Annotated in this window: 44 protein-coding genes, 1 tRNA gene and 2 pseudogenes; 33 read left to right on the plus strand and 14 right to left on the minus strand. The window is 63.4% G+C overall.

Annotation, left to right across the window (positions count from 1 at the left end; all coding sequences use genetic code 11):
- The first annotated feature begins 112 nt into the window (after positions 1-112).
- Positions 113-667, plus strand: coding sequence for a cadmium resistance transporter (locus AWC12_RS19985; protein ID WP_420087728.1), 555 nt, complete (start codon positions 113-115; stop codon positions 665-667).
- A gap of 412 nt (positions 668-1,079) precedes the next feature.
- Here the strand turns inward: AWC12_RS19985 and AWC12_RS19990 are convergent.
- Together AWC12_RS19990 and AWC12_RS19995 are read right to left on the minus strand one after the other, a co-directional pair.
- Positions 1,080-1,469: pseudogene (locus tag AWC12_RS19990) on the minus strand (AraC family transcriptional regulator); the annotation flags it as partial.
- Positions 1,470-1,930: 461 nt separating this feature from the next.
- Positions 1,931-2,956, minus strand: a complete 1,026-nt coding sequence (locus AWC12_RS19995; RefSeq protein WP_337360676.1) for an alpha/beta fold hydrolase — start codon at positions 2,954-2,956, stop codon at positions 1,931-1,933.
- Between AWC12_RS19995 and AWC12_RS20000 the strand changes: the two genes are divergently transcribed.
- The 7 genes from AWC12_RS20000 (at position 2,912) to AWC12_RS20030 (ending at position 10,033) form a co-directional block, all read left to right on the plus strand.
- Positions 2,912-3,124, plus strand: coding sequence for a heavy-metal-associated domain-containing protein (locus AWC12_RS20000; protein ID WP_011856847.1), 213 nt, complete (start codon positions 2,912-2,914; stop codon positions 3,122-3,124). The genes AWC12_RS19995 and AWC12_RS20000 overlap by 45 nt on opposite strands.
- Positions 3,121-4,092 (plus strand): DUF8832 domain-containing protein, encoded by a 972-nt coding sequence (locus tag AWC12_RS20005; RefSeq protein ID WP_085176555.1) that lies wholly within the window; start codon positions 3,121-3,123, stop codon positions 4,090-4,092. Before AWC12_RS20000 ends, AWC12_RS20005 begins: the two co-directional genes overlap by 4 nt.
- Before the next feature lie 40 nt (positions 4,093-4,132).
- Positions 4,133-6,418: a heavy metal translocating P-type ATPase gene (locus AWC12_RS20010; protein WP_024444592.1), complete on the plus strand. Its 2,286-nt coding sequence runs from the start codon at positions 4,133-4,135 to the stop codon at positions 6,416-6,418.
- A gap of 26 nt (positions 6,419-6,444) precedes the next feature.
- A complete protein-coding gene (locus AWC12_RS20015; protein ID WP_024444591.1) occupies positions 6,445-6,723 on the plus strand; it encodes a YHS domain-containing protein in 279 nt (92 codons plus the stop codon).
- 70 nt (positions 6,724-6,793) lie between these two features.
- Positions 6,794-7,123, plus strand: a complete 330-nt coding sequence (locus AWC12_RS20020) for a metal-sensitive transcriptional regulator (protein ID WP_011856766.1) — start codon at positions 6,794-6,796, stop codon at positions 7,121-7,123.
- Between the two features lie 55 nt (positions 7,124-7,178).
- Positions 7,179-9,311 carry a heavy metal translocating P-type ATPase gene (locus tag AWC12_RS20025; protein WP_024444590.1) on the plus strand — a complete coding sequence of 711 codons (2,133 nt, stop codon included), beginning with the start codon at positions 7,179-7,181 and terminating at the stop codon, positions 9,309-9,311.
- Between the two features lie 215 nt (positions 9,312-9,526).
- Positions 9,527-10,033, plus strand: a complete 507-nt coding sequence (locus tag AWC12_RS20030) for a pyridoxamine 5'-phosphate oxidase family protein (RefSeq protein WP_024444589.1) — start codon at positions 9,527-9,529, stop codon at positions 10,031-10,033.
- 34 nt (positions 10,034-10,067) lie between these two features.
- On the opposite strand, the gene AWC12_RS31675 is transcribed toward AWC12_RS20030, so the two are convergent.
- Both AWC12_RS31675 and AWC12_RS20040 read right to left on the minus strand, forming a co-directional pair.
- Positions 10,068-10,952, minus strand: a complete 885-nt coding sequence (locus AWC12_RS31675; protein ID WP_081659898.1) for a hypothetical protein — start codon at positions 10,950-10,952, stop codon at positions 10,068-10,070.
- 234 nt (positions 10,953-11,186) lie between these two features.
- A complete protein-coding gene (locus AWC12_RS20040) occupies positions 11,187-12,149 on the minus strand; it encodes an AAA family ATPase (RefSeq protein WP_024444588.1) in 963 nt (320 codons plus the stop codon).
- Between the two features lie 403 nt (positions 12,150-12,552).
- Here AWC12_RS20040 and AWC12_RS20045 point away from each other — a divergent pair, with 403 nt between their 5' ends.
- From AWC12_RS20045 to AWC12_RS31150, 5 genes are all read left to right on the plus strand, one after another.
- Complete coding sequence (locus AWC12_RS20045) at positions 12,553-13,479, plus strand: class I SAM-dependent methyltransferase (protein WP_234814102.1); 927 nt, start codon at positions 12,553-12,555, stop codon at positions 13,477-13,479.
- Between the two features lie 159 nt (positions 13,480-13,638).
- Positions 13,639-14,511, plus strand: a complete 873-nt coding sequence (locus AWC12_RS20050) for a hypothetical protein (RefSeq protein WP_073683280.1) — start codon at positions 13,639-13,641, stop codon at positions 14,509-14,511.
- Between the two features lie 586 nt (positions 14,512-15,097).
- Complete coding sequence (locus AWC12_RS20060; RefSeq protein ID WP_024444586.1) at positions 15,098-15,616, plus strand: hypothetical protein; 519 nt, start codon at positions 15,098-15,100, stop codon at positions 15,614-15,616.
- A 1,577-nt stretch (positions 15,617-17,193) separates the two neighbouring features.
- Positions 17,194-17,964 carry a hypothetical protein gene (locus tag AWC12_RS31680; RefSeq protein WP_234814103.1) on the plus strand — a complete coding sequence of 257 codons (771 nt, stop codon included), beginning with the start codon at positions 17,194-17,196 and terminating at the stop codon, positions 17,962-17,964.
- A gap of 893 nt (positions 17,965-18,857) precedes the next feature.
- The gene (locus tag AWC12_RS31150) at positions 18,858-18,998 is read left to right on the plus strand and encodes a hypothetical protein (protein ID WP_156448508.1); all 141 of its coding nucleotides are present in this window, start codon (positions 18,858-18,860) and stop codon (positions 18,996-18,998) included.
- A 130-nt stretch (positions 18,999-19,128) separates the two neighbouring features.
- On the opposite strand, the gene AWC12_RS20075 is transcribed toward AWC12_RS31150, so the two are convergent.
- Positions 19,129-20,652 carry an AICE element replication initiation protein gene (locus tag AWC12_RS20075; RefSeq protein ID WP_234814104.1) on the minus strand — a complete coding sequence of 508 codons (1,524 nt, stop codon included), beginning with the start codon at positions 20,650-20,652 and terminating at the stop codon, positions 19,129-19,131.
- Positions 20,653-20,839: 187 nt separating this feature from the next.
- Positions 20,840-21,037, minus strand: coding sequence for a helix-turn-helix transcriptional regulator (locus AWC12_RS20080; protein ID WP_011856752.1), 198 nt, complete (start codon positions 21,035-21,037; stop codon positions 20,840-20,842).
- A 202-nt stretch (positions 21,038-21,239) separates the two neighbouring features.
- Between AWC12_RS20080 and AWC12_RS20085 the strand changes: the two genes are divergently transcribed.
- Together AWC12_RS20085 and AWC12_RS20090 are read left to right on the plus strand one after the other, a co-directional pair.
- Entirely contained in the window at positions 21,240-22,451 is a 1,212-nt protein-coding gene (locus AWC12_RS20085; protein ID WP_165762836.1) for a tyrosine-type recombinase/integrase, read from the plus strand.
- A 20-nt stretch (positions 22,452-22,471) separates the two neighbouring features.
- Positions 22,472-22,548: transfer RNA gene (locus AWC12_RS20090), tRNA-Leu, on the plus strand.
- Positions 22,549-22,585: 37 nt separating this feature from the next.
- Here the strand turns inward: AWC12_RS20090 and AWC12_RS20095 are convergent.
- Together AWC12_RS20095 and AWC12_RS20100 are read right to left on the minus strand one after the other, a co-directional pair.
- Complete coding sequence (locus AWC12_RS20095) at positions 22,586-23,773, minus strand: site-specific integrase (protein WP_085176561.1); 1,188 nt, start codon at positions 23,771-23,773, stop codon at positions 22,586-22,588.
- Positions 23,766-24,347, minus strand: coding sequence for a hypothetical protein (locus tag AWC12_RS20100; protein ID WP_085176563.1), 582 nt, complete (start codon positions 24,345-24,347; stop codon positions 23,766-23,768). Before AWC12_RS20100 ends, AWC12_RS20095 begins: the two co-directional genes overlap by 8 nt.
- Before the next feature lie 188 nt (positions 24,348-24,535).
- On the opposite strand from AWC12_RS20100, the gene AWC12_RS20105 reads away from it, so the two are divergent.
- The 13 genes from AWC12_RS20105 to AWC12_RS20170 all read left to right on the plus strand — a co-directional run bounded on the left by AWC12_RS20105 (position 24,536) and on the right by AWC12_RS20170 (position 32,674).
- Positions 24,536-24,727, plus strand: coding sequence for a helix-turn-helix domain-containing protein (locus AWC12_RS20105; RefSeq protein ID WP_085176565.1), 192 nt, complete (start codon positions 24,536-24,538; stop codon positions 24,725-24,727).
- Complete coding sequence (locus tag AWC12_RS20110; RefSeq protein ID WP_234814106.1) at positions 24,727-25,059, plus strand: hypothetical protein; 333 nt, start codon at positions 24,727-24,729, stop codon at positions 25,057-25,059. Before AWC12_RS20105 ends, AWC12_RS20110 begins: the two co-directional genes overlap by 1 nt.
- Entirely contained in the window at positions 25,056-26,153 is a 1,098-nt protein-coding gene (locus AWC12_RS20115) for an AAA family ATPase (RefSeq protein WP_207576459.1), read from the plus strand. Before AWC12_RS20110 ends, AWC12_RS20115 begins: the two co-directional genes overlap by 4 nt.
- On the plus strand, positions 26,150-26,467 hold the full coding sequence (locus AWC12_RS20120) for a hypothetical protein (RefSeq protein WP_085176566.1): 318 nt from the start codon (positions 26,150-26,152) through the stop codon (positions 26,465-26,467). The genes AWC12_RS20115 and AWC12_RS20120 overlap by 4 nt, the downstream gene beginning before the upstream one ends.
- A gap of 208 nt (positions 26,468-26,675) precedes the next feature.
- Positions 26,676-26,876 carry a hypothetical protein gene (locus tag AWC12_RS20130; protein WP_085176570.1) on the plus strand — a complete coding sequence of 67 codons (201 nt, stop codon included), beginning with the start codon at positions 26,676-26,678 and terminating at the stop codon, positions 26,874-26,876.
- Positions 26,873-27,139 (plus strand): hypothetical protein, encoded by a 267-nt coding sequence (locus AWC12_RS20135; RefSeq protein ID WP_085176572.1) that lies wholly within the window; start codon positions 26,873-26,875, stop codon positions 27,137-27,139. Before AWC12_RS20130 ends, AWC12_RS20135 begins: the two co-directional genes overlap by 4 nt.
- Positions 27,136-27,540, plus strand: a complete 405-nt coding sequence (locus AWC12_RS20140) for a hypothetical protein (RefSeq protein ID WP_085176574.1) — start codon at positions 27,136-27,138, stop codon at positions 27,538-27,540. The genes AWC12_RS20135 and AWC12_RS20140 overlap by 4 nt, the downstream gene beginning before the upstream one ends.
- Positions 27,537-29,015: a terminase large subunit domain-containing protein gene (locus AWC12_RS20145; RefSeq protein ID WP_085176576.1), complete on the plus strand. Its 1,479-nt coding sequence runs from the start codon at positions 27,537-27,539 to the stop codon at positions 29,013-29,015. The genes AWC12_RS20140 and AWC12_RS20145 overlap by 4 nt, the downstream gene beginning before the upstream one ends.
- Positions 29,012-30,328 (plus strand): phage portal protein, encoded by a 1,317-nt coding sequence (locus AWC12_RS20150; protein ID WP_085176578.1) that lies wholly within the window; start codon positions 29,012-29,014, stop codon positions 30,326-30,328. The genes AWC12_RS20145 and AWC12_RS20150 overlap by 4 nt, the downstream gene beginning before the upstream one ends.
- The gene (locus AWC12_RS20155) at positions 30,325-30,951 is read left to right on the plus strand and encodes a VG15 protein (protein WP_085176580.1); all 627 of its coding nucleotides are present in this window, start codon (positions 30,325-30,327) and stop codon (positions 30,949-30,951) included. The genes AWC12_RS20150 and AWC12_RS20155 overlap by 4 nt, the downstream gene beginning before the upstream one ends.
- Positions 30,935-31,378, plus strand: a complete 444-nt coding sequence (locus AWC12_RS20160; protein ID WP_085176581.1) for a hypothetical protein — start codon at positions 30,935-30,937, stop codon at positions 31,376-31,378. The genes AWC12_RS20155 and AWC12_RS20160 overlap by 17 nt, the downstream gene beginning before the upstream one ends.
- Before the next feature lie 132 nt (positions 31,379-31,510).
- Positions 31,511-32,356: a phage major capsid protein gene (locus AWC12_RS20165; protein WP_085176583.1), complete on the plus strand. Its 846-nt coding sequence runs from the start codon at positions 31,511-31,513 to the stop codon at positions 32,354-32,356.
- Complete coding sequence (locus AWC12_RS20170; protein ID WP_085176585.1) at positions 32,357-32,674, plus strand: hypothetical protein; 318 nt, start codon at positions 32,357-32,359, stop codon at positions 32,672-32,674.
- Here AWC12_RS20170 and AWC12_RS20175 read toward each other — a convergent pair.
- From AWC12_RS20175 to AWC12_RS20185, 3 genes are all read right to left on the minus strand, one after another.
- The gene (locus AWC12_RS20175; protein WP_133057367.1) at positions 32,653-32,943 is read right to left on the minus strand and encodes a hypothetical protein; all 291 of its coding nucleotides are present in this window, start codon (positions 32,941-32,943) and stop codon (positions 32,653-32,655) included. The two genes, AWC12_RS20170 and AWC12_RS20175, sit on opposite strands and share 22 nt — an antisense overlap.
- A gap of 118 nt (positions 32,944-33,061) precedes the next feature.
- Positions 33,062-33,388 carry a hypothetical protein gene (locus AWC12_RS20180; protein ID WP_085176589.1) on the minus strand — a complete coding sequence of 109 codons (327 nt, stop codon included), beginning with the start codon at positions 33,386-33,388 and terminating at the stop codon, positions 33,062-33,064.
- Entirely contained in the window at positions 33,385-33,702 is a 318-nt protein-coding gene (locus tag AWC12_RS20185) for a hypothetical protein (RefSeq protein WP_085176591.1), read from the minus strand. The genes AWC12_RS20180 and AWC12_RS20185 overlap by 4 nt, the downstream gene beginning before the upstream one ends.
- Positions 33,703-34,055: 353 nt before the next feature.
- Between AWC12_RS20185 and AWC12_RS20190 the strand changes: the two genes are divergently transcribed.
- Positions 34,056-34,454 carry a nitroreductase family deazaflavin-dependent oxidoreductase gene (locus tag AWC12_RS20190; RefSeq protein WP_085176593.1) on the plus strand — a complete coding sequence of 133 codons (399 nt, stop codon included), beginning with the start codon at positions 34,056-34,058 and terminating at the stop codon, positions 34,452-34,454.
- Here the strand turns inward: AWC12_RS20190 and AWC12_RS20195 are convergent.
- Positions 34,425-35,375: a helix-turn-helix domain-containing protein gene (locus AWC12_RS20195; RefSeq protein WP_085176595.1), complete on the minus strand. Its 951-nt coding sequence runs from the start codon at positions 35,373-35,375 to the stop codon at positions 34,425-34,427. The two genes, AWC12_RS20190 and AWC12_RS20195, sit on opposite strands and share 30 nt — an antisense overlap.
- Positions 35,376-35,457: 82 nt before the next feature.
- A complete protein-coding gene (locus AWC12_RS20200; RefSeq protein ID WP_085176597.1) occupies positions 35,458-36,261 on the minus strand; it encodes an SDR family oxidoreductase in 804 nt (267 codons plus the stop codon).
- Positions 36,262-36,526: 265 nt separating this feature from the next.
- Here AWC12_RS20200 and AWC12_RS31155 point away from each other — a divergent pair, with 265 nt between their 5' ends.
- The 4 genes from AWC12_RS31155 (at position 36,527) to AWC12_RS20215 (ending at position 40,028) form a co-directional block, all read left to right on the plus strand.
- Complete coding sequence (locus tag AWC12_RS31155) at positions 36,527-36,664, plus strand: hypothetical protein (protein ID WP_165762837.1); 138 nt, start codon at positions 36,527-36,529, stop codon at positions 36,662-36,664.
- Positions 36,665-36,851: 187 nt separating this feature from the next.
- Positions 36,852-38,315, plus strand: coding sequence for an NCS1 family nucleobase:cation symporter-1 (locus AWC12_RS20205; RefSeq protein ID WP_085176599.1), 1,464 nt, complete (start codon positions 36,852-36,854; stop codon positions 38,313-38,315).
- Positions 38,312-39,055: an aspartate/glutamate racemase family protein gene (locus AWC12_RS20210; RefSeq protein WP_085176601.1), complete on the plus strand. Its 744-nt coding sequence runs from the start codon at positions 38,312-38,314 to the stop codon at positions 39,053-39,055. Before AWC12_RS20205 ends, AWC12_RS20210 begins: the two co-directional genes overlap by 4 nt.
- A complete protein-coding gene (locus tag AWC12_RS20215; RefSeq protein ID WP_165762838.1) occupies positions 39,048-40,028 on the plus strand; it encodes an isopenicillin N synthase family dioxygenase in 981 nt (326 codons plus the stop codon). The genes AWC12_RS20210 and AWC12_RS20215 overlap by 8 nt, the downstream gene beginning before the upstream one ends.
- Positions 40,029-40,128: 100 nt before the next feature.
- Here the strand turns inward: AWC12_RS20215 and AWC12_RS20220 are convergent.
- Positions 40,129-40,614: pseudogene (locus tag AWC12_RS20220) on the minus strand (hypothetical protein); the annotation flags it as partial.

Below are 40,614 nucleotides of genomic sequence, written 5' to 3' on the forward strand. Positions count from 1 at the left end.
CCATTTCGCAGCAGCCGCCTGATCGGCGCAGAGCGACAGCCTACCTCTGACTGCCGCCAATCTTTGCAACAGAGCCCTCGTTCAGGCGATCGCCACCTTCGCCATCACCAATATCGACGACATCGTGGTCCTCGCGGTGATGTTCGGCCAGGCGCCCGGTCATCGTGGCGCAGCCATCCGAGTGACCGCCGGTCAGTACCTCGGCTTCACCGCCATCTTGGCAGTTTCGGTCGGCGGCGCACTCCTGGGTGCCACGCTGCTTCCTCCAGCCGCACTGCCGTACTTCGGGCTGCTGCCCATCGTGTTGGGGCTGCGGGCGGCATGGCTGGCCTGGCGGGATCGCCGCACCCAACCGGCGCCGACCGATGATCCCGCAACACTGTTGACGCCTGGCACCTGGCAGGTCGCAGTCATCACCTTCGCCAACGGCGGCGACAACATCGGCGTGTACGTTCCGATCTTCGCCGTCTCAACGATCGCCACCATCGGTGTTTACATCATCGTGTTCCTCATCGGTGTGGCCATCTGGTGCGCGGCCGGCCGATATTTCGCCTCCCACCCGATCATCGCCAAAGCACTCTCACGCTGGGGCCACATCGTTCTGCCCGTTGCACTGATCACAATCGGGGCCCTCATCCTCATCAAAGGCGGAGCGTTCGCCCTCTAGCTCGGAGCAACTTCACCACTCAGGGCCAGGAGGCGCTCCTGCATCGGCATGTGTTGGCGTTCAACCACTTTGGTGATGTCCCGGCCCGTATCCGCTATGACAATCTAAAACGGGCGGTGGCCAAGGTGCTCAAAGGCCGCAGCCGGCACCCGAACTACCAACACGAGCGAGCGCACCACAGAATCATGATCGTGTGTCACGAGAGACACGATCACAGTAGTTATACCGAAGACGTACCCGAGCCAACGGAATCGACAGGAGACCATTCCGGCTACCCTGCTGCGCTCGCAGCCGGGCGCGGAAGCAGGGTAGCCCCAGATTCAATGAGAAACGTCGCGATCGAAATTCTCATCCAATCTGGGGCAATGCAGGTCAGACTAGTAAATGTGCCCCAGATTCAATGAGAACGGACATCGATCAGCTCGTCGACCACGACGGCCAACGGACGTCGGCGGGTGAACGTCAACACCGGAGCAACAGTCCAGCCGGACCGAAGCGCGCGCAGGTGCGCCGAGCGCCCTGGGGCAGACTCCGGTTCCAAGAACACTACGGTGCCCTCCGGCGCGCCGACTTCGACTCGGTGTGGCGCATCGGCGGGCACGACCACCTTGGTGCCGCGATGCTGGTTGCCGTGCTCGTCACGCATCGTGAAAGGTGTTGTTGCGGTGACAATCTGGACGGCATGGTGGGCGTGTAGGTCGGTGGTGCCAATCGATCCGGTGAACGCCAACACCCCAGGTCGCAGCAGTGCAGTCCCGCCCCAGTGCGGTTCACCGGTGATACCACCGCCATCCCGCATCATCGCCACGAATCGATGCTACGGCCTTCCATTAATCGACTTACCGCGGCGCCAGCAACGGGGAACATCGAATCAGGCGTGGAGCCATCCGCCGCCACGGGTAATGCAGGATATGCGCCGTGGGCCAGTCACCCACCGCCGCGCCTAGCTCGGGCTGCCCTTGTACCGTATACCCCTCAGGGGTACCTTCGTTGTATCACCCGGGGCGGGTAGCCCGACGACTGGAAGGCGTATCGCTGGTGAGCGTACAAGAAAGATTTCGGCAGCTCGTGCAAAGCCAGACCGCACGGTCGATCGCCAAATGCATCGCTTTGTGCGCGGTGGGTCGTGTCACTAGTGGGCGCCGCTCAGGCAAGGCCGGCGAGGGAAAGTCCTGCTGCGGCTGACAGCACCGCGACAGGCTGCCCCCGAGCGGCTTGCCGCCGGAGCGTGAGGCCCCTCACTGCTGCCGCCGTCCTTAGTGCCTAGTCTTTATGGACCCGAGTGTCCCGGTCCGATGTTCTGCGAAGGAAGTTCTCGATCGCTGGGCCGAAAGCGTGTGCCATGTCCTCAGCGTTGACGAATTGGCGGGACATCGAAACTTCGGCGAGGACCCCTCGTGGAAGGACATCGGCGAGGCTGTGGGCCAAGCACTCGGGGTGACGGATGTCGTCGCCGGCGATGACGAGCGTCGCAGTGTCGATGCGCCGGAGGTCCTCGACCGTTGCAAAGGCGCGGTCATGACCGATTGACGCCGCGGCCGCCGCACTGTGGGCGTCAGCGCGCGGAATAGCCTCAGCGACCAGGTTGGCGATCAGCGGCTGAAGATCAGGAATGAACAATTCCCAGGCGGCCTGCAGACCGCGGGAACGGGCATGCTCGGCGAAACGATCCATCAGATCGGTGTCTGCGGCTTTGTCCGCATCGTCCTCTATCGCTTCAGCACTGATGACCACCGCCGACCGGGCGATACGGGGGTGCTGGAGGCACGTCCGCAAAACGATGGTGCCGCCCAGTCCGGCGCCGACAAGGTGGGCGCAGGTGTCATCGAGCGCGTGAACGATCGCAATGACGTCGCTGACGTACTGATCCCATCGGTGCAACGTCGGGTCGGGACAACGCGATGCTCCGTACCCTCGAATGTCAGGCAACGCAACGCGATACCGGCCAGCGAGCCGGTCAGCAAGCGGTCGCATGCTGTAGTGATCCGGACCCCCACCATGAAGCATGATGATCAGTTCGCCGCGCCCGACGACCTCCCCCATGAGGGGCCAGCCATCATCTCCGACGTGCAACGCGCGCACCACCAACTGATCCCTCCCGTCGTTCCGGGATAGCGCTACGCGCGTCGACACCAAACCAATGACCCCGGAAAGTAACCCTTGAAGCATACCCCCAAGGGGTATATGCTCTCTTACGTATACCCGGTAGGGGTATCTACACCCGTCGAGGATAGGAGATTGGTGATGAGCACGAGCACGTACGCCGTCACAGGAATGACTTGCGGACATTGCGAGCTGTCGGTGCGCGAAGAGGTCAGCGAGGTCGCCGGAGTTGAAGACGTCGAAGTTAGCGCCAAAACCGGCACCCTGATCGTGACGTCGAGCCGTCCCGTCGACGACGCGCAGATCCTCAACGCCGTCGACGAGGCCGGCTACTCGGCGGTGCGTGTCGCATGAACGCCGCGGGACGATTGACAGCGTTTGGCGCCGGACTGGCAGTGGCGTTCACGGCTGCATACGTCACCGCCGCAGCGGTCGTCCCTGATACCGCGGCGACATCTCCCCAGACCCAAACTTCCGATGCTGCAGCGGATCACAGCGCGCCGCCGACCGAGCAGGCGTCGCCAGTCGATCCCTTCGCCGACCCGCCGGGGTTGTCGTTGGCCGAAGACGGATACGTCCTGAGCCCGGTGCGGTCCCCCAGCGCACCCAACGATCGGGGAACGATGAGCTTCACCATCGTCGACCCGGGCGGCACGCCGCTGCTGGACTACGCGACCGTGCACGACAAGCAACTGCACCTCATCCTGGTCCGTTCCGACGGCCAGCACTTCGCCCATGTACACCCAAGGCTGGACGCGGCCACCGGCACGTGGTCAACGCCGTGGACGTGGAACGCCGCCGGCACCTACCGCGTGTTCGCCGACTTCCAACCCGCAGGGGCGGGCAGCGCCAAACTCACCCTCACCCGAACCGTGCAGGTGGCCGGCGCGTTCGTCCCGGCGGTGGCGAGTGCCACACGCACCGTGGATGACATCGCCGGATACACCGTGAAACTGGACGGTGCACTCACCGCGGGCGTCTCCCACCAACTCACCGCGACAGTCACGCGCGACGGCCGGCCGGTGATGACCTTGCAGCCCTACCTGGGGGCTTACGGCCATCTCGTCGCCTTGCGTGAGGGAGACCTGGCGTATCTACATGTGCACCCTGAGGGGGCCGAGCCGGTACCGGGCGGCACCGGTGGGCCTGCGGTGTCGTTCGCGGCAACCGCACCCACAGCGGGGCGCTACCTGCTCTACCTCGACTTCAAAGTCCAGGACACCGTGCACACCGCCAGCTTCGTCGTCGACGCCGCACCCGGTGGCACCAACGAGCCCGCGCCAGAGCCATCGCGTGACGCCGGCCATGCCGGCGGGCACTGAGCTATCCCGTCCGAATCAGAAACTGAAAGGCAGTGGCTTCATGACGACATCGACACCGGTGTCTGGCCCGAGTGTGGAACTTCGCATCGGGGGAATGACCTGCGCCTCCTGCGCCAACCGCATCGAGCGCAAGCTCAACAAGCTCGACGGCGTGGCCGCGACAGTCAATTACGCGACGGAAAAGGCCACCGTCACGGTGCCTGACGGATACGATCCGGCGCTGCTGATCGCCGAGGTGGAGAAGACGGGCTACACCGCCGCGCTCCCGACACCGCGCACGCCGATGCCCTCCGACGCATCCGGTGACACCCCGCACGCCGCGGACACCGCCGACCCCGAACTGGCCTCGCTGCGGCACCGCCTGAGGGCCTCGGCCGTCCTGACGGTGCCGGTCGTCGCGATGGCGATGATCCCGGCGCTGCAGTTCACGTACTGGCAGTGGGCGTCGCTCACGCTGGCGGCCCCCGTCGTCGTGTGGGCAGCATGGCCATTCCACCGGGCCGCCTGGGCCAACCTGCGACACGGCACCGCGACCATGGATACGCTCATTTCGCTGGGCACCGTGTCAGCGTTCCTGTGGTCGCTGTATGCGCTGTTTCTGGGCAGCGCCGGCACGCCGGGTATGAAGCATCCCTTCGCGTTCACCCTGGCGCCGTCGCATGGCGCCGCCAACATCTACCTCGAAGTCGCCGCCGGCGTAACCACGTTCATCCTGGCCGGACGCTACTTCGAGAAGCGGTCCAAACGGCAGGCCGGAGCGGCACTACGAGCCCTACTCGACCTAGGCGCCAAAGACGTATCCGTCCTGCGCGACGGGACGGAAACCAAGATCGCCATCGAAGAACTCGTGGTTGGCGACGAGTTCATCGTGCGCCCGGGGGAGAAGATCGCCACCGACGGCGTGGTGGTGTCCGGTTCCTCGGCTGTCGACGCCTCGATGCTGACCGGCGAAGCGGTACCCGTGGAAGTCGCTACCGGCGACACCGTGGTCGGTGCCACCGTCAACGCCGGCGGTCGGCTGGTGGTGCAGGCCACTCGCGTCGGCTCGGACACCCAGCTCGCGCAGATGGCCCAGCTGGTCGAACGCGCCCAGACCGGCAAGGCCGAAGTGCAACGCCTGGCCGATCGCATTTCCGGCGTCTTCGTACCGATCGTCATCGCTATCGCCGTGATCACCCTCGGCGCCTGGCTGGGCGCGGGATTCTCAGTCGCCGCCGCGTTCACCGCAGCGGTCGCGGTCCTCGTCATCGCCTGCCCCTGCGCCCTCGGGCTGGCCACGCCCACCGCCCTGCTGGTGGGCACCGGTCGCGGCGCACAAATCGGCGTGCTGATCAAAGGTCCCGAGGTGCTCGAATCCACCCGCAAGGTTGACACCGTGATGCTGGATAAGACCGGAACCGTCACCACCGGCAAAATGACGCTGGTCGATGTCATCACAGCGCCGGAAACCGAACGCGCGGAGCTGCTTCGACTGGCCGGCGCCCTGGAGAACGCCTCCGAGCACCCCATCGCCCAAGCCGTCGCCGCCGCGGCGGCCGAGGAACTCCAGGCCCTGCCCGTTCCGGAGGACTTCGCGAATGTCGAAGGTAAAGGCGTCCACGGCATCGTGGATGGACACGCCGTCATCGTTGGGCGCGAATCACTGCTGTCCGACTGGGCGCAACACCTCAGCCCGGATCTGTCCCACGCCAAGGCCCGCGCGCAAGCCCAGGGAAAGACCGTGGTAGCGGTCGGGTGGGACGGGCAGGCGCGCGGTGTACTCGTCATCGCTGACACCGTGAAATCGACGAGCGCACAGGCAATCTCGCAGATGCGTGACATTGGGCTGACCCCCGTGTTGCTCACCGGCGACAACCAAGCCGTCGCTCGACAGATCGCCGCCGAAGTCGGCATCGACGACGTCATCGCCGAAGTCATGCCCGAAGGCAAGGTTGACGTCATCGCACGCCTCCAAGCCGAAGGCAAGACGGTCGCCATGGTCGGCGACGGAGTCAACGACGCGCCCGCCCTCGCCCAAGCCGACCTCGGTCTGGCGATGGGCACCGGCACCGACGTCGCCATCGAGGCCTCCGACATCACCCTGGTGCGCGGTGATCTGCGCAGCGCCGTTGACGCGATCAGGCTGTCCCGCGAAACACTGTCGACGATCAAAACCAACCTGTTCTGGGCGTTCGCCTACAACGTCGCAGCGATCCCCGTCGCAGCACTGGGCATGCTCAATCCGATGCTGGCCGGAGCCGCAATGGCATTCTCCAGCGTCTTCGTGGTGGGCAACAGCCTGCGCCTGCGCCGCTTCAAAACCACTTCCGCCGACACCACCAGTTAAATCACCGCCACCTGTGAGGAGAACCAATGTCCGAGAATCAGAACCGCACGTCAGCCTGCTGCTGCAGCGGCGCAGCCGACAAAATCGATACCTCACCCATCGACCCTACGGCGAGGAACCTGCTTGACCTCGGATCGCAGAACGAGACCACCTGCCCCGTGATGCCCGGCACGCCGGTGAACAAGACGGTCGCCGAAGCGGCGGGACTATTCCGTGACTATCGCGGTCGGCGTTACTGGTTCTGCTGCAAGGGATGCGGACCACGTTTCGACCGCGACCCCGACAAGTATGCCTCCGCCGCATGACCGCGACCCTCGTCGCGCACTCCTCGCCGGGCACCCGAAGTTAGTCACCACCACGCACAAGGAAAGCGTCATGACCCACGCCGACAACACCAGGCACTGCCCCTCAACAGGCACCACCCACCACGGCTACATCACCGATAAAGACAAATACCTCAAGCGGTTGAAGCGCATCGAAGGCCAAGCCCGCGGCATCAGCAGAATGATCGAAGAGGAGCGGTACTGCATCGACATCCTGACCCAAACAGACGCGCTCACCAAAGCCCTCCAAGGCGTCGCGCTGGCACTGCTTGACGACCATCTTCGCCACTGCGTCCGTGACGCCGCCGCCACCGGCGGACCGGCCGCTGACGCCAAACTCACAGAAGCCTCTGAAGCCATCGCCCGCTTGGTGCGTTCCTAACACCCACATCATCAATGCGCGTCGACTGAAACGCGAAGTCCCCTAAGGAAAGAACATGACAAACCGCGATGACCACGGCGTAGCAACATCCCACCCTGGCGGGCACGCCCACCACCAATTCCCCAGCGCACACCCTGACACCCACCCACACGGCGAACACCACGGCCATGACAATCACACCGGCCACACTGGCCATAGCGGCCACGGCGGTGACCACGTGGCCCAATTCCGCAAGCTCTTCTGGATCAACCTGATCATCGCCATACCGGTCGTCGCGTTCTCGACCATGTTCGCGATGCTGCTCGGTTACGACGTCCCCGACTTCCCCGGCGCACGCTGGATCGCGCCCCTGCTCGGGACAGTGATGTACGTCGTCGGTGGCCGCCCCTTCCTCACCGGTGCGCTGAACGAGGTCCGTTCCCGCAAACCAGGAATGATGCTCCTGATCGGACTGGCGATCACCGTCGCCTTTTTCGCGTCCTGGGGCGCGAGCTTGGGCCTGCTCCACCACGAGCTGGAATTCTGGTGGGAACTCGCCCTTCTCATCGTCATCATGCTGCTCGGCCACTGGGTAGAAATGCGCTCGCTGGCCCAGACCACCTCAGCGCTGGACTCACTGGCCGCACTACTTCCCGACGAAGCCGAGAAGATCGACGGCGACCGCACCGTCACCGTCTCGCCGACCGACCTGCACGTCGGCGATGTCGTTGTAGTCCGACCCGGCGGCAGCATCCCTGCCGACGGCAAGATCGTCGACGGACGCGCCGACATGGACGAGTCCATGGTGACCGGCGAATCCCGGCCCGTTACCCGCGGCGTCGGGGATCCCGTCACAGCCGGCACCGTCGCCACCGATTCCGGGCTTCGGGTCGAGATCACCGCCACCGGCGACGACACCGCCCTAGCAGGCATCCAACGCCTAGTCACCGAAGCGCAGAATTCGTCCTCGCGTGCCCAGCGCCTTGCTGACAAGGCCGCCGGCTGGCTGTTCTGGTTCGCCCTGATCACCGCCGCGATCACCGCGGCGGCATGGACAATCGTCGGCAATCCCGATGCCTCGGTGGTAAGAGCGATCACCGTGCTGGTCATCGCCTGCCCTCATGCGCTGGGCCTGGCGATACCACTGGTCGTGTCCATCGCCACCGAACGCGCCGCCAGAGGCGGCGTCTTGATCAAAGATCGGCTGGCCCTGGAAGGTATGCGCACTGTCGACGCCGTGCTGTTCGACAAGACCGGCACCCTGACGAAAGGCGAACCCACCGTCACCGCCGTCGAGGCGACCGGAGACGACGACGGCGACATCGTGCTCGCGCTCGCCGCCGCCGCCGAGACCGACAGTGAACACCCCCTGGCGCGGGCCATCGTGAAAGCCGCCGAGGATAGGGGATTAACGGTGCCGCGCGCCAGCGGCTTCTCGTCCTCTCCTGCCGTCGGTGTGACTGCGACGGTCGACGGGCACGAAATCCGAGTGGGCGGCCCCCGACTTCTCGAAGAAGTCGGCGCCCAGGAGGTCCCCGCGGCCACCGCGTGGCGCGGCGAAGGCGCCATCATTCTGCACGTCATCCGCGACGGAGAGGTGCTCGGCGGCCTGCGCTTGGCCGACGAGATCCGCCCCGAATCCCGCGAAGCCGTCGATGCGCTTCACAAGCTTGGCGTGCAAGTCGTCATGATCACCGGCGACGCCGAAGCCGTCGCCAATAGTGTCGGCCACCAGCTGGGCATCGACCGGGTGTTCGCGGGGGTGCGCCCCGAAGACAAGGCGTCGAAAGTTGCTGCCCTGCAACACGAGGGCAAGAAGGTTGCCATGGTCGGCGATGGAGTCAACGATGCCCCCGCCTTGGCGCAGGCCGATGTCGGCATCGCCATCGGTGCCGGCACTGACGTCGCCATCGCTTCCGCCGGTGTCATCCTGGCCAGTTCCGACCCCCGCTCGGTGCTGTCGGTCATCGAGCTGTCCCGCGCCAGCTACCGCAAGATGAAACAGAATCTCTGGTGGGGCGCCGGGTACAACCTCATCTCTGTGCCCCTGGCTGCTGGTGTGCTGGCACCCATCGGCATCGTGCTGCCCATGTCGGTCGGCGCCATCCTCATGTCACTGTCAACGATCGTCGTCGCGCTCAACGCGCAACTTCTGCGCCGCCTCGATTTGACGCCCGAGGCGAGCACCCGCGCCGTTCTCAACCGTTAGGGGACGGCCCACCATGTGGAGCATCCGGCGACCATGTGAAGTTCGAATCGCCGCTCCCAACCATGTGGAGCTTCGCACGAAGAAAGCAAATGCAGTCGCCGGTCGAATTCTCAATTATCCGTCGACCGCCGGTACCTTCGGATGCGCCGTAGACGGCGTGTAGCTGAGCGACAAGCCACCCAATCGGAGCCGGGGAAGCGGAGGAAGGAGCACCAGTGACCGACCTCGCCACTGTCGAAAATTCGATTCGACGACGGTCGTTCGGCACCCTGTCGACGCTCGATAGCAGCGGCAACCCCCACGCGACGGCCGTCACGTACGCAGCGGCCGGTGAAGGCACAAACCTGACGTTGTACATCACGACCCGTACTACGAACGTCAAGGTTAAAAACATTCGACGACGCCCACAGGTAGCCTTCGTCATTCCCGTGCCGCACCGCTTTCTCCCCATGATGCCGCCGGCAGCTGTGCAGTTTGCGGGGTCGGCCACAATACTGAACCACGAAAACGCCGACGCGCGAGGGGCATTCCACGCGGACTGGTTTCTCCGTCGCATTCTCGCCGCCGAGGAGCGCATCGTCTCTCAGAGTGCTGAGCTGTGCTTCATCGCAGTCCGGCCGAGGCGATGGTTATCCACCTACGGCATCGGAATGTCGGCCCTCGACATCGTGCGTCATCCGGGCGACGCCATCGGGCGGGCAGACCTGACGGGCGGAAACTAGCCGTCAGGCCGTGGATTGGCCATACAGACGTAGGTCAATGCACATGGTCGTGGTCTTGGTGGTCGTCTAGCGGCGTCGCCGCTGGAAGCGGCTCGCTGATGGGCACGGGCGTAGCCTGCTCAGGCGCGCCGCCAGAGCCAGCGCCTGGTGCAGGAGCTTCGACTGGGCGCACGGCAGGCGGGGAAGACGTCGGCTCCGGATCGTGATTGTGATGGTCGTCGACGTGTTCTGCACCGGTTCCGTGATCATCGGAGGCGGGCTCCCCAGCGGGCGCTGCAGGGGATGGTTCAGGATGGCTGTGATGGTCGTCAGTCTGCTCTGCACCAGGTCCGTGGTGATGAGCCCCTGCTTCAGCGCCGGCTGGGGCGTGGTGGCCGTGCCGTAGACCAGAGGCAGCGCCCACTGTGGACGCCAACGTGACGATCCCAATCGCGCCCAGGAGCACCATGGCACTGCCGAAGGCGGGCACCGGTTCTCCTTGAAGGCCGCGGTGCCAGACCCAGCCAGCGCCCATGACGACATAGATCTGAAGCAGCAACGCGCATAGGTCCGCGGCTTGGATCAGTTCGGCTTGACCGGCGTGGGGCCCGAGCGGCGCTCCCGCGGTTCTCGACACGGACCAAAGCGCAATAACGGCAAGGTTGACCAAGATGCCAAGAGCTAGCACCGGGGTGGTGGTACGGGTGAGTACTAGCCGCGCCCACAACAGTTGGAACAGCGCGATGGCAGCGAAAAACAGGCCCGCTGGCATCCATTCCTGCCAGTGGGCGGGAACGACGGCGAAATGGATGACAGAAGCACCTAGTGAGGCGAGCGCGGCAAGCCGAGCCGCTAACCGGCTGTCGGTCTTCTTCGCTGTCCTAGGCGCCACCGAACCAGGATGACAGCGCCACCCCCGACACTGGCTGCATGAGGCCACATCTCAATACGACCGAGATTCATTCGTCATCAACTACTGCCGTCCTACGTAGATGGCTCGATGCGACCCTTCGTCTGCGAGTCTCAACCACCGCCGTTTGGCGATAACCAACACCGGCTCCTCTTGAGACCTCGCCGATGCGGCAGTAGCGCACGTCGCTGTTCGCGTCCGGAAACGGCTCAGAGTGTCGACGGGACAGCGCGCGTCACCGTGCGGGGCGCCGGAGGACAGAGGTCACATCTCCCTCATGGCGTTGCGCTGCTTGAGCCGTTCGCGCACCACATCCTCGACACGGCCATCGGGTAGCGACAACACATAGCGCCGTATGACATCCAGCGCGAACTCCTCAATGTCGGCGTAGCTGGCGCCGGCGAGCTTGTCGGCGAGGGTGCGCGGCGCCATACCGAGGTTCCCGCCGAGCTGCATACGCAGCTGCTCGAGAAAAGCCGTGGCCTGTACGCGCGACGGGGGAGGCAGTATTAACCGCACCTGAAAGCGGCGCCATGCCGCGCGGTCGAGCAGTTCGCCATGATTGGTCGCGCAGACGGCGACCACATGGGAGGGCAAGCGATCGATCTGTAGTAGCAACGTCGAAACGACGCGCTTGATTTCGCCGGTTTCGTGCGCGTCGGAGCGCTCCTTGGCGATGGTGTCGAACTCGTCGAAAAAGAGCACGCAGCGCCGAGTCCTTGCGAACTCGAAAACGTGATCGATTCGACTCGTTGTCTCTCCAAGAAAGCTAGATACAACTCCCTCGTAACGCACGGCGTAGAACGGCACCATCAACTCCGCTGCCAACGCTTCAGCAAGCGAGGTTTTACCGTTACCAGGCGGACCTTCCAAAAGGATGCGGTTACGCGGTTCCAGGCCGTGGCTGCGGAGAAGCTCGCTACGGTGATGCTCCTCGATGATCTCGGTCACCGCCGCCGTGACGGCAGGCGCCAAATGCACCTCTGACAATCGCCGCTTAGGCACAATTTCGGTGACCAGATCAGCGACCTGGCGGGCGGTGTCATCACGGGCGAGCAGGCTGCGAGCACCGGCAGTGGTGATCAATTCGGACAGACGATCAGCCACAAGATGGTGCTGATTGTTGCGCTCCTCGGCGATGATCGCCTCCACCAGCATGCGAAAGCGGGCGACGTCGCCACGCTGCTGCGCCTCGACCAGATCAATCACCAGGTCAGACCTCGCCATGGCCCCCTCCTTGCACAATGCCGCTCGCTCGATCATTGCAGATGCGCGCACCACCGCGGGTTCAGCGCCGCACAATGTCGTGCCCTCTAGCAGCGCCAACAGCCTCCAGATAGCTGTCCGAGGATTCCTTGCCCGCTCAGCCACCGGCCCCGCGCTGGCTGGCCCACAAGCTGCCCGGAGGTGTCACTGGAGGCGCAGTGGTGTGCCGCTAGCGATCGTCGGCGCCCGGTTGCCTAGCTGACTGGTGTGGACGCGACACCCGTTCCAATCGGCGGGATGATCATCGAGTCCTAGACTGCGGCGACTGGTGCGGGGTCCGTCCGGCGTCGAAGGCGGCCACGTCCAGGGAAGGCCGGTTACTGTCAGCCCAACCGGAAACAAGTCCTTGGCCGGAGGTATCGACGTGGCAGTGCGAGGCGAGCGAATCCTGGCAGCAGCGCTGGCAGCAGCGGGAAGGCGGCGATTCCGGAACCGGATCGCCGGGCAAGCCGCCCGCTACTGGTCTGAGCCCACTGGATCGGCCTGGGAAGCGAACTCACACTGGCGCAGCGGAATCGGTGATCAAGCCTGGCTGGAGGTTGGTGTTGACCACTGGAAGATCTATGAAACCTTCGCCCGAGCCCTTAATTCGCCCAGCCCGAACACGGTGATGGAGTGGGGCGCCGGCGGCGGGGCTAATGCCGTGGCTTTCGCCCCCCATGCGCAGCGGTTCATCGCCGCCGACATCTCCCAAGAAAACCTCGACGAATGCGTCCGACAAGTCCGCGCGACGTGCACGACACCCGTCGAGACACGGCGCATCGACCTTGCCTGCCCCGAACAAGCCACCGTCGGATTGGCGGGCAGCTGCGATGTCTTCCTGTGTCTATACGTGATCGAGCTAACGACGGGCGCGAACGCGGTAAGGGCCATCCTTAAAATCGCCCGCACCGTGTTGGCCCCCGGAGGCATGGCGCTGGTCCAAATCAAGTACCACACCAGCGATCGTCGGACCCGCGGCTTCGCCGGGACAGCCTACGACCGAAACCTCGCATCGACCACCACCTTCACCATCGAAGAGTTTTGGAACTTGGCGGCCGAGTGCGGCCTCACGCCACGGCTAATCACCTTGGTGCCGGAAAACCGTCTCGACAGCCGCTACGCCTACTACGCCCTCACCAATTTAGCCGCCGTGCAACCGGCGCCGCCTGACGAGCACCTGCTCGACGTCAAGTACTCAGAGTTCGCCGCCACGTTCAACGCTGATGCCGCCGACGCAGAGAGGCGCGCGGCGCGGGGCAACTACATAAGCCGCCGTGAGGGCGAACAACCGTCGACGACTGACGGTTAATCGGCTTGCCGCTGACTGGTGGAGTAACCGACTCTCCCTGCGTAGACGGCGCGGTGGCATCGTAGGCAGTTCGGACATTCCGACCAGCCAGCCCTAGTTGCTCGCGAATGTGGCTGCGGTGGTGGACGATAGCGCGCGGCCCGTCCTACGTTTGCGTCTATGAGCGGAAGTGGGAAGTTGCGGGCGCGCAAGCGTGCGGTGGAAGCGCAGCGCAGGGCGAACGAGAAACGCGCGAGCCTTGAACGTGCCAACGTAGACGATGCCGCCTCGGTTCGTGTGCTGCTCCAGCGGCTGCGCGCCGTTGACACTTGGGAGAGTGATCGCCTCGATCAAGTGAATGAAAACGTGCGCATGGACGCAGCCCGCAAGCGTGTGAGTCACTTTGTCAACCTGCAAACGGTTACCGGGCGGATGAGGGACCGCGGTCAGACGATCGCGTCGATCGCTACTCTTGCGGAGGTCGAGGTTCGCGACCTCCAAAATGTCCTTCGCAGAGCGCGTGCTGACGAGGGCGGCGCGCAGCGTGCAACGGAGTCTCGAAACGCCGCGGCTCTAAGCGCAAACGGCGCAAGTTTGGGGAGCCATAGCGCAGTTGGCGTTGACCATCATCAACCGATCGCAGCGGACAACTACCCGACATCCGATCCGAATCGGTGCGTCCGTTGCGATGCGGTCATGCTGGATCCCGAAGTCACTTCCCGGCGGGGGCGTCCGCGTCGCTATTGCTCTGACACGTGCCGCAGAGACGCCTCGGCGGCGCGTACAGCAGCACAGCGGCACGGAGAACCGATTCGCATCGTCGAGGTTCCTCGTGCTGCCGTCCGAAGTGCATCGAGTACACAACAACACGGTGCCACCGCTCCGGTAATTCGTTCCGCATGCGACGCAGTAGAATTCGCGCTCCAGAACGCGGATGCCATGAAAATACTATTGTCGAGTGTGGCTGAGCGGGCACGGCGTAAAGAGTTGGACCGCAGCACATTTGAGGCCGCCCGAGAACTCGGCAAAGTGGTCTATCCAAATAGGAGTTAACGCGTACCCTGGCTCGGCGCTACCCCGTCAGATGCTAAGCATGTCGTGTTCCGCCTTCACTTGATGGGGCATGGCTGGCCATGCAAACAGGCGGCGGCATCAATACCAGCGTGACTGATCCTGACATATGAGAGTTTGGCTGGAATCAAACGTTCTGGACATGACGCGGCTGGCAGTGTCCTGTTTGCTTGAAAGTGCAGATCAGCCCACTGAACTGGGATTATCCGCTGAACGAATGTGTGCTCAGCTGTGGCGAAGTGTCTGTGCGAAGCGGTAGTTTATGAGTCGTGGAGCGTCTAGATCTGCAACCGGCCACCGCGTGGGGCGGAATTGCGGCAGCTGGCGTGGCCGGTTCAGACGCCGCGTCTGTTGAACCGGCCGGTCCAATCGCTAGCGGCAGGCTGTCCATCATCGACGCCGCAGCCGGCCTCGCAGACTTCACTTCTATCGCTGCCCAGCAGGGTCACGCGGCGGGGCTTCTTCTGCGGGTTGAAGCATTGAGCACTGCAGCGGCCGCAGCAGTTAATTCCCTTGTTGTCGTGGATGAACTGAACGCGACACAGCTTCGATCCGTGGCGGAGTGACTGTGAGCAAGCTGGCGTTCTACCTCGCGGTCGTTAGCACCGTCGTTGCCATCATGTCACTCGCTGTAAGTCTCAATATCTTCCCACGTGGGCAGTCTGAACACGCGATAAGGCCGTCGACCTCGTCCACGTCTGCTGCGGAGCCCTCAGAAAAGCACGACGCGGCAATTGAGGCGTGTGTTGGCCTGAGGAACTTCAAGAGCGGTGTTGGGATTGCGCGTGGCGCCTTCATCGATCGCGTCGACCGGGCCAATGACTGGGAGTCATCACAAAGCCTGGGGGTGCAGGGCTACTACTTCAGCGCGGTGGGTGCGGAGTTGAACTATATGGCCACCCGGCTAGGTCCAGGCGTACCACGAGAAATTGTTGATGCGCTCGCTGATGTCCGGCGGTCGATCGTGGCTGTGGTCGACGCAGATTTGCGCCGTGAACCCGCCTCCGTTTCCAACGACATGGTTGATCAGTACTCGAGTGCCCTGCGGGCCGCTGAAAGTGCATGCAAAGCAACGGGGGTCGGCTAATGGCCGCTTCACCACCCGCTCGTAGCTATTCACGCTTCATCGTGGCGCCTGATGTATGGCCGGTCACCCGCGAGCAATCTGAAGGACGGGCTGCTGCTCAACGTCGTCTGGCAGTGGCGACTGCGGCTGCAGTAGATGCTCACCGGGTCGCCTTGCACGGCTTGCAGGTTGTCGGTGTGGCGCAGTCAAATGGTTTCGAAGCAATGCACGCTGCCTACAGGCGTATTCAGGTTCGGGCCGACGATAAGGCGGACGCGGATAAGGCTGCCGCTGATCTGATGCAGAGTGTTGCGGGGATCCAGATGAGTGCTGAGCTGATGATTGACACGATTGATGCTGAGGCACATCAACAACTGGCACACGTGCCGAGCAGAAGTCCCGCGGCTATCAACATCATTACTAGTGCTGCCGCGCGGGCGCGAGGAATCGCAGTAGGGGCCGCCGATGAGATCCGCGCTCTAACTGTGCAATTCGTCCAGGGATTTACGCCTCTGCCGGAGGGACCCCCGAACGGCGATCCGTTTAGTACCGCCGATGACGATCGGTCGACCGATAAGCGATCCGACGAATCGCCTGAGCGTCCACCCGAGGCAGCAGTGGAGACCGGTGATGCGCAGCCTCGTCTTTCGGTGCCAGACCCGTCTGATGCCGAATCCAGGTCTGGTAACACTGCGCCGCGAGTCAGCACCGGGCCTACCCCTGGTCCTTCAACGCTGTCACCGCACCCCCCGGCGCAGAGCGCCAGTCCTGCGTCCGTAGCCGCGGTTGGTGACATCGGAAGCAGTGGGGTAGGCCTCGCCGGACCAGGAAGTTCCTCATCCATAGGCTCGTTGGCCGCGTTCGGAAGTTCGGCATCGCCGCTACCGGGATCGGGCACTGGAGGAATGTCGCAGTCGGGTTTGGTACGACCGGCAGTATCTGCATCGCCGTCTCCTGCTGTCGCGCTGCAAGGGGTCATGCCTGCAAGTGGTCCTGCGCCGCTGTCATCGGTCACCGGCGCTCAGACGACTAGCTTTCCTGCTGTCGTAGCCACTGCGACGCCGGCGCAGCCGGCGGCATCTCCGAGTGGAATCTGGCATCCGTCAATAGGAGCGACCACGGGTGCCGTGCCAGCGTCTATTGCCGGGCCGCAGGTAGTGTCGAGTACTAATCCCTATCCAGCGGTTTCAGCACCCTTGCTGCCCCCGGGGCCGATGGGTCCGCCGCCTTCAGTTCCGGCCGCAGTTCCACCGTCCGCCGGTGCTGTCCCATTGATGGGCGGCGCTCACACCTCAATGGCGCCTGCCGCCGCATCGGTCGCGACGGCAGCGTTGACAACTCCCGCCGCGACGCTGCCGTCCCGGGTAGCGGCCGCGGCGGCCCGGGACTTGGAACGGCGGCGCAACGAGTCGAGCGATCTACAGACGGTTAAACGGTTGGCGTGGGAACTGTTGTACGCCACCGAATCCTGCCGAACCTTCGCACTGTGGGCCGTCGGCCTGATGTATTCAGCGGCTGGCGATCGGCATGTTGTGGTGCTAACACATCACGGTGCGGGCTACGTCCCCGCGGGGATTGTGGTCCCTAGGGGCGTGCGGATGCTCTGGTCTGACCAAGCTATTGGAGAGGGCTTTCGTAGCCGATGGATCGGAAATCTCGATCCGGCTGCGACACTGATCGCCTTCGCAGAAGTTAAGGCCGCGGAGCCGGCTGGCTGGCGCTTAGCCGCTGCAGCGACCACCTGGTCTGACGTAACAGCGCTCATGACTGCCGCGCAACGCTGGGGTACTGAATGGGCCACCTGCTCCGGCATGTCCATGCCCGCCTCAATCGGAAAACGGGACGCTATCGCCAACGCGAATACTCCGCACCGATTGGAGCGGGAGTACCCCGACCTTTTCGAGCGTGTAGCGCAACTTCGTGCCAGAGGGCTTACCCAGCGAGCCGCCAAACTGGTCACGGAAGCAATCGTTTCCGACGCGCGCCTTGCGATCGTCGCCGACGGTGGCCCCCGAATTCCGCCGAACTTCGACTCGGTATGGCCGGCTGCAGCAGACGGCAGAGTAGACGCTTCGGACCGCGCCCGTTTCGCCGAAGCGGTTCAGCAGCAATGGTTCAGCACCGGAATGGTGCAGCCGGGTTGGGAAGATGAACGCACTGACACCGTCTGTGCAGAGTACAGGGGGCAATGGCTTATTTGCCGGGCGCTTGAGGTGGTCCTGGGGTGGATAGCTGACGACAACTGTGGGGCAATGCAGGCGGACCTGCCGCTGGAAGACATGATCTACGCCGCAGCACATGCCTACCTCGACAGTCGGGGAACCGGCTGGATCACTGCAATTTTCGACGCTGCAGGCGGTTCATCCTGACAATGGATTCGCTGCCTCAGGAGGTAGATGGCGAAGCTTGGCGCGCCGAGCTCGCGCGGCAGCATACGTATCTGGCGAACGTCGTCGATCAAGCATGTGCCTGGACGCGCGAGTTCCACGTTCAAACTGGGGTTGAGCTGTGCGGCAACTACACCTCACTAAAGAGTTATCCCCTGCTGGACTACGCGAACAGGCTGAGACAGCTCAGCTCAGCACTAAAAAGAGTGTGCGCAATTGCTTCGCTACAGCCTCCGCCGCCGACCTGGGACCGCACGACCCTGCATGCGCCCCCGGCTATAGCGGTGCCCGGGCGAGACCCAGATTGGCGACGGGCCGATTACTCGGAAGGCGGTCGGTACCTGCTGATGCTTCAGCCCACTTCGCCACACGGATACCCGGCTACCGCTCGTGAACAGTGGAGCGCTGCCCTTCGCCTTGCGAGCCCAAGCGTCATCGAACGCGAAATCGGTGTGCCGCAACTAGTTGCGTACGGTTGGATGGCTCGATCGGAGTTCGACAAAGCATATCGGGTGGTGCACAGAGCGTTTCTCGACAGTGCGGCCGCCACGTTTGGTCGTGCGTGGGCTACCGGATCTTCCGAGGATGGAACTCGTTCAATGACCGTGCTGGTGAGTTGGATGAAGGCACTGACCGATCATGGGTGCTCCTTGGGTGATTGTGATTCCGTGCTTCGCGACATCGAGGTCGTAGACCCGCAAGCTGTCGCGGATTGCAGAGCAGTCAAGGAAGTTTGGAGCCCTCCCACGCCCTGACCTGCTCCGCCAGCTGATACAAGGCCGAATGCGAGAGTGGCGCCTGCGGCAGTCTTTGACCTCACGGTGCTTCACTGCTCTCGGGCATGTAACCGGTGAACTCATACTCTTGGACCAATCGTGAAGATCATTGCAATGCAGGACCTCCTAGAGAACTTCGACGAAGTGCTCTTGAGCGTCGAACGGGGGGATTCATTCGAAATCCGGGCGGAGGATGGTCACGCCATCGCCCTGCTGCTGCCGATTCAGGATGAGCTCTAGGACCCAGCCGACCCACCGAGGCGAGCTGCCACACGTCGACGCTTCGCCGGTATTGACGCATCATCAGACCGGATAAAACGGTATGCGATCAACTATCTGGGCACCTGATTCCCTGCACCACAGCGCACGGTCACGACGCTGCCGCCGTGCGACCCTCGCCAGCCTTCGCGTCGGCATTCAAAACTTTCTGCTGACTCCGGTCGAAGTTCGCGTTCTCGCTGATTTGCGTAAGCGAGAGACGCGAGGGTTGCGAGGCTCGCTGAGCCACAACATCTTTGTACGGCGGATAGATTGTCCACAGCAGTACGTTCCTGCGGTTGCGCGCGCCATCATCTTCGATCACCCATCCGAGGTTGCGTAGAGCGGGTGCGTGCCTACGCAGCAGCCCAGAAACGTCGCGACCGTTCTTCGGCCAGTCCCTCGGTCGTTGCCAGTCGTCGTTGACCGGTGTGAGTAGCATCAGCAAATCACTGCCGGATTGACCAACAGCAGGTTCTAATGTCCGCGAGCGAAGCTGTTCGATAAACGGGTCGACGGACAAACTGTCCTCAGACAACTGATTGGCGCGCGACATGTACCGGCGTACGCCATTAGTCGACAAGATCTCGTCCACGGCCGCCAGCGTGCGACAGAAGTCCGCCATCCTGGGCGAGTCCTCAACTTTGATGGTCTCCAACCGATGGTGAACGGAGGCAGCCAAGTCAAGTAGTCCGCCAAAAATACCTGGTAGAGCTGTTTCCCACCGCTGTCGCATCTCGGCCTCTGACTGTCGCATTCTGGGGTCGATGCGTCGCAGCTCGACTATCGCTAGCCGCTCTGCCAGATCGGGTCGGATGGCGCCGACGTCGATTCCGTTAATAATCACGCATCGACGAAACTTGATGACAGCCAGATCGGCATCGGTGTATAGAGACCGTTTCACCATGGCGTCGCCTGTCGCAGCGCGGCATAACGAGTCCGACAGCCACGGCGGGATGGCCGACAGGTTGTCCAGAGCAACGACCCACGATCCAGACGCGGCAACCGCCCATGAGTCCGCGTCCCGCGGCGCCTGACGAAAGGGGGCGGGCGAAGGATCGATGAGTTCGACCAAGCTCCGTGTCGATGTCGTTTTAGCGCTACCTTGCTCGCCAAACAGGGCTAGTACCGGATGCGGGACGTCGCACTGAACCAAAGCAGCTACTAGGAACGCGAGAAGAACTGGGCGGTCCTCAACGGCGACATTGACGAACTCCCAGAGCTTCGTCACATCCCCGCGGGAGCTTGGTGCCGGCATCGCCCCCGTCAGCTTCGTATTTCGGAGGAACCGCACCGGCGCAGTGGGAGCCATCGACCACCTTCCGTCGCAGACTTTGATTACTTGACCGTTTGGATCTCCGGTGTCGATGTAGATCGTCCCGTGGTGGTCGGCAACGCGTAGGTTCAACTTGTCGGGTGCCTGCGTGGCCGCCAGACCTTCCAAAATCAGTGTGGCGTCGGTAAGTGCTTGGCCCCCGGCGACCGCACCGGTCTCGGTGAAGTAGCGAGCGGCGAGATCTGCCCGTAGGCCAGCCCTCCCACCACGCAGGAGTATCGCGAGGTGGGGTCGACTGCGTTCGGCGCCAAATGGTTCGCCGTCCTTGGAGACTCCGAGAACATAGCGTTCCCGGGCCATATCGACTAAGCGTGCCGCGACTGACTTCTTGTCCCCCTCCCCCCTGCCGCTCAAGGGGTTTCCTGCCCGTGGTGCTGTCGCTTATGGGCATGCTGCGCTAGTCTCATGAGGAACTTCCGTGTGGCGTGATCGGGTGGTTCGAACGAAGGCCTCGGCTAGTCCCCGAGGTCTTTTTCGTGCGCAGGCACTAAGCGGCGTCGCCGCCTCCGCGGCGGGTTGCGCTCTCTCGCTCCGATATCCAGCGCAATACCTCGGCCCTCCGATAAACGACTCGGCGTCCCAAGGTGAAACTCGCCGGCCCAATATTCGAATGCCGCCAGTACCTCAGCGTTCCCATCGGAACTCCAGTAATGTCCGAAACTTCCTTCGCTCCTAGCAGATCCATCAAATTCCTCCTCAGCTATGGTCGGTTCGCCTGAGCCAACAGTGACTGGTTACTTGACGGTCTGTCCACGACCACAGCCACATTCGCTTGAAGAAGAGTTTTTCAACGTCTCGGGGGTCGTGACGTCTTCGGCGGGCTCATAGTCCGGCCTCCAGACAACGAAGCGGATGGGGGGAGCGGAGTACTGCGGTACTTTCAGCGTATGACGACTCGAAACGAGCGAGCGGGAATTGACGACCGCTGGCACAAACGAGTCAAGGCGCCGGACGGCGCGATGCGCACTGAGCGGTCTGCGGTATATGGCAAGGTGTCGCGATGGCGTGTCAGGTGGGTTGACGCCAGTGGAGCCGAGCGCACCAAGAGTTTCCAGCGTAAGCCGGATGCGCAGGCCTACCTAAATGGGCTGACCGCCGATGTGCAGCGCGGCGAGTATGTCGATCCGCGGAAGAGTGCGGAGACTTTCGGATCGGTGGCCGAGCAGTGGTTCGCCACCAAACAGCACCGCAAGCCGAAAACCGTTGCCGGATATCGCTCGTTGCTCGACACTGTGGTGCTGCCGAAGTGGGAAAGTGTTCAGCTGAAAAGGATTGACTATGAATCATATTCAACGTGGCTAGGGGCGCTGTCAGTCGACGGCGGGCAACGCGGAACCGGCCTGTCGGCAAGTCGGATCACCCAAGCTCATCAGCTGGTAGGCGCTGTCCTGAAGTACGCCCAACGGACTGGCAAGGTGGCGAAGAACGTCGCGTTCGAGATCAAGCGGGACGAAGATCTTCCCGAGCAAGGCGAGCGTGAGCGGCGCTATCTGACCCATGCCGAGCTCCTAATGCTGGCGAAGGCTGCTGATCGGTTCGAGACGCTGACGCTCGTTCTCGGGTACTGCGGACTGAGGTTCGGCGAAGCCGTTGCGTTGCGCCGCCGGCATGTGGGGGATCGGATGCTGACGGTGCGCTCGTCCGCAACAGCCGTCACCGGTAAGGGCATCGTGGAGTCAACGACTAAGACGAAGCGGGATCGTCACGTGCCTGTGCCCGAACCGGTTTGGAAAAAGCTCAAGGCCGAGCTGCCCGCCGACCCCAACGCGCTGGTCTTTCCCAGCCGAAAGGGCGGGTTCCTTCCACTCGGCGAATACCGCTGGGCGTTCGACAACGCGTGTGCTGATATCGGCATCGACGGGCTGGTACCGCACGGGCTGAGACACACCACGGCGTCACTGGCGATCAGTGCAGGCGCTAACGTCAAGGTCGTGCAGAGACTGCTTGGGCACGCGACCGCCGCGATGACGCTCGACCGCTACGGCCATCTTCTCAATGACGATTTGAGCGGTGTGGCGGACGCCCTCGGGAAGGCTATCGATATCACTGCGGTATCACTGCGGTATTCAGAGCATCGTGACGAGGCGGAAAGGGCCTAAATTACCCTCTAAACTGCAAAGCCCCCATAGCCCAATTGGCAGAGGCAGCGGACTTAAAATCCGCACAGTCAGGGTTCGAGTCCCTGTGGGGGCACCACCTCAACCGCTGGTCACAGTGGTTCAGTCAGTCATGGTCACCTCTTTTCCCCGGTCTCGGTGTCACGAGTTGTCACAACCCGCTCAAAACTGCTCGCCGCCGACCTCAAAGCGTCGTCCTGGCTGTGGGCGTACACGCTCATCGTGAACGCCGCCGAAGCGTGGCCAAGCCACGCGGCAATCACGGCAATCGGCACGTTTCGCAGGTGCATCAACGTCGCGCACGAATGACGTGCGTCGTGGAGTCGCACCCGCTCGATGCCCAGACCGTCGAGCATCAACCCCCATCGGAATGTGAGCAGGTTAGGGTGGTACGGCTGCCCGGTCTCGTCGCTGGCCACATATTCGCCAGACCCGTACCCCGCGCCGAACGCTAAACGCTCCTCGGCCTGCCGCTTGCGGGCCGACCTGAGAACGTCGACCACCTCGTCGGGAAGCGGCAGCGTCCGATTACTGGCCTTCGACTTCGGCGTGCCCGCCACGATGTCCCTGCCAACCGCCACACGGTTCTCAGCGATGGTCACCGTCTTTGCCTTCAGGTCCACGTTGTGCCACCGCAGCCCTGCTATCTCACCCCGCCGCAGCCCGTACAGGGCCAGCGTCCACAGATGCCGGTCACGGCACTCATGGTCGAGAATGCGGAACATCTCCTTATCGGTGAGGGTGCGGAACGTCTCCGCATCACCGGCCACCCGGTCCACGAGCCGCGCCACGTTGCGCACGACATTGCCCTGGGCAACCTGGTCATCAAGAACCGCCGTAGCGAGGTACAGCATGTAGTTGCAGGAACGCGGCGACCACTTCTTGCGGCCCTCAACCTCCCCGCGCCGCAACCGGCCGACGAGCGTATCGAGGTCAGCCTTCAACAACTTCTGAACCGGGATACTCCCCAGTTCGTCGCGCAGCGGCCCGAGATTAACCTTGTGCCCGCGCAGCGTTGACGGCTTAAGTGAGTGCTTCGACGCCAACCACGCGTCACACGCCTCGTCAACGGTCATCTTGTTCGCGTGCACATAGGTGCCTGCGGTCACGCCGCCCTGCACCTTCGACAGCTCCTCACGCGCCGCTTTCTCAGTTGCGAACCTGCGTCGAATCTGGCGGCGCTTGTTCGTCTCCGGGTTCAACCCCGCGTCGACCGTAACCTGATACCGCACAACGAGCTTGCCCGTCGAACGGTCCCTTACCTCAATCTTGCGAATCTGCGGCGGTAACTGCTGTCTAGCCATCGAGTAGGTCCGCCTCTCTGGCCTTCTCGATGTAGCGCTGTGCCGTCCGGTACGACACCGTGAAAGCTCTTGCCACCGCCTCGGTCCGCGCCGATGTCGCCGCGTTGTAGATGTCCGCGACGCGCTGATGGTGTTCGGGAGTCATCGTGCGCCGCACTTCCTTGCGTGCCGTGCGGAGTGCCCGTTTGGCCACCGTCTGCCGATGGGATGCACCACCCGGACCAGTTCGCCTTACCCACCTGCGCCTGCCCGGCGGTGCTGGTTGCGGTTCGTGCGCCAGGTAGGAAATCCACTCCTCGATGTCGTCCTCGAGTTGTGCAGCGACCGACTTTAGGTCTTTGGCCCGTACGTGTGTGCCGGCTTCACGCTTGGCGCTGAGGGTGATGCCAGTACAGACTGGGATGCCTCTCCACACTTCAAAAGTCAACTCGGCGTTGGGCTGTCCGTCGTCGTTGAGGTGGCGGCAGATGACGGGTGATGGCACCCCGACGTCACCAATCAACTCGATGCTGGACTTGCTCGGCTCTTCGAGTTCGACGACTCTGCCGTCGGCGTAGCGAATCTGGTGCAGCACGCGGCCTCCTTGTCTGCGTCAATCAAAAGTCTCTCGGTGACGTAGACACTAACACTGTGACGCGTCACTATTCAAGTACCAGTGAACGACGGCGACCACCAACGAACACCGGCGGACTTTGAAAACTCCACAGCGAAGCAAAGCAAAACCTCTGCACAACAACGGAATCCCGCAGGAGAGGGGGTGACATGCAAACACGTGAACTTATGCGACACCTCGTCCCCATCGAGGACGCGCAGACTGAACTGGGCGGCATCGGCCGCACCACCTTGTACCGGCTCATCGAAGAGGGACACCTCGTCCGAGCCCGAATCGGCCGCAGGGCCTTCATTACTGGCGACAGCATCGCCGCCTATATCCAGACCATCACAGGAGACTGATGTCCGAAAAAGAAAACCGCCCCGGGGGCAACGGGGCGGAATCCACAACAGGCTGCAACCACTATATCCAACAACTCCGACAACGCCGGAGCACCTCGGCCCGCCTGCCCGCCCTGGACTGCGGACACCGCGACCCGTGGACCTGCCGACACGACACGGTCACCGTCACCGACCAATACATCGACGGCTTCCGGGACGCCGCACTTCATCTACTCGCCAGCGGGATGACACCCGCGCCGAACCTGGACGCCATGCGCGCGCTGTGGCGACGGGGAGGTGCAGAACGCGACCTGGTGCGGGCCATCGCCGAGCGATGGGAGATTGCCGCGTGACGGCATTGTCGCAGGGATTCGGCCGCCGCGCATACCCGAACCCGGACACCGAGGAACCGGGAACGTTCCCACATAGGGGTGCGGAACGTTCCCAACCCTCTGACCTGCACGTTGTCGACGGCGTTCCCGAACCGTTCCCGGTACGAAATCCCGAGTGCGGGTACGTCGACATCGCAGCTCTGCTCGACGACGGCATCCCGGAACCACCGACACCTCTGATTTGCCCGCGCAGCGACGGCATCGGCCTGTTCTACGCCGGTCAGTACAACGTGGTGTTCGGCGACCCGGAGTCGGGCAAGACATTGCTCTGCGACTACGCCACCGTCACGGTCCTCAAAGCCAACGACCGAGTGCTGCGGCTGGACCTCGACCACAACGGCCCAGACTCAACAGTCAACCGCCTCATCGGATTCGGAGCCGACGAGAACGTACTACGAGATTCTGACCGCTTCCTCTACGTCGAACCCGTCGACCGCGCACAAGCATTCGCCGTAGTTGACGACATGGCCGACTGGGAACCAACGCTGGTCGTCATCGACAGCATCGGCGAACTACTGCCGCTGTTCGGCGCCGGTAGCAACTCCGCCGACGAGTTCACCGACGTACACACCCGCATTATCAAGCCACTGACCAGAACCGGGGCATGCGTCGTCGGCATCGACCACCTCGCTAAGGGTGCTGACTCCCGAGCTTTCGGGCCGACCGGCACGGCAGCCAAGAAACGAGCCATCGGCGGCACCAGCATCCGCGTCAAGGTCGACAGCGCATTCACACCCGACAAGGGCGGGTCGGCGTACCTGACGATTCACAAGGACCGCCACGGCGGCCTGCGTCGACACTCACCCTCCGGAGACAAGGAACCGATGTGCGGCAAGTTCGTCATCCTCGGCGAACACGTGGTCGTGCAGGCCCCGATGGCCGACGACCGCAATCCCGAAGAAGCGCCAGACCCGGCCGACATCGAGGCACTGGCAGCACTCAACCCACCACCCGCGTCGGTCAAAGACGCACGAGAACGCCTCGGGTGGCGAAACGACAGAACAGGCAAGGCATTCCGCGCATGGAAATCAACACAGAAGGAGCACCACCAATGACCGAACTAGAACCCGTCGACGGCAGCGTCTACGCCTACCAATGCAGTCCGCACGAGAACTTGGTGTACGTCACCATCGCCGGACCCGACGAGGACAAGCCCATGATTGTCGCGTTCGACAGCCACGACCTCGACCACCTCAAATCCGCACGCAAGGAACTGCGCTCAGGAATCAAGGCAGACCCCGACCCCGGCACAGTCTTAGCCATCCTCAACGCATCCCGCGCCGACACCTTCATCCACGACCGCGTGGAGTACCGCTACAACCCGCTGGCCGGTGAATGGGTCGCATGGGGACGCGTCGACATCACATGACTAGACGCCCAAAATCCCGCCACTGCCTCAAGTGCCGTGCGACTACCCGGTCTGTCACCGGGTACTGCGCGGCGTGCCGACCCGCAGACGCCATCCCGGCAATCCACCGAGACCGCGACACCATCAGTTTCGCCGGCCTCTCCTTCACCCCGGCCCAAGCAATCGCGCTGGCCAACAACATCATCGACACCCTTGAAAGGAACCACCCATGAAGATTGAGATTCTGCGTGTCCTCGGGACCCGCGCACAGCACCCCGCCATCCTCGCCATCGTCGACGGGTTCACCGTCCGCTGGTCACCGCGCGATGACTGGTCCTGCACCTGCGACGAACTCCAGTTCCCCGAGTGCCCGCACATCCCGGCAATCGAGAACGTCATCGCACCCCGCATCCTCGGCGGCACCAAGTGACTGAGGCATTCATCGACCTGACCAAGCACGTGAGGCTCAACCTCGAAGACGACGGTCTCCGCGTCGGCCTCGTCCCCCACGACGGTGGTATCGCCATCCTGCTCACCCTCACCACCGACCTGGGCAAGTTCGTCGTCGGCCTCAACCCTGGACACCTGCAAGTCCTCTGGGCCGTGCTGCGCAACATCGCCACCTACAGCCCCGAGGAATACCAGAAGGCGTACACCGAACTCCTCGCCCTCGCACAGCAGGAGGAGCCGTGACCCTCAAGCCGTGCATCGCCTGCGGCGAACCCACCGACCAGTCCCGCTGCCCCGACCACCGACTGCACGAGCCCCGGACCAAGAAGGAACGGGGCTACGGCTGGCACTGGGACCAGCTCTCACGACGAGCACGACGACTGCAACGGTTCTGCACCGACTGCGGAGCCGCCGACGACCTGCAACTCGACCACCTCCCGAGCGCGTGGGAACGAAAGGCCAAGGGCCTTCGCATCCGCCTTGGCACTGACGCTGAGGTCGTCTGTCGCGGCTGCAACGTCAAGCGTGGCTGCGCACGCCCCGGCAGCCCCCGAGCCACCCAGGCCGGGAGGGGTCAACCCGACGCCGCAAGCCCGGATGGCAAGGCGCAGGGGGCAATGAACTTGACTGGTGTCAAGTCTTGAGGTCGGGTAACAAGGGCAAATTGCTGAATGGGCAAACGCCTTTGCCATTTTCTCCGCGGTCGTCGGTGGAGTCGGAGCGGTTCGTGAAGTTCTGTGAACGGTTCGTGCGGGTGCCGAAGGGCACTGGCGCTAAGGGTGTGTTCCGGCCGCGTGATTGGCAGATGGACATTGCCTCCGATGTGCTTGATAGCGGTGCCCGCACGGTCGGCTTGATGCTGCCGAGAGGTTCCGGGAAAACAACGCTGAACGCCGCGATTGCCCTCTATGTGTTCTTCTGCTGGGGGGAGGGCGCCAACGTCGATGTGTTCGCCGTGGATGAGCGTCAGGCAGGGCTGGCGTTCTCGGCGGCTAAGCGCATCGTGGAGTTGTCGGAAGATTTGTCGTCGCGCTGCTACGTGTACGCCGACAAGTTGGTGTTGCCGCTGACGGACAGCACTTTCCAGGTGATGCCCGCCTCACCGGCCGCTGCCGAGGGCCGCGACAGTGTGTTGACCATCTGCGATGAGGCCGGGGTGATTAACCGTGACCTGTTCGAGGTGGTTCAACTGGCTGCCGGTAAGCGGGAACGCTCAGTGTTGGTGGCCATCGGTACTCCGGGGCCGAATCTTGAGGACCAGGTGTTGCTCTCGCTGCGAGAGTACGCGCGTGACCACCCGGAGGACTTGTCGCTGCGTTGGCGTGAGTATTCGGCAGCGGGTTTCGAGGACCACCCCGTCGACTGCGAACACTGCTGGGAGATGGCCAATCCGGCGTTGGACGACTTTCTGCACCGAGACGCCCTGCATGCGTTGTTGCCGCCGAAAACGCGGGAAGCGACGTTCCGCCGCGCGCGGCTGTGTCAGCTCCCTCCGGAGGCGGACGGCGCGTTCCTGCCCGCTGGCGTCTGGGATGGGCTGTCGACCGGGGAGGGTATCCCCGAGGGTGCCGAGGTTGTCGTCGCGCTCGACGGTTCGTTTGGTGGCGCGAACGCGGACACCACCGCGCTACTGGTCGGAACGGTGTCAGCTACACCGCATTTTGACGTACTGCGGGTGTGGGACGGCAACGGTGACCCGGATTGGCGGGTACCCGTCGCTGAGGTGGAGAACGAGATACGGATGGCGGGACGCCGATGGCGCACCGTCGAGGTAGTCGCTGACCCGTTCCGCTACAACAGGACGTTGCAGGCACTTGAAGCGGAGAAGTTGCCGGTAGTTGAGTTTCCGCATTCACCGTCACGACTCACAGCAGCCACGAGTGACCTGTACTCGGCCGCTATTGACGGGCGAATGTCGCACAGCGGCAACGCGACTCTCGCCGCGCATGTCGCGGCTGCGGTGATTGTTGAGGATGCACGAGGTATCCGTCTATCGAAGGCGTCACGCTCGCGTGCTGCACGAAAAATTGACTTGGCCAGCTGTCTGGTCATGGCCCATTCCCGCGCCACCTGGCGTGCGACCCACAAGAAACGAAAGAGAGCAGTAGGTTTCAGATGAACGATTTACTTACCACGTTGTTGCAGAAGGTGGACGAGCCCGCCGCGAAATATGCGGACCTCGAACGCTATTACACGGCGACGCAGCCGTTGACGTTCCTTTCGCCGGAGGCGAAAACCGCTCTGGGGGACAGGTTCGGCCGGATGGCGGCGAACCTTCCCCGCCTGGCCGTCACCAGTCTGGCCGAGCGGCTCCGTGTCACAGGCTTTGATGGTGTCGACGTGTTTGACGACTGGCAGCGCAACGACATGGATGAGCTGTCCGCTGTCGCTATCCGCGAAGCCCTCCTCCTAGGTTCCGCATACATCTTGGTATGGGCCGACCGTTACGGCCGCCCACAGGTGAGTGTGGAGTCGGCGAAGCAAATGTCATGTCTGCGTGACCCTGGCACGAGACGCATCACGCATGCGCTGAAGCGTTGGGAGACAGCCACAACGACGGAGGCGGTGCTTTACGGGCCGGACGAGATTGTGCGTTACCGGGCCAACGCCACCGGGGCCACGACGAACGGCTTTCGTGCTGTGGAGTCCATCGCCAACCCGTTGGGGGTGCCTCCGGTGGTCAGGTTGCTGAACTCTGACCGCATCCTCCACGAGGGGGTTTCTGAGATAGAGGATTTGAAACCGGTTGCGGACCTGCTGAACAAGCTGTTGGCGGATTTGGCTGTTGCGTCAGAGTATTCGGCGCGTAGCCGCCGCTGGGCCACCGGCCTGGAGTTGGACGAACGGCCCATCCTCGACGACGACGGCAACGACACCGGCGAGACCGAGACGGTGAATCCCATCGACGAAGGCATGCGGATGATGGTCTCTGAATCCGAAAACACCAAGTTCGGTCAACTGGATGGGGCGGACCTCGCCGGCTTCACCAACGCCGTCGACATTGTGTTGGGTATGGTGTCTGCCACGTCGGCGATGCCGATGCATTACCTCGGAGTGATGAACAATCAGCCGGCCAGCGCCGACGCGCTACGCGCCAGCGAAGCATCACTGACCGCGAGAGCTGAAGCGCGCCAAAAGCAGTTCGGGCGGGCATTCGAGGACGTGGCCCGCCTCATCGTGGCTGTACGGGACGGGGTGGACCCGCTCAACGTCGATGTCCGGGTGAAGTGGGCTGACGCGTCCACCCGCTCCGTCGCCCAGGAAGCGGACGCGGTGACCAAGATGTTCGCCGCTGGTCTGCTGCCCGCCTCCTACGCCCTGCAACGACTCGGCTACAGCGACAGCGAGATTGAGGCTATCCGTATCGCCCGACGCACCGAAGCCCTCGACACGGTGGGCGTCAACCTGCAAGCCCTGCCGAGGTCGGCGTGACCGCCGTCGAGGACTTCCAGTCCGAAACCGAAACCCTCGCCGCTACGGTGCAACGACACGTCCTGGCGCTGTACGCCGCCTATCTTGCCGGGGAGCTGCCCGAGCAGGATGTGGTGCCGCTCATCGTCGCTGCCATCAACCAAGCCACCTCGGCGGCTGTGGCTTTGGGAGATGTGTGGATGGTCGCGCAGATTGAGGAACGGACCGGCGCAGCCGCATTAGCGACGGGTGTTCCGCCGACCGACGACGCCGACAGGCTCACGAAAGCTGTCAGCACTGTCCTCGCTGAGCGTGACAGCGCGTCACTCTCAAATGACCCTGCCGTCGCCCGCCTGGACCGGCTGGCGCGGTCGGAGACATTCGAGGCCGCCCAGAACGGGACGTGGCAGGCGATGCAGCAACAACCCCTCGTCGAGGGCTGGGCACGGCAATTCGACGGTGCCGCATGCGAGTTGTGTACGTGGTGGGCCCGTCTCGGCCCAGACGGCCCGAGGGTTTGGCCGAAAGCCCACCCTTTCCAACGCCATAAGGGCTGCAACTGCCAACCCCGAATCGTGCTGACCGACAACATCAAATCCACCGGATACACCAGAAGATTGGAGAGAAATGCCCGAGCAAGCTGAAGACACGGACACCCCCGACGACCTTCCCCTGCAATCGCAGGAAACGGGAGACGAACCCGATTTGGAATCGGGAAACCCCGAAGGGTCAGATTTGGAATCGGACCCCGACATGTTCCCACTTGCCTACGTCGAACAACTGCGGCAGGAGAACGGCCGCTACCGGCAACGGGCACAACAGGCCGACACGTACGCCGAACGACTGCACACCGAATCAGTTCGGGCGACAGGCAGATTGGCCGACCCCACCGACCTGCCGTACGTCGAGGACCACCTTGTCGACGCCGACAAGCTGGCTGGCGCCATCACCGAACTACTCAACCGCAAACCGCACTTGGCGGCACGCCGCGCATCCGGCGACATCGGGCAGGGACACAACCCCTCGTCGGGAACCGTGGACCTCGCCGCGATATTGCGGGGTACCGGCTAATACCCTCAGGGGGTATTCTGTAGGGGTCGGTCCTGGTGGCCGGCCCCTACAGCGTCCTGGCGGCGATGGGTTCCCAGACCCCCAAAAGGGTCGCATTTGAAACGCGACCCTTTGCCAAGCAAGGACATTCCAATGACTGAAACCACTGCCGCCAATCCCGAGCTGCTCGCCGACCAGGTATCCAGCCTGCTCGTTCAGCCTCTCGAAGCCGCCTCCGTCGTCCTCTCCAGCGGCCCCCGAATCTTCGACACCTCCGGCGTTCTCCGCATCCCCAAGCTGGTCTCCGGCTCCACCCCCACGTTTATTGGAGAGGGGCAGCTAATACCTGACACCGCAGACGTGGACTTTAGTGAGCTCGTCTTGATGCCGACTGAGCGCAAAAGCATCAAAACCATCCTGAAGTACACCGATGAGTTGGTGCGACAGTCCGTCATCGGCATTGACGCGGTGTTGAAAGCCCGTCTCGTCAAGGATGTTTCAGACGCCCTCGACGATGCCTTGCTGAAGGGCACCGGGGCATCGGACACCATCACCGGCATCATCAACCAGCCCGACGTCCAGACCCATGTGTGGGACCCCACGGACCCGGATTCCATGCTGGACGCCATCGGCCTGGCCGTTGCCGCCGAGGTGACCCCGAATCGGTGGTTCCTTAACGGTGCCGATTTTGTAAGCCTGAGGAAAATCAAAGAGACCACCGGCAGCAAGAAGTACGTGCTGGAGTCCGACCTGACCAAGGACGCCACCTACCGACTGTTCGGAATCCCGGTCACGGTCACGAACAAGCTAGCGCCGGGTGACGCCATCTTGGCTGACATGTCGCAGGTGGCCATCGCCCGCGACATCGCACCCTCGGTGAAGGTGCTCACCGAGCGGTACGCGGAGTACGGGCAGGTTGGCTTGCGCGTGGTCACACGATACGACCTCGGCTTGCTGCACCCCGAAGGTGTCATCTACCTGACTGAGGACGGCAGCTAAGTGGCGGTAGAGCCCGACCAGGTGGCGGCGTTCCTCGGGAAACCGGAGGACGCCGCCATCCTGGCGACCGCCGAACAGGCCATCCCCGTCGTCACCGTGATGGTCCGGGCCTACGTGCGCGGCAACGGTGATTGGGAGCCCAACGAAGAGGTGGAGGCGGTCATCGTCACCGCAGCGGCCCGCATGGTGTCCAACCCATCCGGCCTCTCTCACGACGAAACAGCCGGCCCCTTCACCCGGTCGGTGCGCGGCGCATTCCAGGGCTGGACGCTGGCAGAATTGTGCGTCTTGAACCGCTACCGGAAACGGGCACTGTGACCACGGTTGGCTGGCACACGGTCGACCTCGGAGCCGTAGACGCCGAGTGAAACCCCGTCGTCGCCTACACGCCCCCGCTCGAAGACCCAGGCACACCCACCACGGTCTTCGGGTGGGGGTCCGCCCAAGCCGACGAACCCGAGATAGGGCGAGTCATTCACGACCTCGACCTGTTCGTGCCCGCCGACGTGCTCGGAGCACCACAGGACGTTGTCGACCTTCCCGAAGGGCAGTTCGAGGTCGTCGGCTGGCCACTGGATTGGACACACGGCCCGCACCGCTACGAACCAGGCAAGGTCGTCCAACTTAAACGAGTGACAGGCTGACTGAACAGCAATGCGCCCCGGCCACCCGTGATGGAGGCCGGGGCGCACTGGTTATTGCGGGCTAGTTGGACTGTCGATAGGCGGTGTGGCGGCGGATTGCGCTGCCGAGCATGTGGTGGATTCGTTCGGCTTCCTCGACTGTCAGCCAAGCCTCGACCCCACCACCCTCCCCGTTCTGGTCGTTGTACAGGCCGATCATCAATTCGTCCGGGACTCGTTCCCGGTCATCAATATCAACCCAAACGCTCAGGTAGCGCGTGCGCTGCGGGATTGCGGTCGGCAGGCACCCAGAGAGCCGGGTTTCCCCCTTCCACACGTGGTTACCGATGCTCTCGCACTGTCCTGATGTGCAGCCGTCGAGGCCGCAGCGGAACTTGTTGTCGCTCATCGCTGTACCCACCCGTCGACAAGTGCAGCCGATTCCAGCAGAAGCGCTGCCAAGACGCGCGCCTGGTCGGAGTTCAGGCTTGCCGGTGCCCCGTCGATGTATACCGATGGCGCTTCACCATTGCTGCCGTCGTCGATGTGGCCGTCACGGTCCTGCACGCAGGCAGTGCTGACGAACACGTCGGAGTCGATGACGTGGCGGTTGTAGCCGAGGATGACCCGGCGACCTTCACCGCCAGAACCCCAATCGTCGATTGTGTCTGCGCCTGGCGGGGGAGCGGGGTCGGCTGGCCGGGGGCGGTAGGTAGTAGTCACGGAAAGTCTCCTTCAGAGTTTGTGTCGGTCTGTTTGAGTTTCGTTGTCACGAGGCAGTCACATGTCGTGCGGGATAGATGACTGAACACCCGCGAACAACGGAGAACATTGACGGTTGAAACAGATTGAGACACAACGGAAAAGGGAGCGCCGTCTATACGTCCGCGAACACCCGCGAACGTACCTGTAGGGACTTAAAATCCGCCAAGTGTCGGTTCGAGTCCGACTGGGGGCACGGGCGTTTTCGCAGGTAGACGCAGTATTCGCGCCGAACACGCTGCTGGCGTCTGGCGTTGAAAGTTTCATCAGCATCGCGTCACCGAGGAACTTCGACCAATACCTAGACTCCGAGAATGCGCATGCCCCGCAGAATCGCAGAGTTCAACAAGCGAGTCACCAATCCGGCGGCTCGCACGATCACGCCGTGGCTTCCGAACCTCGGGACGCTCGAGCACATCGGGCGGAAGTCGGGTAAGCGATATCGAACGCCCCTTTTGGTCTTCAAGACCCATGATGGATACGCCGTCCTCATTGGCTACGGCCCACACACGGACTGGTTGAAGAACGTGCTGGCCGGCGGACCCACAGTGCTGCGTAAGCGTGGACGCGCTGTCGCGCTCGTCAACCCGCGGGTGGTGAGTAAGGCCGAGGCCGCCGACCTCGTCATTCCGCGTTCTCGGCCATTCTTCCGAGCGTTTCCCTACAACGAGGCAGCCGTGTTGCTAACGAGAGCCGGCGGATCCTCGGGCTGACTCAAATCCGCCAAGTGTCGGCTCGAGTCCGACTGGGGGCACCGAAAGCTCGGTCGGGAGAGAGTCTTGGCTGGCCGCCCATGACGCCAGCACGGCGAGGCTGTCCGCAGCCGGTGACCCGGCGGGTGCGGTGTAGACGTTCAAGTGCATCTCGGGCTCGCCGGCGAGTTGCATGGACTCGTAGTCCAGGTCGAGTCGGCCGACGACGGGATGGTGCAGGCGTTTGCGTCCGGTCCGCAGCACTCTCACGTCATGCGACGCCCACCGCTGCCGGAAGGGCTCGCTGCACGTGGATAGTTCGCCGATCAGCGCGATCAGTTCTTCGTCGTGCGGGGTGCGGCCGGCCTCCATGCGCAGCTTCGCAGCGATATCGCGCACGATCCTGTCGTAGTCGACGAAAAAGGCCCGCGCTGCCTCGGGTTCGAGATACACGAACCGCGCGACGTTAACCGGGCGTCTTGTCCCGGCCAATATCGGTGAGTACAGCGCACGGGCTAGGTGGTTCATGGCGAGCACGTCGAAGCGGCAGTTGCGGATCCACGCCGGTGCGTCGCCAATCGCGTCGAGGACCTGTCGGAGCTCCGGGCGCACCGTCATCTCGGTCTTGGCGCGGCGCGCTGTCCTGGGCTTCCCGCAATGGCACGCAAGGTGGCGCAGGTGCAGGCGTTCGGCCTCGTCGAGCTGCAACGCGGAGGCAACTGCGTCGAGTACCTCAGGCGAGGCTCCCGCTAGACTTCCGCGTTCGATCCGCACGTAATAGTCGACCGAGATCCCCGCCAGCAGCGCGACCTCCTCCCGCCGAAGACCTTTGACCCGGCGGTTTCCGCCATAGGCGGGCAGCCCCGCGCGCTGGGGTGTGATGCGGGCGCGCCGCGACCTGAGGAATTCCCGAATCTCGGCGCGCACCTCCGTCGTGGTCATCTCTTCACCGTAGAGCCGTCCCCCTTGAGACGGGAGGTACTGCGGGTGCCCCGATGATCGCCATGACCGGTGCGCCGGACGTTCAGACGCCCGACGCGGTCGTGGCGATCCCACCGTCGACCGGGACGATGGCCCCGTTCACGTACGCCCCGGCCCTGCTGGCGAGGAACACGGCAACACCGGCCATGTCGTCGTTGCGGCCGAGTCGACGCAGGGGCGTGGCCGCCCGAATCACGTCGCCCATCGCATCCAGCGTGCCCGCCATCATCTGCGACGGAAAGACCCCCGGGGCAACGGCATTCACTGTCACGTGCTGCGGCCCGAGCTCTCGCGCCAGCACCCTGGTGAGCTGGTGCAGTGCCGCTTTGCTGCTGGCGTACGAGTAGTTGGGTGATTGCGCGACGTGAATGGCGGCGATGCTGCCGATATTGATGATTCGCGCCGGATCGTCGGCGGTGCCTGCGCGCGCAAGCGCAGGGAGTAGCGCCTGCACCAACCAGAACGGTGCTTTGAGGTTGAGGTCGAGAACGGTGTCCCAGGCCTCGTCGGGGAAGGTCGCCAGCGGCTCACGCCACATCGCTCCCGCGTTGTTGACCAGGATGTCAAGGTGGTCGTAGTCGGTGGTGATGATCTCGGCGAGACGCCGACATTCGTCGTGGCGAGAGAGATCGGCCGGGATGGCCCGCACCTCGCCGAACTCGGACAGCAGCTCTTGAGTCTGCGCGCACGCCGCCGCCCTGCGGGAGCTGATGATCACGCGAGCGCCGGCGTGAAGAAGACCGCGGGCAATCATGGTGCCGATTCCACTGGTGCCACCGGTGACGAGCGCCGTCTTGCCCGAAAGGCCGAAAAGATCGGTGTGAGAGGTGACTTGAGCACCAAACATCAACAGCTCCCATCAGTGAAGTCACGGTCATTAGCGAACCGATCACCCAGACGCTAAGCCACGGCTGCTGTCACGAAACAGATTCCGGTGGTACAGGCACTCGCAGAGCCTCCCACGTTGCGGCACCGCCCCAGGACCCCCGACGAGCGCTCACTCTTCACGCTGCTGTTTCCGTGCGTAACACGCTGGTAGCACGCGGCAGATAACTTGCCTCTCGACAGACCTCCGCGTCGGAGGTCGAATGCCCGGCAGGAGCGCAGAAAGCATGGTCGTACGCGGCAGCTCGTTCGCGATGGTGATGTCCGGCATCACCTTCACGGTCGAAGAGTGCCTGCGTGCCATTTCCTCGCAACGAGTGCCAATGGCGCTGCTGTCGATCACCAGAGAGCGCGAGCACCACTAGCCACGCCACCCGTGTGCCCGGAGTCGGGCACCGTCCTCTTCAGGCCGCGCCAACTGAGTCGATCCAGCACCACACCAGCGGATCACTCATCACCTTTGTCGCACCGAACAGCGTTGGGGCTAATCCCACGCCGGTCCCGCGACCCTCGATCTCGCAGCATCGTCTGCACAGCTGGAAGCGAAACACCATGTCCATCAGCTCATTACCCGAAACCCCGACCGTCGCCGTCCCCACAGCCACATCGACACGCCTCTACAACGACGACCTCGCACCGGTCACCAACCGCAACTGGGGCGTCTACAACTTCTTCGCCATGTGGATGCAGGACATCCACAGCATCACCGTCTACACGTTCGCCGCATCGCTGTTCTTCATGGGGCTCAACGGAGGTCAGGTCTTCATCGCACTCACCGTCAGCGTGCTGATCATCTGGGGGCTGATGAATCTCAGCGGGATCGCCGGACAGCGCACCGGCGTTCCCTTCCCGGTGTTGGCCCGCTCCAGCTTCGGGATCTGGGGAGCCAACATCCCCGCACTGATCCGCGCCGGCATCGCCGTCATCTACTACGGAATCCTGACCTACCTGGGTTCCACCGGCCTGCAGATCGCCGCACTGCGAGTGGCTCACGATGCCGTCGAACCACTCACGCACCCAACGTTTCTCGGTCTGCACGCGCTCGGGTGGATCTGCTTCGCTGCCATGTGGGTGATCCAGCTGCTGGTCGTCCGCCACGGAATGGACGCGGTCCGCAGGTTCCAGGACTGGGCCGGACCGGCCGTCTGGGTGGTGATGTTCGCGCTCGCCATCTGGATGATCGTCAAGGCGGGCGGCAACGTGTCGTTCGACCTGAGCCCCGACCAGGCCCACGGCTGGGATCTCACCTACGAGATGTTCGCCGCCATCGCATTGAACGTCTCGTTCTTCGCCACGTTCCTGGTCAACTTCGCCGACTTCGGACGTCTCGCGCCGAACGAGAAGACGATCAGCCGCGGCAATTTCTTCGGACTGCCCGTCAACTTCGTGATGTTCGCGATCGTCGCCGTCACCGTGACCTCGGCGAGCATCGTGGTGTTCGGTGAGGCGATCACCGACCCCGTGAAACTCATCGAGAAGACCGACAGCACAGCTGTCATCCTGTTCGGCGCCCTGGTCTTCACGATCGCCACCATCGGCATCAACATCGTGGCGGACTTCATCTCGTGTGCGTACGACTTCTCCAATGTGGCACCCAAACACGTCAACTTCTTTCGCGGCGGTTTGATTGCCGCCGTGCTGTCGGTGCTGCCGCTCCCGTGGCACCTGTACAACAATCCGGAGTCGATCGCCTACTTCGTCGGCGGGCTCGGAGCCTTCCTGGGGCCACTGTTCGGAGTGCTCATGTCCGACTACTGGATCATCCGCAGAGGACGCGTCGACGTCGCGGAACTCTTCCGAGCGGACCCGGGCGGCAAGTACTACTACACGCGCGGCTTCAACCCGAAGGCGCTGATCGCGCTGGTTCCGGCGACCGTTGTCGCTGCCGTCCTCGCGTTGGTTCCGGCGTTCGGGGTTTGGGCACCGTTCTCGTGGGCGATCGGCGCCATCCTGGCGACCGCGTTCTATCTCCCGATGGCGTGGAGCACGCGTCGGAACGCCGAGGTGACGGCATGACGCATATTGTCGTGATGAACTGCAACACAAGCGAATCAATGACAGCCGAGATCGGCCGTCACGCGCGGATGTGCGCCCGGCCCGGCACCGTCATCGACGCGTGGCAGCCGCGCTGGGGCCCGGAATCAGCCGAAGGGTATTACGACAGCTTCATCACCGCGGCCGCCGTTCTCGACCGTCTCCACGAACTCCCATCGAGCGTCGACGCAGTGGTCATGGCCGGATTCGGGGAGCACGGCCGCGAAGGAGCTCGGGAACTGCTGTCGATCCCTGTCGTCGACATCACCGAAGCCGCAGCACAATTCGCCATGCTGTTGGCGCCACGCTACGGAGTGGTCACGACACTGGGCCGTGCCTGTGCGCAGATCCATGACAGTCTGACCACGGCCGGGCTGATGTCACGCTGTGCGGCGATCGAAGCAGCGGAGTTGGGCGTCCTGGATCTCGAGGCCGACCCCGAGGCTGCCGTCGACGCGATGCACACCGCGGGCCGGCGGGCGATCGACGCCGGCGCCGAAGCTTTGGCACTCGGATGCGCAGGCATGGCCGGGATGAGCGATCGACTCAGCGTAAAGCTGGGGGTTCCCGTCGTCGACGGCGTCACTGCGGCCGTGTCCATCGCGGAGAGTCTCGTGGCTCTCTCGTTGACCACCAGCAAGATTCGAACCTATGCCGCCCCGCGTCCCAAGCATCGGGTCGGGTGGCCGATCTCGAAGGAATCCGGAGACACCGATGTCTGACACCGTCCCACTGATCGACCTCGCCCAGGCCCGCGGCAGCGCGCAGGACCGCCGACGACTGGCCCGCCAGATCGACGACGCCAACTGCCACATCGGTTTTCTCGCCGTGGTCAACCATGGCGTCTCCGAGCAGTTGCTCGACGACATGTACGCCGTTACGGCCGAGTTCTTCGACAGCCACGAGAGTGTGAAAGTCGCGGTCCAAGCCGAACCCGACACGAGCCGGGGCTACATGCCACCGAAATCTCGTGCGCTTGCGCGAACGCGGGGCAAGTCGACGCCGGCAGACCTAGTCGAGTTCTTCTCGATCGGCCTGCCCGACGTTCCCAGCGATGACGCGTGGTTCGTCGAAGCCCGTCGGCGTGGACACTTTCACGACAACATCTGGCCGACCACCCCCGGCTTCCGGGATATCTGGGAGCGGTACTACGCCGAGATGGCGGCGCTCGCGTTCGACATGATGCGGCTGTTCGCACTCGCGCTCGGCCTGGACGAGCACTGGTTCGACGACAAGGTCGATAAACCGATCAGCAATCTGTTCGCCAATCACTATCCACCGCTGGATGAAACGCCCGAAGCCGGCCAACTGCGCATCGGGGAGCACACCGACTACGGCAGCCTCACGTTGCTCTATCAGCGCGACGCCGTGGGCGGACTCGAAGTGCGACTCGACGAGGCGTGGGTTCCCGTCGCACCCATCGCCGACAGCTTCGTCGTCAACATCGGGGACCTGATGGCCCGGTGGACCAACGACAGGTGGACCTCAACCCTGCATCGCGTGCAGAACCCCACCCTCACCGGACCGGCCAGCCGGCGGCTGTCGCTGCCATTCTTCTGCCAACCCAACTACGACGCGGTCATCGAGACGGTCCCGACGTGTGTCAGCGCGCTGGCCCCGTCGAAGTATCCGATCATCACGGCCGGGCAGAATGTCACGGACAAGACCGGCGCGAGCTTCGCTGTCCGGACCTGATGGTCCGACGAGGCCGCACCGGCCGGTGGTCGATCGAACACCCAGGGCAGCCGAACCGATCTGCGGCGCAACAGGACTATCCACCCGAGGTAGCGGGGACCTAGGATCGCGATGACGGCGGGAGTGCGAAGCTGTCGGCACTCGTGTCGAGCCGTTTCGGATCTCGGTTGTCGATATCGGTTACCACCAAATACATTTCGGGCGAACTGTCCAGATAGGCGACGAGGTCGCCGGCGCCCCAGGTTGGTGCCTGGCTGGCGTAACACACTTGCCCTCCCCGAGGGGAGCTCTGACAGATGAAGTTGCTTCCGAGGTCGGTGACTGTCGTGCGCGGTAGCGAGGAGCCCTTGTCGAGAACTTGGATCATTTCCGCGGACGGGGCGCCTCGCCTGTCCTCGTGCGCGGTGAACGCCACCGCTCCGGAGTCCAGCGTCGTGATGTTGCTGTAGCTCCAGCCCTGCCTGGTGAACATCGGGGTGGGTGCCGGCTGAACCGCACCGGTCTCGGCGGGGCTCTGTTGCAAAGATTGGCGGCAGTCAGAGGTAGGCTGTCGCTCTGCGCCGATCAGGCGGCTGCTGCGAAATGG

It is taken from the genome of Mycolicibacterium iranicum, from assembly GCF_002101705.1.
GTDB classification, from domain to species: Bacteria; Actinomycetota; Actinomycetes; order Mycobacteriales; family Mycobacteriaceae; genus Mycobacterium; species Mycobacterium iranicum.

Coding starts and splice junctions, on each gene's coding strand:
- AWC12_RS20025 (WP_024444590.1), top strand. CDS start 7,179: ATGACAAACCGCGATGACCACGGCGTAGCAACATCCCACCCTGGCGGG.
- AWC12_RS20210 (WP_085176601.1), top strand. CDS start 38,312: ATGACGCATATTGTCGTGATGAACTGCAACACAAGCGAATCAATGACA.
- AWC12_RS20130 (WP_085176570.1), top strand. CDS start 26,676: ATGAAGATTGAGATTCTGCGTGTCCTCGGGACCCGCGCACAGCACCCC.
- AWC12_RS20195 (WP_085176595.1), bottom strand. CDS start 35,375: ATGACCACGACGGAGGTGCGCGCCGAGATTCGGGAATTCCTCAGGTCG.
- AWC12_RS20105 (WP_085176565.1), top strand. CDS start 24,536: ATGCAAACACGTGAACTTATGCGACACCTCGTCCCCATCGAGGACGCG.
- AWC12_RS20040 (WP_024444588.1), bottom strand. CDS start 12,149: ATGGCGAGGTCTGACCTGGTGATTGATCTGGTCGAGGCGCAGCAGCGT.
- AWC12_RS20160 (WP_085176581.1), top strand. CDS start 30,935: ATGCCCGAGCAAGCTGAAGACACGGACACCCCCGACGACCTTCCCCTG.
- AWC12_RS20075 (WP_234814104.1), bottom strand. CDS start 20,652: ATGGCCCGGGAACGCTATGTTCTCGGAGTCTCCAAGGACGGCGAACCA.
- AWC12_RS20010 (WP_024444592.1), top strand. CDS start 4,133: ATGACGACATCGACACCGGTGTCTGGCCCGAGTGTGGAACTTCGCATC.
- AWC12_RS20180 (WP_085176589.1), bottom strand. CDS start 33,388: ATGAGCGACAACAAGTTCCGCTGCGGCCTCGACGGCTGCACATCAGGA.
- AWC12_RS20120 (WP_085176566.1), top strand. CDS start 26,150: ATGACCGAACTAGAACCCGTCGACGGCAGCGTCTACGCCTACCAATGC.
- AWC12_RS31155 (WP_165762837.1), top strand. CDS start 36,527: ATGGTCGTACGCGGCAGCTCGTTCGCGATGGTGATGTCCGGCATCACC.
- AWC12_RS20015 (WP_024444591.1), top strand. CDS start 6,445: ATGTCCGAGAATCAGAACCGCACGTCAGCCTGCTGCTGCAGCGGCGCA.
- AWC12_RS20080 (WP_011856752.1), bottom strand. CDS start 21,037: ATGGATCTGCTAGGAGCGAAGGAAGTTTCGGACATTACTGGAGTTCCG.
- AWC12_RS20190 (WP_085176593.1), top strand. CDS start 34,056: ATGCGCATGCCCCGCAGAATCGCAGAGTTCAACAAGCGAGTCACCAAT.
- AWC12_RS31680 (WP_234814103.1), top strand. CDS start 17,194: ATGCTCTGGTCTGACCAAGCTATTGGAGAGGGCTTTCGTAGCCGATGG.
- AWC12_RS20050 (WP_073683280.1), top strand. CDS start 13,639: ATGAGCGGAAGTGGGAAGTTGCGGGCGCGCAAGCGTGCGGTGGAAGCG.
- AWC12_RS20200 (WP_085176597.1), bottom strand. CDS start 36,261: ATGTTTGGTGCTCAAGTCACCTCTCACACCGATCTTTTCGGCCTTTCG.
- AWC12_RS20110 (WP_234814106.1), top strand. CDS start 24,727: ATGTCCGAAAAAGAAAACCGCCCCGGGGGCAACGGGGCGGAATCCACA.
- AWC12_RS20205 (WP_085176599.1), top strand. CDS start 36,852: ATGTCCATCAGCTCATTACCCGAAACCCCGACCGTCGCCGTCCCCACA.
- AWC12_RS20215 (WP_165762838.1), top strand. CDS start 39,048: ATGTCTGACACCGTCCCACTGATCGACCTCGCCCAGGCCCGCGGCAGC.
- AWC12_RS20165 (WP_085176583.1), top strand. CDS start 31,511: ATGACTGAAACCACTGCCGCCAATCCCGAGCTGCTCGCCGACCAGGTA.
- AWC12_RS20005 (WP_085176555.1), top strand. CDS start 3,121: ATGAACGCCGCGGGACGATTGACAGCGTTTGGCGCCGGACTGGCAGTG.
- AWC12_RS20150 (WP_085176578.1), top strand. CDS start 29,012: ATGAACGATTTACTTACCACGTTGTTGCAGAAGGTGGACGAGCCCGCC.
- AWC12_RS19995 (WP_337360676.1), bottom strand. CDS start 2,956: ATGTCCGCAAGTCATTCCTGTGACGGCGTACGTGCTCGTGCTCATCAC.
- AWC12_RS20085 (WP_165762836.1), top strand. CDS start 21,240: ATGACGACTCGAAACGAGCGAGCGGGAATTGACGACCGCTGGCACAAA.
- AWC12_RS20020 (WP_011856766.1), top strand. CDS start 6,794: ATGACCCACGCCGACAACACCAGGCACTGCCCCTCAACAGGCACCACC.
- AWC12_RS20095 (WP_085176561.1), bottom strand. CDS start 23,773: ATGGCTAGACAGCAGTTACCGCCGCAGATTCGCAAGATTGAGGTAAGG.
- AWC12_RS20000 (WP_011856847.1), top strand. CDS start 2,912: ATGAGCACGAGCACGTACGCCGTCACAGGAATGACTTGCGGACATTGC.